The 57,671-nt window shown below is 70.0% G+C and carries 40 protein-coding genes, 1 pseudogene and 2 CRISPR repeat arrays; of the genes and pseudogenes, 22 read left to right on the top strand and 19 right to left on the bottom strand.

Going from position 1 to position 57,671, the window contains the following annotated elements; translation table 11 throughout:
- Positions 1-643: 643 nt before the first annotated feature.
- Positions 644-1,969 carry a hypothetical protein gene (locus IO30_RS41945; protein WP_051902284.1) on the bottom strand — a complete coding sequence of 442 codons (1,326 nt, stop codon included), beginning with the start codon at positions 1,967-1,969 and terminating at the stop codon, positions 644-646.
- A gap of 744 nt (positions 1,970-2,713) precedes the next feature.
- On the opposite strand from IO30_RS41945, the gene IO30_RS46380 reads away from it, so the two are divergent.
- Positions 2,714-4,096 (top strand): hypothetical protein, encoded by a 1,383-nt coding sequence (locus tag IO30_RS46380; RefSeq protein ID WP_202205175.1) that lies wholly within the window; start codon positions 2,714-2,716, stop codon positions 4,094-4,096.
- A gap of 170 nt (positions 4,097-4,266) precedes the next feature.
- A CRISPR array of direct repeats spans positions 4,267-4,846; the repeat unit is 29 nt; unit sequence GGGGTCATCCCCGCGTGCGCGGGGAGCAG.
- Between the two features lie 912 nt (positions 4,847-5,758).
- Here IO30_RS46380 and IO30_RS0114860 read toward each other — a convergent pair.
- The 5 genes from IO30_RS0114860 to IO30_RS44630 all read right to left on the bottom strand — a co-directional run bounded on the left by IO30_RS0114860 (position 5,759) and on the right by IO30_RS44630 (position 16,070).
- On the bottom strand, positions 5,759-9,232 hold the full coding sequence (locus IO30_RS0114860) for an NB-ARC domain-containing protein (RefSeq protein WP_051902280.1): 3,474 nt from the start codon (positions 9,230-9,232) through the stop codon (positions 5,759-5,761).
- Positions 9,233-9,502: 270 nt separating this feature from the next.
- Positions 9,503-9,778: a hypothetical protein gene (locus IO30_RS0114855; RefSeq protein ID WP_031143099.1), complete on the bottom strand. Its 276-nt coding sequence runs from the start codon at positions 9,776-9,778 to the stop codon at positions 9,503-9,505.
- A gap of 118 nt (positions 9,779-9,896) precedes the next feature.
- Positions 9,897-12,386: an N-6 DNA methylase gene (locus IO30_RS0114850; protein WP_031143097.1), complete on the bottom strand. Its 2,490-nt coding sequence runs from the start codon at positions 12,384-12,386 to the stop codon at positions 9,897-9,899.
- 250 nt (positions 12,387-12,636) lie between these two features.
- Positions 12,637-12,831 carry a hypothetical protein gene (locus IO30_RS45400; protein WP_157853291.1) on the bottom strand — a complete coding sequence of 65 codons (195 nt, stop codon included), beginning with the start codon at positions 12,829-12,831 and terminating at the stop codon, positions 12,637-12,639.
- Between the two features lie 212 nt (positions 12,832-13,043).
- Positions 13,044-16,070 (bottom strand): tetratricopeptide repeat protein, encoded by a 3,027-nt coding sequence (locus tag IO30_RS44630; protein WP_051902278.1) that lies wholly within the window; start codon positions 16,068-16,070, stop codon positions 13,044-13,046.
- 194 nt (positions 16,071-16,264) lie between these two features.
- On the opposite strand from IO30_RS44630, the gene IO30_RS0114840 reads away from it, so the two are divergent.
- Positions 16,265-16,444, top strand: coding sequence for a hypothetical protein (locus IO30_RS0114840; RefSeq protein WP_031143093.1), 180 nt, complete (start codon positions 16,265-16,267; stop codon positions 16,442-16,444).
- Between the two features lie 302 nt (positions 16,445-16,746).
- On the opposite strand, the gene IO30_RS0114835 is transcribed toward IO30_RS0114840, so the two are convergent.
- From IO30_RS0114835 to IO30_RS0114820, 4 genes are all read right to left on the bottom strand, one after another.
- Positions 16,747-17,253, bottom strand: coding sequence for a hypothetical protein (locus IO30_RS0114835; protein ID WP_157853289.1), 507 nt, complete (start codon positions 17,251-17,253; stop codon positions 16,747-16,749).
- A 188-nt stretch (positions 17,254-17,441) separates the two neighbouring features.
- Positions 17,442-17,898: a CRISPR direct-repeat array (repeat unit 29 nt; unit sequence GGGGTCATCCCCGCGTGCGCGGGGAGCAG).
- A 173-nt stretch (positions 17,899-18,071) separates the two neighbouring features.
- Positions 18,072-19,187, bottom strand: coding sequence for a hypothetical protein (locus IO30_RS0114830; protein WP_157853287.1), 1,116 nt, complete (start codon positions 19,185-19,187; stop codon positions 18,072-18,074).
- Positions 19,188-19,386: 199 nt separating this feature from the next.
- The gene (locus tag IO30_RS0114825) at positions 19,387-19,803 is read right to left on the bottom strand and encodes a hypothetical protein (protein WP_031143087.1); all 417 of its coding nucleotides are present in this window, start codon (positions 19,801-19,803) and stop codon (positions 19,387-19,389) included.
- Between the two features lie 51 nt (positions 19,804-19,854).
- Positions 19,855-20,556 carry a hypothetical protein gene (locus tag IO30_RS0114820; protein WP_031143085.1) on the bottom strand — a complete coding sequence of 234 codons (702 nt, stop codon included), beginning with the start codon at positions 20,554-20,556 and terminating at the stop codon, positions 19,855-19,857.
- A 1,185-nt stretch (positions 20,557-21,741) separates the two neighbouring features.
- On the opposite strand from IO30_RS0114820, the gene IO30_RS0114815 reads away from it, so the two are divergent.
- The 3 genes from IO30_RS0114815 (at position 21,742) to IO30_RS0114805 (ending at position 24,480) form a co-directional block, all read left to right on the top strand.
- Positions 21,742-22,368: a hypothetical protein gene (locus tag IO30_RS0114815; RefSeq protein WP_031143083.1), complete on the top strand. Its 627-nt coding sequence runs from the start codon at positions 21,742-21,744 to the stop codon at positions 22,366-22,368.
- A 510-nt stretch (positions 22,369-22,878) separates the two neighbouring features.
- A complete protein-coding gene (locus tag IO30_RS0114810) occupies positions 22,879-23,880 on the top strand; it encodes an ArsR/SmtB family transcription factor (protein WP_031143081.1) in 1,002 nt (333 codons plus the stop codon).
- A gap of 198 nt (positions 23,881-24,078) precedes the next feature.
- Positions 24,079-24,480: a hypothetical protein gene (locus IO30_RS0114805; protein WP_031143079.1), complete on the top strand. Its 402-nt coding sequence runs from the start codon at positions 24,079-24,081 to the stop codon at positions 24,478-24,480.
- A gap of 484 nt (positions 24,481-24,964) precedes the next feature.
- Here the strand turns inward: IO30_RS0114805 and IO30_RS0114800 are convergent, their stop codons facing one another.
- Positions 24,965-25,420: a DUF6228 family protein gene (locus IO30_RS0114800; protein WP_031143077.1), complete on the bottom strand. Its 456-nt coding sequence runs from the start codon at positions 25,418-25,420 to the stop codon at positions 24,965-24,967.
- A 217-nt stretch (positions 25,421-25,637) separates the two neighbouring features.
- Here IO30_RS0114800 and IO30_RS0114795 point away from each other — a divergent pair, with 217 nt between their 5' ends.
- The 7 genes from IO30_RS0114795 to IO30_RS0114765 all read left to right on the top strand — a co-directional run bounded on the left by IO30_RS0114795 (position 25,638) and on the right by IO30_RS0114765 (position 33,768).
- Positions 25,638-26,798: a ParA family protein gene (locus IO30_RS0114795; RefSeq protein ID WP_031143075.1), complete on the top strand. Its 1,161-nt coding sequence runs from the start codon at positions 25,638-25,640 to the stop codon at positions 26,796-26,798.
- Positions 26,795-27,979: a ParB/RepB/Spo0J family partition protein gene (locus tag IO30_RS0114790; RefSeq protein WP_031143073.1), complete on the top strand. Its 1,185-nt coding sequence runs from the start codon at positions 26,795-26,797 to the stop codon at positions 27,977-27,979. The genes IO30_RS0114795 and IO30_RS0114790 overlap by 4 nt, the downstream gene beginning before the upstream one ends.
- Before the next feature lie 684 nt (positions 27,980-28,663).
- Positions 28,664-30,226: a type I-E CRISPR-associated protein Cse1/CasA gene (casA, locus tag IO30_RS0114785; RefSeq protein ID WP_237403545.1), complete on the top strand. Its 1,563-nt coding sequence runs from the start codon at positions 28,664-28,666 to the stop codon at positions 30,224-30,226.
- Positions 30,223-30,813: a type I-E CRISPR-associated protein Cse2/CasB gene (casB, locus tag IO30_RS0114780; protein ID WP_031143070.1), complete on the top strand. Its 591-nt coding sequence runs from the start codon at positions 30,223-30,225 to the stop codon at positions 30,811-30,813. Before casA ends, casB begins: the two co-directional genes overlap by 4 nt.
- Positions 30,810-32,189 carry a type I-E CRISPR-associated protein Cas7/Cse4/CasC gene (locus IO30_RS0114775; RefSeq protein WP_031143068.1) on the top strand — a complete coding sequence of 460 codons (1,380 nt, stop codon included), beginning with the start codon at positions 30,810-30,812 and terminating at the stop codon, positions 32,187-32,189. Before casB ends, IO30_RS0114775 begins: the two co-directional genes overlap by 4 nt.
- Positions 32,186-33,031 carry a type I-E CRISPR-associated protein Cas5/CasD gene (cas5e, locus tag IO30_RS0114770; protein ID WP_031143067.1) on the top strand — a complete coding sequence of 282 codons (846 nt, stop codon included), beginning with the start codon at positions 32,186-32,188 and terminating at the stop codon, positions 33,029-33,031. The genes IO30_RS0114775 and cas5e overlap by 4 nt, the downstream gene beginning before the upstream one ends.
- Positions 33,028-33,768: a type I-E CRISPR-associated protein Cas6/Cse3/CasE gene (locus IO30_RS0114765; RefSeq protein ID WP_031143065.1), complete on the top strand. Its 741-nt coding sequence runs from the start codon at positions 33,028-33,030 to the stop codon at positions 33,766-33,768. The genes cas5e and IO30_RS0114765 overlap by 4 nt, the downstream gene beginning before the upstream one ends.
- Positions 33,769-34,003: 235 nt before the next feature.
- On the opposite strand, the gene IO30_RS0114760 is transcribed toward IO30_RS0114765, so the two are convergent.
- Positions 34,004-34,195 carry a hypothetical protein gene (locus IO30_RS0114760; protein ID WP_031143063.1) on the bottom strand — a complete coding sequence of 64 codons (192 nt, stop codon included), beginning with the start codon at positions 34,193-34,195 and terminating at the stop codon, positions 34,004-34,006.
- Between the two features lie 296 nt (positions 34,196-34,491).
- Here IO30_RS0114760 and IO30_RS0114755 point away from each other — a divergent pair, with 296 nt between their 5' ends.
- Positions 34,492-38,067 carry a P-loop NTPase family protein gene (locus tag IO30_RS0114755; RefSeq protein ID WP_245234159.1) on the top strand — a complete coding sequence of 1,192 codons (3,576 nt, stop codon included), beginning with the start codon at positions 34,492-34,494 and terminating at the stop codon, positions 38,065-38,067.
- Positions 38,068-38,481: 414 nt separating this feature from the next.
- Here the strand turns inward: IO30_RS0114755 and IO30_RS43500 are convergent, their stop codons facing one another.
- A complete protein-coding gene (locus IO30_RS43500; protein ID WP_051902274.1) occupies positions 38,482-39,102 on the bottom strand; it encodes a hypothetical protein in 621 nt (206 codons plus the stop codon).
- Positions 39,102-39,635, bottom strand: coding sequence for an RNA polymerase sigma factor (locus tag IO30_RS40480; protein ID WP_272933201.1), 534 nt, complete (start codon positions 39,633-39,635; stop codon positions 39,102-39,104). The genes IO30_RS43500 and IO30_RS40480 overlap by 1 nt, the downstream gene beginning before the upstream one ends.
- Before the next feature lie 576 nt (positions 39,636-40,211).
- Between IO30_RS40480 and IO30_RS0114735 the strand changes: the two genes are divergently transcribed.
- A complete protein-coding gene (locus tag IO30_RS0114735; protein ID WP_051902270.1) occupies positions 40,212-42,305 on the top strand; it encodes a serine/threonine-protein kinase in 2,094 nt (697 codons plus the stop codon).
- A gap of 175 nt (positions 42,306-42,480) precedes the next feature.
- Positions 42,481-46,392 carry a MobF family relaxase gene (mobF, locus tag IO30_RS0114730; RefSeq protein ID WP_051902269.1) on the top strand — a complete coding sequence of 1,304 codons (3,912 nt, stop codon included), beginning with the start codon at positions 42,481-42,483 and terminating at the stop codon, positions 46,390-46,392.
- A 15-nt stretch (positions 46,393-46,407) separates the two neighbouring features.
- On the opposite strand, the gene IO30_RS48140 is transcribed toward mobF, so the two are convergent.
- Positions 46,408-46,506 carry an RICIN domain-containing protein gene (locus tag IO30_RS48140; RefSeq protein WP_373316559.1) on the bottom strand — a complete coding sequence of 33 codons (99 nt, stop codon included), beginning with the start codon at positions 46,504-46,506 and terminating at the stop codon, positions 46,408-46,410.
- A gap of 374 nt (positions 46,507-46,880) precedes the next feature.
- Here IO30_RS48140 and IO30_RS0114720 point away from each other — a divergent pair, with 374 nt between their 5' ends.
- The gene (locus tag IO30_RS0114720) at positions 46,881-47,546 is read left to right on the top strand and encodes a YdcF family protein (RefSeq protein WP_031143048.1); all 666 of its coding nucleotides are present in this window, start codon (positions 46,881-46,883) and stop codon (positions 47,544-47,546) included.
- Between the two features lie 103 nt (positions 47,547-47,649).
- On the opposite strand, the gene IO30_RS0114715 is transcribed toward IO30_RS0114720, so the two are convergent.
- Positions 47,650-48,687 carry an XRE family transcriptional regulator gene (locus IO30_RS0114715; RefSeq protein WP_237403549.1) on the bottom strand — a complete coding sequence of 346 codons (1,038 nt, stop codon included), beginning with the start codon at positions 48,685-48,687 and terminating at the stop codon, positions 47,650-47,652.
- Positions 48,688-48,819: 132 nt separating this feature from the next.
- A pseudogene (locus IO30_RS47625) lies at positions 48,820-49,029 on the bottom strand (helix-turn-helix domain-containing protein); the annotation flags it as partial.
- Positions 49,030-49,308: 279 nt separating this feature from the next.
- Between IO30_RS47625 and IO30_RS0114710 the strand changes: the two are divergent.
- The 5 genes from IO30_RS0114710 (at position 49,309) to IO30_RS45395 (ending at position 54,053) form a co-directional block, all read left to right on the top strand.
- Entirely contained in the window at positions 49,309-50,538 is a 1,230-nt protein-coding gene (locus IO30_RS0114710) for an aminotransferase class III-fold pyridoxal phosphate-dependent enzyme (protein WP_051902267.1), read from the top strand.
- Positions 50,539-50,599: 61 nt separating this feature from the next.
- Positions 50,600-51,844: a hypothetical protein gene (locus IO30_RS0114705; protein WP_031143043.1), complete on the top strand. Its 1,245-nt coding sequence runs from the start codon at positions 50,600-50,602 to the stop codon at positions 51,842-51,844.
- Positions 51,845-51,929: 85 nt separating this feature from the next.
- A complete protein-coding gene (locus tag IO30_RS0114700; RefSeq protein ID WP_031143042.1) occupies positions 51,930-53,252 on the top strand; it encodes a UDP-glucose dehydrogenase family protein in 1,323 nt (440 codons plus the stop codon).
- A 45-nt stretch (positions 53,253-53,297) separates the two neighbouring features.
- Positions 53,298-53,759: a GNAT family N-acetyltransferase gene (locus IO30_RS0114695; protein WP_031143040.1), complete on the top strand. Its 462-nt coding sequence runs from the start codon at positions 53,298-53,300 to the stop codon at positions 53,757-53,759.
- Between the two features lie 150 nt (positions 53,760-53,909).
- Positions 53,910-54,053 carry a hypothetical protein gene (locus IO30_RS45395; protein WP_157853285.1) on the top strand — a complete coding sequence of 48 codons (144 nt, stop codon included), beginning with the start codon at positions 53,910-53,912 and terminating at the stop codon, positions 54,051-54,053.
- 748 nt (positions 54,054-54,801) lie between these two features.
- On the opposite strand, the gene IO30_RS46985 is transcribed toward IO30_RS45395, so the two are convergent.
- Positions 54,802-55,437 (bottom strand): Fic family protein, encoded by a 636-nt coding sequence (locus IO30_RS46985; RefSeq protein WP_237403547.1) that lies wholly within the window; start codon positions 55,435-55,437, stop codon positions 54,802-54,804.
- On the bottom strand, positions 55,427-56,185 hold the full coding sequence (locus tag IO30_RS45390; RefSeq protein ID WP_157853283.1) for a hypothetical protein: 759 nt from the start codon (positions 56,183-56,185) through the stop codon (positions 55,427-55,429). Before IO30_RS45390 ends, IO30_RS46985 begins: the two co-directional genes overlap by 11 nt.
- A 123-nt stretch (positions 56,186-56,308) precedes the next feature.
- On the opposite strand from IO30_RS45390, the gene IO30_RS0114675 reads away from it, so the two are divergent.
- The gene (locus IO30_RS0114675) at positions 56,309-57,322 is read left to right on the top strand and encodes a hypothetical protein (RefSeq protein ID WP_031143034.1); all 1,014 of its coding nucleotides are present in this window, start codon (positions 56,309-56,311) and stop codon (positions 57,320-57,322) included.
- Positions 57,323-57,671: the final 349 nt, after the last annotated feature.

Here is a 57,671-nt window from a genome sequence, read left to right as displayed (position 1 = left end):
ACTTCAAGGATCAGACCCAGAGTCGAGTGCGTGATCGACGACGAGCACAAAGGGTCCAGCGCGCACATCCCCGGGCTCGAAATCGACGTCTGGCCGGGCGAGCGGCCTGCGGCCGAGGGCCCGGCTCCCGCGACGCGCTCTGTAGCGGCGCTGGCCTCACGACAACTCGTCTGCCCTCTCAGCTGCCCATCCCCGCCAAGTAGCGCGCAGCCGCCAGGTAGCGCGCAGCCGCCAAGTGGGGCGCTCAGCCGCACCCGGTGTGACCGTGCACGCTACCTGGCACCGGTGGACAACTTCGATGCTCAGTTTCTGCGACCCGGCGCCGGCCCACCTACTTCGGCTCGGGGGGCCGCTCCGACCTGGCGTCGGGCTGGCGGCCGGATCGCGGCGCTGCCAGCCGCAGGGCTCAGGGCACTTCGGGTCCGCCTTCGCCGCGCCCCAGCGAGCCAGCCCCGAACCCACGGCCCATCCTCGGTCCGGCGCTGCTCGCCGCGCACGCGGGGATGACCCCGAGCAGTCACTGTTGACCATGCGGTCGCTGCTCTGCTCTCCGCGCACGCGGGGATGCCCCTGGCATGCGGGGGCCGGTCACGCACCCTGCCCCCGCAGCGCCCCAGGAACAACTCGCCGGGCCGCGGGCCTGTCAGGGAGCGGCGACGTAGACGACCTGGCTCACGGCGTTCTCGAACTGCGGCGCGCCGGTGTAGGTCGCACGCCAGTAACCCGCGCCTGCCTGCGGGGCGGTGGTGGAGAAGGCGAAGCCCTCACCGTTCCACCTGGCGTCCGGCACCGTGGCAACGGTGGTCCAGCCGCCCTTGCCGGTGGCGGAGTACTGGATGTTCACCGAGATCGTGCCCGGCGTCGAGTTGCCATCGAACCCCATGCTGCCGCCGACCTCCACGGTTGCGGCATCGGAGCGGGTCGCGGTGAGGGACCGGAACGCGGCGGGCTGCACGACCATGATGTCGACGCTCGCCTGGGCGTCGGCCAGGAACAGGTCGTCGCTGTCCCAGCCGACCGCGATCGAGGAGTTGCTCCAGAGCGGCTGGGTCGCCGGGAAGAGCGCGTTGCCGCCGGCGTCCGTGGTGCGCTGGACGAAGTCGCCGAAGGAGTTGGAGCCCATCGTCTTGCCGGCCAGCGGCTGCCAGCCGGTGGGCGAGTTCCAGAGCAGGGTGGCGCTGGTCGAGTTCACCGTGCCCTTGAAGGGCACCTTCCGCTCGCTCGGGGTCTCGACGATCTTGGTGGCGGTCTTCTTCACCGTGATCGGGAAGGTCTTCGAGGAGGAGGAGTTGTAGAAGACGTGGTTCGGGTCGTACTGGAAGGCCGCCTCGATGCTGTTCTGGTACTGGTCGGTGACCGGGATCGTGGCGGAGAAGCTGCCGTCCGCCGCGGTCGTCACCTCCGCGTACTCCATGTACGAGTTGACCGCCACGGTCAGCCCGCCCATCGGGGTGATGGCGCCGGAGCCCGGCCACTGGCCCATCAGGTGACCGCTGATGGTGACGGTGCGGTGCTGGTAGTCGACCGTGGTCCGGTCGACCTTCGTGTCCTTCATGTTCGTCTGCACGGCGTAATAGAAATAGCCCACGCCGGCGGCGGAAAGCGTGTCGCCGCCCTCGTCGGAGGCCGACACGTCGATGCGGTAGCTGCCCAGGTTCGGCAACTGGATGCGCCCGCGGTTCTTCCACGTACCGTTCTCGGCGGTGCCGGAGGTCAGATCGAAGTTCCCCACCGTGGCCACGGTCTGCTGGGTTTCCATCGAGTACAGGCTGACCTTGACGTTCTTGATGGCGCTCGGCGCGGTCAAGGACAGGACGATCTTGCCGTTGTTGGTCCAGTCGTTACGAGCTTCCTGGACCGTGATGCCGGTGACTCCCCCGTCCGCGTGCGCGGCCGTGGTGCCGCCCAGTACGAGACTCCCGGCGGCCAGCGCTGCGGCACAAGCCAGCAGGGCACGACGAGTTGCCATTGTTCCCCCCCTTGTAAACGCTGTGTCGCCGACTGGCGATCAGCAGACGGACGCTACCAGCACCCCCGCCCCATCCTCCAAGGGGATATGCGGGACGTGGCGGGGCCGCGGTCACGCCCCCGCAGGGCTGCGGTCAAGACCCGGCAGGGCCGGTGCGGCGCCGGCGCCCGGGCGGCTGGGAGGGCTTCGGGTGGCTCAGGCGGGTACAGCTCCGGTAGGCAGGGCGAACTCCCGAAGGCCTGGCAGGCGTGGACGGAAGCCGAAGGAGTTTCGGACTCCACATAGGCAAGCCAGGCCGTCGTAGGCGTTGCCCCTGTTGAGGAGGAAGAGACCGATGGCGACCTCCCACACGGAGTCTTCGTCGTCGGGGCCCCGTAGACGGCCCCGGGCCGGCATTCATCATTCCTCTGATATCGGTCGACATGCAGCGATCCTGCCTGTGCCAGTCAAGGGAAAGCATCTCCGCTTCCCGCGCTCGCAGGTGGCGTGTGGGGCTTCACCCATGTTCGGGAGCAGCCGCTCGCTCTCCTCACCGACCGGTCGGCCAAAGCTTCAACTGATGTCGGTGCCCCATGACAGGCTGTCAGTGTGATCATGCAGCCCCCTCACGACGCGGCCGACTTCGCTTTCAGCCCGACCGACGCCCTGGACATACCCGTCGTCGTACGCGACTTCAGCTCTCTGCGGCGACCCACCGAACCTCTGTGGAGGGGGGCCACCCAGCCGTGGCCGGGGGTGGCCGACATGCCTTCGTACGGGACCTACCTGGCGACCACGACCTGGCGGCAGGTCCTCCTCGCCGCCAAGGGCGTCGGGCGCGACCTGACCCCGTGGCTGCGCCGCACGCCCTGGCTCGCCGTCAACGAGCTCATCTCCCGCACCGCGCCCCTCCAGTCCTACCTCCAGCTCAAGGACGTGCCTGCGCCCGCGCCCGCGGCCGGCCGCAGGCTCTTCGTCAACGCCCTCTACCAGCACGGCAGTGAGCGCAGCGCCCACTCCGCCTTCGGCTACCACTTGGGCATGACGATGGCCCACTGGCTCTGCGCCGGGATGGCCGGCCTGGGCAGCACCTGGCACCTCGAAGCCCGGGGCCCCAGAGGGCTGCCCGGCTTCACCGACCCGGCTGCCAAGCTGCCCGACCTGTGGGGCAACCACCACGCCGCCGGCCTGCCCTGGCTGATCGAGGCGAAGGCAGCCCGTGTGCTCGGCGCCGGCGTGCTGAAGAACGGGAAGATCCAGCTGGACGGCGGCAGCGCCCTCATGCACGGCATGGCACACCGGCAGGTCCTCTGCGGCACGTCGCTGCCCGGCAACAAGCCCGGCAAGTGGGAGCAGGACCACCTGTTCCTGGCCCTGCATACGGATCACCCCCACGGCGGGCCGCAGACCGGCGCCTCCCCGGCCGGCAGTCCGCAAGGCGACGCGGAGGATCACGTCACCGATGACCTCGAGGCCCTGATGACCGTCACCCGGCAGCAGCTCCTGACCTACCAGGCCCTGGCCTTCGGAACCATGGAGCAGCGGCGCATCGTCCCGATGCGCCGCGACCGTACGCAGCGCGGGCGTCACCGCACCGGTTCCCTGACACTGCTGGAACACGACGAACCCACCACCGGCCTGCGCCGCCGACTGCGCGCACAGCAGGTGGACACCGAGGGGAGCCTTGCGTCGCAAGAGGACGCCACCGCGTTCATCGCCGCCCGCATCCCCGGCACCGGCATCCACCTCGGCCTCTCCCGCCGCCTCTACGCGGCCTGTGCGGCCCTCCACCTCCAGCAGACCGACATGCCCGACACCGTGGACCTCACGGACGGCCCCCGCCTGAACGGCCCCCTCGTCGATCAGAACCAGGACGACGACGAGGTCCGCGAGCAGTACGCGCGCCGGGCTCGCCAAGCCCACTACGAGCAGGAGCAGCGGTACCGGACGCGCGTTCGTGAGGCGGTGAGCACGGCCTTCCGGCAGGCCGAGGAACACCCGGAGGGCAGCTGGCTCACGGGCTCGCCCCTTCCCGTACGCGTGGACAACCCGGACAAGCCCCTGCTCCTCGAAGCCGCCACGGCCGAGAGTTACCTGGCCCTCGAACCGACCGACCCCGTCCTCTCCGCCGCGGGCCGCACCGGCTGACTTTGTTCGTCGTCCACCAGGATCTGTCAGGCCTGCCGATGGCCTTGGGGGCTCAGGGCGTTTGCCGGTCTCGCCGACGTCGTGGCGGGTGACCGACCGTTGGCTTTCCCTGGGCCATCCCCGCGCACGCGGGAGCAGAGCAGGCACTTGATGGCCGCCGACTGGGCCTTGGAGTCATCCCCACGCGCGCGGGGAGCAGACAGTTGGGATAAGCCGTTTGCGTTTGCTGGACAGGGTCATCCCCGCGTACGCGGGGAGCAGGCGGTCGGTCATCGTCGGGCCTTCCGGTGGGTGGGGTCATCCCCGCGTGCGCGGGGAGCAGGAGGACACCGGCCTGTTCGAGGAAGACGCGAAGGGGTCATCCCCGCGTGCGCGGGGAGCAGCTCGAAGCGGCGTACCCCGAGCGGGCGACGTCGGGGGTCATCCCCGCGTGCGCGGGGAGCAGTCCCGCAGGCGCTCTTCAGTCGTGGCCATGATGGGGTCATCCCCGCGTGCGCGGGGAGCAGTAGCGGCTGAGTGGCACGTGTACCGGGGTGCGGGGGTCATCCCCGCGTGCGCGGGGAGCAGCGCACCGTCGCAGCCCGGCGGTCCAAGGGCGCGGGGTCATCCCCGCGTGCGCGGGGAGCAGCCGTCTTGGGCGGGGTTGATGCAGGCGTACCCGGGGTCATCCCCGCGTGCGCGGGGAGCAGGCGGCCAGGGTCTTCACGCGCTCACCTTCGAGGGGGTCATCCCCGCGTGCGCGGGGAGCAGGCTTCGTGACCTGGGATTCTAGGCGGGATGTGGAGGGTTAGCAGGCACTTTAAGCGAATCCGGCAATTGCGGCATAGCATCCAATGGCGTCAGTCGTTGAGCAGAGAGGTAAGAGGGTGCGGCACCCAGGCTGCCAGCCGGCGAGGCAAGCCGGATCACAGGAACCGGTCGACGACCGGCCCCGGGCGCCGTGCACGAGCCGCGGAGCCGCCCAACTCCAGGCAGGACTGGTTCAGCCACGTCAGGCTCAGCGACTTCTCTCAAGACGGCGGAGGGCCCGGCATATCGCCACGGAGAACAGCGAACCGCCCCAGAGCAGCCGCTCGGGCCGCCGCACGAGGACGGCCCTAGCATTGAGCTGTAGGAGCATGGAGGAGTTCGTGAGGGAGGCGGCCCGGCCAGCCCGCCCCATGGTTGCGGACATCACCCGGGACGAGCTCGTCGAGATCGTCCGCAGACTCCAGACGGCCACCCCGGAGAGCGACTACTACCTGCGGCTCCTGGAGCGGTCGTCCGCCGCACCACCGACTCCGTCGTCCTGTACGCGCGGTCGGGCCGGGTCGTGGCTTCGGTCTGGATGGACCTGGCCTTGGCCGGCCAGCAGGAGCTACGACCGGGGACGGCTCTGGACGGAGAGTCGGTCATCTGGAGGGAGGGCGCGATTGCCCTGGAACACATCGGTCCGCCCATCCAAGCAGGGCCCGCGACGAACGATCGCGAGATCGCCATGACCTGGTACCAGGTACTTCAAGGTCAAGGAATCGAATTGTCCCCGTGGTTTGGGGTTGATCGATTGACCGCTGAGGTCCTTCCACGCACCCACGCCACTTCGAGCTGGGGGCCGGTGCTGCCATTCGCCTCAGGTTCACGGCCGCTATGGCTTGGCTCCGTTGGCTTGCGACTCGATCCCTATCAGTGCCGTCTTGTGATGGCTGATTCCAGGGAGTACCCGAACAGGCCCTGGTCGCCACCGACGTACAGGGAGCGACTGTCCGGTCCGAACGCAAGGACATGAAGTGGACTGCGGGTACGCATGAGGGTCAGTGCGGTCTCTTGGCCTGGGTCCCAGATCCGAATGGTCATATCGGCGCCGGCCGACGCAATCATGGTGCCGTCCGGGCTGATGGCCACTGCGTTCACCCGACCGGAGTGGCCGCTGAGCCTACGCAGCACTTGGCGGCTGCGTGTGTCCCAGATCTCGATCGTCCCCCGGCTCTGAGGGGCAGCCAGCCACGTGTCATCAGGGCTGATCGCCACACCGGTGTTCCATTCGTTCCATTCCCTGTCCGCGCCAAGGCATTGATAGTCTTCCCACGACCATCCGTCACCTACGTAGATGTAAATTCGGCTCGAGCTGGCGAGCGCGCACCACGTTCCGTCGGAACTGATGGCAACGGCATCGCCCTGACTAACGCCGCTGCGGACTTCATCTGCTGGTGAAAATTTCAGTTTGTCTACTGTGCCGTTCTGGTTGACAGTGATGACTGTCATGTTGTCCGGATTTATAGCCAGCGCTTTGGCTCTGCCACCCTGGCTGGAGACGGACTCCTGCTCGGTGATGCGGTTGAACAGCCGTACCCATCCGTCTCTTGCGCTCGTCGCCGTCATGGTGCCGTCCGGGCTGACGGCAACCGCGTCGAGGTGGCCACGGTGGCCGGCCAGTGTTCCCGTCTCTCTCCCCGTCCCGGGATCCCATGTACGGGCCAGCCCGTCGTCGCCGGTCGTTGCGATCCAGGTGCCGTCCGGGCTGATCGCGAGGGAACGTACGACGACGACCGGGCGGGTTCCACTGGTCGGCCCTGCGCCTGTGGATGTGTCGCAGATGCGCACCGCTCCGTCCGATCTGAGGGCGGCCAGCCAAGTGCGGTCGGGACTGAAAACGATGCTCCGCACGTGGCCTATTCCGGAGAGGTCATTGAGTTCGGCCCCTGTCGTGGCGTCCCAGAGCCGTACCTGGCCGTCCGTGCTGCTGGTGGCCAGCCATGCGCCGTCGGGGCTGACAGAGAGGGCGACCACTCTGCGGTGATGGACACTCAGTGTCCGGATCTCGGAGCCGGTATCAGCGGTGTGCAGACCCACCGTGCCGTTGCTCCTGGCGATGGCAATCCACCGGCCGTCCGGACTGACTGCGGCGGCGTGCACCGGGCCCGTACCGCAGGTCACGGTGGTCAGCAGGGTGCCGACGTCAGTGTTCCAGATCCGCGCTGTGCCGACGGAGTCGACGGTGATCAGCAGAGCGCCATCAGGGCTCGTACCAGCCGCGAGCACGGCGTTCGAGGACCATGTTTCCTGCGCACCGCTCGGTAAGGCGAGAAGACGAAGCCGTCTCCAGGAGGTGGTGCTCCACAGCTGCGCGCTGCCGTCGCGGTTGACAGTGGCGAGCCATTGAGCGCTCGGATCGGCGACCAGTGCGGTCACCCAGCTGGTGTTGCCGGTGAGCGTGTGCACGTGAGCTCCGGACGCCGTATCCCACACACGTACGCGTCCGTCCGCACCGGCAGCGGCCAGCCATGCGTCCGCCGGGCCGATCGTCAGCATGCCCAAGGGGCCGTTCTGCTCTCCTCCCAAGGTCCTGATCCCCGTGTCGGTGCTGACACTGCGGATGCGAATGGTGCCGTCCAGGCCGGCGGTGGCGAACCACGTGCCCTGCGCGTTGACGGCCACATCCGCCGCCCCGTGGCTTGTGTCGGTGTGGCTGCGCATCAGCGACGGGTCCGGCAGGTCCGGTGGGGCCCATCTATTGACCAACGTGGCAGGTGCGGCTGTCAGCGGGATGTGGTGGGTGTCCCAATGGGGAAGGGGCCCGAGTCGGCTGCGGAGCACAGCGTCGAGCGCCTCGGGTGGATCCGTCGGTGTGAGCAGGTGCGCGGCACGGGCCAGATCCCGTGCCATGGTGCGCGCGGCAGGGGTTGGAACGCGATCGAGGTCGCGGATGGCGGCGTTGGGTCCCAGCCTCTCCAGGTGCGCCCTGATCCAGCGCAGGTCACCCGCGAGTGCTTGGGCAACGTCTGTCTGGCCGGCGTCCGCGAGGTGGCCGATGAGGTGATCTTGTAGGTAACGACTTTCGGTCAGCCACCAGGCTCTGGCCACGGGGGTCGTAGTGTCCGAAGCGGAGACGACTGGAGGCAGGTCCACGGCCAGGGAGTCCACGAACGTGCGGTTCACCGCGGCCAGCTCGCCGACGAGTTCGGCGCGCTGGTAGTCCCGGACGACGTCGTGTACCTGCACCGTCCCATCGCCCACACCGGTGTCGAGGGAAAGGAGGGACAGGTCCGCCATCTGCTTGCACAAGGCTCGAGCCCGTGTTTCCTCCAGACGGCCGGTTGCCTGCCAGAGCCGGAGCACCAACGCCATGGGGATGGATTCGTCTTCCGCGAAGATGCCGAGTTCGGCGAAGCGTCGGGCGCCGTCGTCCGGCAGCAGGGTGGTGGCGGCCTGAATGCTTGCACGCACCGCGGCGTTGCGACGCTTGGGGTCGTCCAGGTCCAAAGGGGCATCGACATCGTCCGCGCCGGTCGGCCCCTGCGCACGCAGCCGGGTCAGGAGCTGGTAGGCCGCGGTGGCGGGGTCGGCGCCGGTGGCCGCCTGCGCAGCAAGACGCTGATTGACCATGCGCAGGAGCAGTGCCCACCGGCCCGTGGCGTCGACCAGGGCACACGAAATCGACTCGGGCAGATCCAGACCGTGCGTCAGGACCGCCAGTGCCTGTTGCTGCGACATCCGGTCAACGGTGACGGGCCTCGATCCCGGAGGCAGCACACCAGGGTTTCGCGTGGTGACCAGCCTGACGCACGTGCGAGGGGCACCCTGCAGGAACGGTGCCAGCTGCTCGGCCTCCCAGACATCATCCAAGACGAGCAGCATGCGGGGCTGCTGCGCGAGCAGGCCCGCCAGATGCTGGCCTGCCAAGTCGGGATCCTGCCCGACGTCCCGCGCATCGCCGGTGAGATACCGGGTCACCTCGGCCACCTTCGCCGCGATCGCCGCCCGACCGCGCACCTCGCGCCCGATCGTGACGACGTAGACACGACCGCGGAAACGGCGGCGGACCCTGGGATCGGCACACACCACGTTGGCCAGCATGGTCTTCCCGAAACCGCCGGCACCGTGGAGACCTGTGGTGATGCCCACCGCCCCGCCTCCGCGCCGACGGCACACTGCGGTGACAACGTCCCGGACCTCGGCCCTGTCCACCACCCAGTCGGGCACCGCCGGCGCCGCAGACACGGGGAGTCCCGCTGATGTGGCCCGACCGGTGAGGGACATACGCAACGTCACTACGAGCGCGGCGATCCCCGCCGTGGCTCCCAGCACACTGGCGATGGGGTCCGCCTCGCCCCAACCATCCCGCACCGCCATCGCGCCCAGCCAGACCACCGCGGCCACACAACAGACCACTGCCGCGCGTCCACCCCAAGTTCTTCCCCGACCCATGCCGATGATCCTTGCCGCCCGCCCCGCAGCACGCCACCCCTTCGCGGGGGTCGGGGGACCGTGACATCACCCAAGGACCGTGGCCCGGCACTTTCACGGGATGTGCCGGGCTGCGCGTCGTACAGGGCGGGGCGGGCCGGGGCGGGCCGGGGCGCTGGCCGCGGTGCCTGCCGGGATCACCTCGCCCCGGCGCCTTGCGTCAGCGTCCCTCGTCCCGCATCTCTATCGGCGCTTCCGCATCTGGAACACCGCAGGCACAGCAGTCAGGCAGAGGCCGGCTGTCGACAAGAAGCCGGCCCCGACAGCACGGATCACTGACGGGAGTCCCGCGCCCGCGAGGCTTTCCACCAGGCCGGCGGACACACCGACCGTCGTCGAGAAGAAGGTCATGGTCAGCAGCCAGAGCGGCCACACGGGCAGCGTCCTGGAGACGGCAACGGGGTCGGCGGTGTCGGAATCGGTGGCCGTGGTAGCGGTAGCGGTAGCGGTAGCGGTCATAACGCGGTGGTTCCTTTCGGATCGTTCGCAGGGCAGGCCATGCCGGAGCGACGGACGGGTCGTGGGTGGTGCGAGGGAGAGATCATGGTGAGGTCGGTCAGCGTCGGGGCCGGGTCGGTCAGAACGGGCAGAGGGTGCGGAGCTCCGGCGCTTGGGTCATCAGCTGTTCAGCGAGCAAGACACGGGTCTTGGTGACCGCCTCCGCCAGGTCCTGGTGGGCGCGCGCCTGTTCCTGCAGGCCGGCGAGCAGTTCCGCGATCCGCCGCTGCTCCGCCAACGGGGGCAGCCGTACGGTCATGCCGCCGAGCACGGCGGCGCTGATCGACGGGGTCGCGGTGGCGGCCGAACGGTCCACGATCCAGGCGAGCGACTCGGGCCGGCCCAGCCAGTGGACCAGGTACTCCGGATCCACCTCCCGCCCCTCCCGCACCCGCAGCCGGGTCACGTTCGGGCTCATCAGCCAGCCCGACTGGTCGGCCCGTACCAGCGCAGGCGGCACGGTCTTGCCGGACCGGACGCACAGGATGTCGCCCTGCTGGAGCTGGTAGTGCCGATGCCGGTCCGCCAGTTCCTGAGAGACGCGCTCCGCCCCCGTGTCCGTGACACTGCCGTCCCTCAAGTGCCGCGGCATTACGACCGGCACCGGACCGTCCGGGCCCCGGTCCTTCTTGCCCACCCGTGTGAACGAAGGGCCCGCCTTGATCTCGCAGAGGTCGGCCAGCTTCGCCTCGGCCCAGTCGCCGGCCTCGCCCCCCTCGCCGCCGCTCGTCCCCACCTGACTTCGCAGGAACGCCACGTGTGCGTCCGCATGGTTGCTGGACTGCGTCAGCAGTTCGACTTCGTCCCAGGCCCGTGCCGCCGCCTCCTCGGCGGTTCCGGCTTCCCCTCCCGCGGCCGCACCCTGTGCGGAGATGTGGTCGAGGGGATTGAGGGAGCAGTCCCGGTCGAAGATCTGCTGACGGTCCACCATCGCGCTCGGGACGTGCCACGGCTCGTGCGCATTCTCGTACGGGAGCGGGCGGAGGTGACCGTACGCCGCCTCGTACGTGCCGAGCACCGCCCGGACGTCGTCCCCCTCCAGCACGCACCGCCGGCCCTTCTTGACCCCGAGGTGGCGTGCGTCGAGGAAGAGGACGCCGTCGCACGGTTCGCCGGGGTGGCGCAGCAGCCATACGGACACGGGGACGGCCGTGCCGCTGAAGAGCTTGGCGGGCATGCCGATGACGCACTCCACGACGCCCGCCTGCACCATCGCCCGTCGGATCGCCGTCTCGGCGGCGCTGCCGGAGTTGCCGGCCTTGGTGGGCATGACCACCGCGGCCCGTCCGCCGGGGCGAAGCGAGGCCAGCGCGTGCTGTACGTAGGCGAGGTTGTCGTTGTCGGTCGGGGGCGCGCCGTACGTCCATGTTCCCGTGCGGCAGGTCTCCCCCGCGGAGTCCTTCATGTTGAACGGCGGGTTCGTGAGGACCAGATCGGCCGCCGGCCGTTTGCCGTCCCGGGCCCCGGCCCCGGCCCACGGGGCCTCGCGCAGCAGACGCACCCGCGGCTGTACGCCGAGCAGCGCGAGGTTGAGGCCCGCCAGGAGCGCCGCGTCCGGGCCGGTCGTCTGCCCGAAGACCCTGACCGGCAGGAGGTCGGGCTTCCTGCGCCGGAGGCGCTCGGAGACTGCCACCGACTCGGCGAGGAACTCGCCGCCACGGACGTAGGGGTCGTACACGGTGCGCGGGACCCGGCCCAGGGACGTGCGCGCGATGGTCGCCATGAGGCGCACCACCCCCTGCGGGGTGAAGAACTCGCGGCTGCGCAGCCGGGCATGCCTCTCGTACTCGTCGATGATCAGCTGGAAGGCGTTGCCGCCGAGCCGGTCCACCAGGTCCACCACGAGTGCCAGGTCGCTCGCCTTCCTGGGTGTCAGATGCGACAGCGACGCCGTGAAGCTGCGCAGCATTCCCAGGCGCTGGACCTCGTCGTCCACCGTACGACCGATGAGGTCGAGCAGTTCGCCGGCGGCTGCCCCGCTGGTGGCGACGGAGCCCGTGGCGCTGTTGCGGCCACGGCTGTTCTCCGCTCTGACGGCCGCCTCGGACCTGGCGCGTACGGTCTCCCACCGGTCACCGGAGGCGGCCCGCAGGTAGTGCAGGGCGACGAGCAGGTGTACGTAGTTCACCATCGAGCCCGAACCGCGGACCTTATCGGCCAGCGACCCCATGAGCTCCCGCACCACCGCGCGATCGCTTTGGTCCGACCCTTCGTCCGCCGGGGGATGGGAGAGGCGGATGGTGGAAAGGGCGGCAGCGGGCGGGGCCGACTCGCCGGGCTGTTCCGGCACGCCGGCCAGGGTGCGACGCGCTCGGGCACCGTACGTGGCCTCCGCGCCCTCGCCCGGCAGTCGAAGGCGAAGCGGAACGGGGCGGTTGTCGAGCCATTGCAGGATGTCGGACTGGAGGAAGTAGGCGGTCCCGCCGGCCTTCCGGGGCGTGGGGAAGTCCGCCGAGCGGCGCTCCCAGATGGTCACGGTCGGCCGCGTCACGGCTGTCAGCTCTGCGATCCGCCTTCGTGTGATCTGCGGGTCGTCGCCATAGTCCGACGACGGCTCGGTGCTGCCCATGCTGCTCCTTCTTTGTGCTCGAACTCTCCCCGAAGGGCTTGGTGTTGAGAACGAACATAGGAGGCGGGCACAGGTGTTGTCATGTGCGCATTGCGGGTACTCAAAGAGGTTGTCAGTCCACACTGCTTCCACCAGAGAGTCGAGCATGTGCGAGACACCCAGCAATACCAGCGCTCTAGCCATCAAGAAGTGCCGAAAGCCAGGCCGCCCGCGCTCACCCATCGGACCTGATGGACAAGGGGGTTAACACTCAGCGGGTCGAGTCGCGGGCATCGCCACCGCCTGTGCGCGCGGCGAACCTCGCGCGTCCCTCTCCCCCGCCACCGGTGTGCGAGCAGACGGACCAGAGGCTGCGCAGACCGTCGAGTGCGAGCTGCGCCGGGCGGGATCCGGGCTCGACCACCTGACGGATGCTGTTCCACTCCACCAGCACCAGTCCTGCCATCTTGGGGTGCTGGTAAGAACGCTGTCACCAGCCGCAAACGGCGGTGATCAGTCCTCCGACCGGGTGGGTTGGGGCAGTTCCGCCGTCTTGGCAGCCTCAGCGAGCGCGAGGCGACCACCCTTGAGTTCGGGCACGTAGTTCTGACACCGTTTTATGTGCATGATCCGGTGCCGATCCGGCGGCGCACCGCCGACGCCTACCGATCTTGCTCATCAATCGGCCGATGGATGAGCGGTCGCGTTCCCTATCTGCCCTCGGCAATAGTCGAGGTTGCTTCGGGCGGTGATGGTGTAGGGGTGGTCAGGGCCGAATACCCGCAACAGCTGCTCCAGTAGCTGCTCGTAGGCCGTCACAGCCCCGGCTATGTCTCCCGCGTCTCCGCGCGCGTTGGCAAGGTAGCCCCGGGTGACGAAGGTATCGGGGTGGTCGGGGCCCTGCACACGTTCCTGTGCGGTGGCAAGCGCTTCGTAGGCGGTCACGGCCCCGGCCATGTCTCCGGCTTCTCCGCGCCATTTGGCGAGGAGGTTCTGGACTCGGAGGGTGTCCGGGTGGTCGGGGCCGTGTACCCGCTGCATCAGTTCCAGCAGCTCCTCGAAAGCGGCCGCCGCCCCGGTCGCGTCACCCGCCCTTCCCCGCCACTCAGCGAGGAGGCCCCGGGTAAGAAGGGTGTCTGGGTGGTCGGGGCCGTGTACCCGCTGCATCTGCTCCAGCAGCTCCTCGAAGGCGGCCGCCGCCCCGGCCGTGTCCCCCGCTTGCACTCGCCAGTAGGCGAGGTGGCTACGGGCAATGAGGATGCCGGGGTGGTCAGGCGCCAGCACACGCTCCTGGGCGGCGGCAAGCGTTTCGTAGGCGGCGGCTGCCCCAGTCGGGTCCCCCGCCCTTCCGCGCCAGCGGGCCAACTCGCTGCATGTACCGAGGGTGTCTGGGTGGTCGGGGCCGTGTACCCGCTGCATCTGCTCCAGCAGCTCCTCGAAGGCGGCCGCCGCCCCGGTCGCGTCCCCCGCCCGCCCGCGCCAGCCGACGAGCTTGATACGGGTGCGGAGGGTGTCGAGGTGGTCGGGACCGTGTACCCCCTGCATCTGCTCCAGCAGCTCCTCGAAGGCGGTTACGGCCCCGGCGACGTCCCCCGCCCGCCCGCGCCAATCGGCGAGGCAGAGTCCAGCAGCAAGTGCGTCGGGGTGGTCGGGGCCGTGTACCCGCTGCATCTGCTCCAGCAGCTCCTCGAAGGCGGCCGCCGCCCCGGTCGCGTCACCCGCCCTTCCCCGCCAATCAGCGAGGGACCCCTGGGCCAGGAAGGTGTCGGGATGGTCGGGACCTTGTACTCGCTGCCGACGCTTCACCAGTTGCTCGTAGGCAGTTACGGCCCCGGTCGCATCACCCGCCCTTCCCCGCCAATCGGCGAGGTGACTCTCGGTTGTGAGTGTCTGGGGGGCATCGGGGCCAAGAGCCGGACGCATCAACTCCAGGAGCCGCTCGTACGCGGCCGCCGCTCCCGCCGAGTCCCCCGCCTTTCCCTGCCAGCGGGCGAGACTGTCATGGGCGGCAATGAGAGTGCCGGGATCGATGTCCGCGACCTGGGAAAGGTGGCGGAAGTGCGCGACAGCGGCGGTGAACTGGCCGCTCTCGCCGAGGCTTCTACCCGTACGGAAAAGCACCGAGTGAGCTTTGGGCCTGTGCAAAGCGGCTTCAGCATGACGGGTGAGGGCCTCAGTGTTGGCACGCAGGGCTTGAGCGAGGGCAGTGTCGCGTTCGATGGCGGGCCAGGCTGCCATCAGGGCGTCGGCGGCCGTGCGGCCGCAGTGGTGTCGGTAGTCCGGGGGGAGGAGTTCGTGGACGGCGCGCTGGATGAGCTGGTGGATGTGTACCGCTCGGTAGGAGGTGTCGGGGGTGCGGGACAGAAGGCTGAACTGCTCCAGGTTCGCCAGCGCGTCGTCGGTGTCGTCGTGGTCGACGGCGGCGCCGTCTTCCGGTGTCGGGATGTGTGGGCTGGGGGTGCGATGGGTGGCGAGGTGGGTCAGGACGGGGGCGCTCTTCAGGACGGGGGCGGGGATGCCGTTAGGGTCCAGCAGCGCGATCAGGTGCAGCAGGGGCCGGGCCAGTCCTTGTGGGGGCTGCTGGTCGGCAAGTTCGATGGACATCTCCCACGCGGCGGCGACCGTCCTGCTCTGCTCATCGGGCAGTCCGCCCTCGGGCGGCAGTACGTGGGTGAGGGTCTTCGCCCGGTCGGCGAGGCGGCGGCGATAGGCGGCGCAGTCCAGCTTCCGGTTGATCATGAAGGGGATAGCCTGGGACAGGGCCAGCGGCAAGTACCCCATGTCGCTGGCTAGGCCGCAGATCTCGTGGGGGTCGTCGATGCGGCCGTGCTGGGCGAGTTTCTCTGTCACGTAGGCGCTGGCCTGGTCAGGGGTGTACAGCCCGATGTCGATACGGTTTCGACCGAAGGATTGGAAGGCGGCATCCTGGTTTCGGGTGGTGACCACGGTCTGCCCATGTGCCACGTCCGGTGGCCACAGTCCGCGCACCGCCCCGGGGTCGGGTATGTCGTCCAGCACGATCAGCCACCGCGCCCCGGGCGTCGGGCCGCCGCGCTCGCCGGGGGGCAGTCTCAGCCACTCGCGGAACATTGCGGCGGCCTGCGGGTCGGCTGGGTCGGTGCTCAGGATCTGGGCCGCGGCGTCAGCGTAGGCGGCCGTGACCGCCTCCCGGGACGCGGCGGTGACCCACACCAGCACCTCCACCCGGCGCTCGTCGTAGGCGGTGCGGGCGTAGCGGGCAGCGAGCTGGGTCTTACCGACTCCGCCCATCCCGACCAGTAACTGCCCCAGTACCGCAGTTCCGCCGGCAGCGGCGGCTTCCAGCTGCGCGGCTTCGGGCCGGTCCTGATAGCAGTCCGCCACCGGAGGCACCGGACCCAGCATCCGGTGCGCCGGGCGACGCTCGCCCCTGCCGGGCCGCTGGCCGGGCCTTCTGCACTTCGCCGCCGCCACACGCAGCGTCTCCCAGCCGCCCACAGGGTCCGGCGGACACCCCGCCCCGGCCAGGCCCTTCAGCACACCTACCAGAGTCTCCAGACTCGTCCGGTTGGAGGGGATGGCCTTGCCGGTCAGCCAGTCGTTGAGGGTGGAGTCGCTCACCTTCGTGCGCCGGGCGAGCAGGTCGTGTGTCGGCTCACCCGCAGCCCGGTACAGCGCGGACAGCTTGAGATGGAACTCCTGCACCGGATCGCGCGCCCCCGCCACCGCTTACTCCCCTCCGTGGACGGCCAGTGTCCATCCGGACCGGATGACCTCCGGAAAACACCCGCCCCCGTGCTGACCAGGATAGACACCTGCACCGCGCCGTACGGGCTTTCCAGCCCTCTGGCCCACGATGCGCTCATGACAGCACCACACCAGTGCCCCGCTCGCGGGCCTGTCTCGGAAGGTGCCCGCCCATGTCCGCCCTGCCCCAACTCCTTGACGGCACGCTGCTGCCCGCCGGCGCTGCCGCCGCGGTCTACATCGGCACCATCGCCGCGGTCGCGCTGACTGCCGCCCTGGCCCGCGACCCCCAGCGCCGCCGAGACGCCCGCGAAACCCTCAAGGTCCTCCTCCGCAGGACCAACAGCCGGTGACTGCAAGATCAGTGCCGTTTGCGGCTGGTGACAGCGTTCCTACCGGCACCCCTATCTTGGCGATGGACAGGCCGCGTAGCCCGACAACCGCCCCTCCGAAGCGACCGTGTAGGCGGCGTTCATCGCTTCGAGTACGAGTTCCCGTGGAGCAGCTCGGTCTCTCCGAGCGCCATGAGACCGTCGAACCGTTCCCGTGCCGTTCGTCTCCCGACGGACCACCAGTTGCTCCCCACGGCACTGGGCCGCCTGCATCCACGCCGCGCGGGATCGGGCGGGTGGTCCGTCGAAGGCCATGGCCGCTTTCAGGTCCGCCATGAGGAGGGTGTCCTCGACGGGCAGGCGGGCACGGTTGAGCGCGGTGAGGACGCCGATGACCCGGCCGTCGAGCTCCTGCCGACCGGCTCGGGCGAGGTCCGGGAGCCGTGCGAGGTTCTCGCGCATCTGGCGGACGTGAGGCTGGTCCTCCTGACCTCCAGCTCGGCTTCCGTCTCCGCCCAGTTGTAGTCGGCCTGCACCTCGTCCCGCCACTCACCGGGCACCCCCTCGTACGCGCGCTGCTCCTCGGCCTGCCTCTGGAAGCGCGCGCCGAAGTACGCCCTGGCGAGGGCGACCCTGAGTGGCCGGCCCGGAAGAGAGGGGAGGGGCATCTCGGCGAAGAAGGCGAGGAGGATCAAGTCTTCGGGGGGCATCCGCGGCTGGAGCTGGTCGCACACGGCGGCCAGGCAGAGGACCTGCAGCAGGGTCCCGGGCGGATAGACGCGCTGGGACCCGCGGCGGCCGCCCAGGAAGACGGCTTCGGGCGGGCGCATCAGACCATGCGTCCGCCAGGCCTCGAGCCGGGACGCCTTCAGCGGGATCTCACGGTCATGGCACGCTTGGATGAGCCGCCGATCGGCCTGGCTCGGTGGTGTCCTCGTCATCCCACCAGGCTAGGAACCGAGCCCCGCTTCGAGGCCGGCCCCGAAGCGGGGGTGCAACGGCTGTAGGGGCGCGGTGGCCGTTCATCCCTGCGTGCGCGGGGAGCAGACGTTCGGATACGCGGTCTGGGTCTGCTGCACGGGGTCATCCCCGCATGCGCGAGGAGCAGAGAGCAGCAGCGATGTCCCGGAGGGTCTGGCTGGAGTCATCCCCGCGTGCGCGGGGAGCAGGCGCCCTGGCTGCCGACGATCTGGATGCCGTTGGGGTCATCCCCGCGTGCGCGGGGAGCAGGAGTACAGCAACTTCCTGAGCGTCACCTCGACGGGGTCATCCCCGCGTGCGCGGGGAGCAGCGGGGGTCTGCTCGGTGGTCACGGTCATGGTCGGGGTCATCCCCGCGTGCGCGGGGAGCAGCTTGTTCCCGGCGTCGCAGACGTGCTTGAGCAGGGGGTCATCCCCGCGTGCGCGGGGAGCAGGCCGATGGTGCAGCTCGCGTGACGCGCTCCAGGGGGTCATCCCCGCGTGCGCGGGGAGCAGGCTTCGTGACCTGGGATTTTAAGCGAGCAGAAGGCCGTTCGTAAGCACTTTGACTGAATCAGGCAATCGCGACATAGTACCCATGCGGCACCAGCCGCCCCCACTAGGGAATGAAAGGCCGACGGTACTCCGGTGCTTCTCGCCGTTCGGCCACCAAGTCCCCCGATCGGTGATCACCGGAGCTGTCCTGCGCCCGCGCGGTCGGCGGCGGGTTCGGGGTGCGGCGGAGTGGCCGTAGGGCCGGAGAGCAGTTCCGTCGGGAGGGCCGGCACGGGCAGCCAGTGCTTCAGTGCACCGTGACCGGCGCTGGCCATGAGGCCGAGGAGGAGCCATGTGAGCGGCTCAGGCAAGCTCATGAGAGAGAGCAGCTTTCCGACCGCCACGAGGCCGGCCACGAAGAGGCCGTATCCGAGGACTTTCGCGCCGACCGATTCGTTGCGCAGCGGCGGGCCCTCCCAGTCCGGGTCCGCCGCCAGTACCTCTGCGGAGACCAGAGGCCGTGGGCCCAGGTGCGTCGGGGCCGCCGTGCGGGCGAGGAGCGAGCCGAGGATGGCGAACAGGGCGGTGAGCGCCGCCTCGTCGCCCTCGACGAGCCGTACCTTGGCCGCGTGGAGGTTGCGCACGACTTCCAGCGCCTCCGCGCGCAGGCGGGCCCGGTGCACCGGGTCGGTGCGCCTCGGCTCCAGTTCGGCCTGGCGCCCGATGGCTGCGCAGAGGTCGTCGATGGCGGCGCAGATCGACGAACTGCGCGAGTGGCCGCGTACTTCGCCGTGCTCGGTCTCCGATACCACCCGGCACGCTTCGACGGCGCCGACGGCCATCAGCGTGGTGTGCTCCAGAGGCAGGGAGCGGTTCAGCATGCGCCGGTCGACCTCGGCCAGTACGAAGATTCCACCGAGCCCGCCCCACAGCAGCGGCATCAGCCACGGGTACCCGTCGTCGATGTCGCTGTTCAGCGCGATGAACAGCGCTGCGAGGACGCCAGGGCAAGCGGACAGCCAGACCAGCATGATGGACAGGCTCGAGCAGCGGTAGTCGTCCAGCCGCTGCTCCAAGCGCTCGATCTCGGGGATCTCGGCGCCGGCCGGTGCCTGCGCGCTCAGCGCTCCCACCGCCCTGGCGGCCCGGGTGGTGACCGACTTCGCCACTCTCGTCCGCCGGGCGATGCGAAAGATCCTCCCCCGTGGCATGCGCACCCGCAGCGTCCATCGGGGAGCGACGAACCAGAAGGCGACCACGGTGTAGAGACCGGTTGCCCACACGAGGTGCGCGAAAAGACTCTTCAGCATGGGGAGATCGTCCCGCCCCGCACTGACATCACGGCGCCGTACGGCCCTGGCCCCCGGACACGGAACACAGGTGCGGAGTATTCCGTTGCCCACATCCGGGCCGGGGCGAATATAGTGGGGGCACCAAGTTACTCAGGCACGAAGGGCCCCCACCATTGGTGGGGGCCCTTCGCTTGTCCGCGGACGCGCCTGCCCGACCTCAGGCCACCTGCAGCTTCGGCCTGCCCGTCGGGGCCGGCGGGGCCTGGTGGTACGTCGGCAGCTTCAGGTTGGGCAGGTCCCCCGACTGGATGCGGATGAGCGCCGCGCGGAAGGCCGCCTCCATGTTCTCCGGGCTCTCGTACTTCGCCGCGAGCGGGTGGAGCCGGTAGGAGTTGCCGTTGCGCTCCTCGCTGCGCGGCCTGAGCACGATGTTCAGCTCGCACAGGGGCGCCATCAGCCCGCTGACCGCCTGCGGGGTGACCCCGTACTCGGCGGCCATGTCCTTCTGCCGGACGGGCAGGGCTCCCCCGAAGTCGCTACGGGAGACGAGGTACTGGAGGAACTTGACGGCAGACCCCGACAGCGGCAGGGCCCAGATGCGCTCCGCGATGATCGGAGACATGACGTTAGCCATGGAACAGCCTTCCTCGTGAGCGAACGCCCGCGCAGGGGCATGGCAGCACTATCACCCGGTACGCCTCCTCGCGCGATAGCTCTCCTCGGTCTCGAAGCCGAGGTCCAGCTCCTCCTGGTGCGCTCCCTGCGGTCCGACCGCGTACGGGAACTCTTCGGTGTCGTGCTCGTGCCGGTCGGCGATCTCTGCCAGCACTTCCTGCTGAGCCGTGCTGTTGCCGTGGAACCACAGACGCACGTTGATCTGGATGCGGCCGTTGCCGGCCTTCTCCACCCAGTTGTAGCCGCACAACGCCTGGACGGCACGGTTGACCGTGGAACGCGTGATCATCTTGCCGCCCTTCTGCGCGGCAATCTTGTTCAGGCCGTCCGTGATCTCCTGCTGGGTGTACTGGGTGATGCCGGTCCCCGGCACCTGTCCCCCCGCGACGAAGAGGAACACGCACAGCTGGGACTTGGTGATGCTGTTCGCGACGGCCAACTGCGCGAGCAGCTGCGTGAACCAGTTGCTGGCCAGGCTGTATCCGGCGCCCCCGGCCATGTCGTGGACAGCACGCGGGTCGGCCGCGTACTCGAAGTGGACTCCCTTGAGCCTGCGGCGTCCGCCGGGGTCGGTGGCCTCGGCGACCTTCTCCCCCAGCTGCTGGCCCAGGACCGCCAGGATGTCTCCGTACTCGGCTTCACTGCCCGCGGCGGTGGGGGCGGGTACAGGCCGGGGCCCGCGCCGACGACGGGCGGGCGGATCAGATGTCACAAGACCTCCTTGTTACTCAGGCGGTCCGAGACTATCCAAAAAATCAACGTGTGCTTGTCTTTTGGCGCCGCGGCGCGCCGGAGGACACCTCTGACCCGGGCCATGTTCGAACAACGCACGGAAAGTACACGGTACGTGAAGTTTTTTCGCCGTCAAGCGCCGAAAGTACACGACTCCTTGATTTCGGTTGTCGTGATGACGACACGTTGGTGTAGGTACCACGGACCTGATCGGGCCTCTCGGTGCCCTCGGTCCAACGCGCTGACCTGCGGCGTTCCTGAGCGAGTTGGCACTCTCCGAAAGTACACAGCTGCTTGAGTTTTCCGCGAAATGTGCTCGCCAGGTACACATTTCAGGAGGCCAAATGTGTCCTGGGGGACACATACCCCTCGACAAACATGCAGGTCAGAGGCTCGTAGCGGCGTCGCCCTCTTATTAAAGAGCAACGTGCACGACGGCCCAGTCACACCCGCTGCAGGGCTGTCTTTGCCCATGTAGCGTCCCGTCATCCCGCAGTTCAACGATGTCCCGCCCACCCACCGGACACACTCAACGCACCACACTGATACCTCAGCCGACACACGCACACCCCTGCTAACCCTTAGCCGGACGACGACCTCTCGACCCCCACCTCAACCCCGGACCCGGCTCAACCACCCTGTTGCCAGGCCCTCATGCCCAGTGAGGGCGCCCCGGCGCCCGAGGGGTGCACCGCCGACCGTCAGGGAGGCGGGGCAGGGCCTGAGGGGGAGCGGGTCCAGGGCGCCCTAGCGCCTGGCGCGGGGGGTCTGGGGGGCGAGTAGCCCCCCATGCTGCGGCCGGTCCAGCGCGGCCAGGCGCTGGCGGGGTCCAGGGGCTGGCCCCTGGGATTCACGGTCCGCGGCTGACGAAGTACAAGAACACTGATGTCCCCATGCCCTCATCGAGGGCTGAGCGAGTGCCCCTTCCAGGGTGAGTACGCGTACTACTCGCGCGCCGGGAGCACGGGAGCAGTGATCGCCAGCCACGGCATGATCAAGAGTTCACTCGGTGTCCCCGCCCCGCCCCGCCCCGCCAACTCTGTTGATTCTCCTCGAAGTTCGACCGTCCGCCCCTTGAAGCTGCGATCCGAGAATTCCCTCGCGCGAGGAGGTGGATCTATAGGATCGACATCCAGTGATGATCTTGCAGTGGAGGAGCTGAACGATGCCTGCCATATCCAGCCCGCCGCGCCTCAACACGGCGCTCACCCAGGCCCTGAGTCCTTACCTGCCCTACGAGACGGACTTGGTCTTCGAGCTGCCGGACCCGGCGAAGCTGATCCGCCCCACGGTGAGCATGGCCCTGATCGAGACCTCCTTGACTACAGACCCTCAAGCCCGCCCGGAGCAGCGGTCTGCCTACATCGGGGCACTGGACTACGTGATCACGTACTGGAGGCCCGTCGCGGAACGGGATCGCGGATCGTTCCTCGACGGGTCTGTGCTGCTTCCGCTGCTGAACGGCCTGCTGCGCGCCCAGCCGCTCCAGGGCATCGCCAACTCGACCACCCGGGTCCTGTCCTCCGAGGACCTCTCCCCACGGGCCTCCCGCCTCCTCCAGGAGGCCGGCGTCGATTCCGTCGCTCCCTGCCTGAGGGTGCGGATCACGGCACCGATTGATCAGCTGGGGCTTGCCGAGGAACGGGACGGCTCCGCCGAGGTCTCCGAACGGCTGCACGCCATGGGCCTGGCGCTGAACGCCACGGACAGGCAGCGCGCTGCGGAGTACCTCCAAGAACACCCCAAGGCCACGGGAGAGCAGCTCATCCGCTTCCTGACCTCCGACTCGTAGGAGCCGGCCTGCCCGGCATCAGGCTGACCGCCCGGGACTCGACGGGAATCCTGTGGTCGCACTACCAAGTGCAGTCGGTTCAGTCCCGGGCGGTCAAACTCCGATGCGACGCCAAAGTTGGGTGAGACAGGACATCGGATGTCCTGTGGCATCGAAGGCTGAGCGTCTGCTGCCGGCCAGGCGGCCCGGCTTCGCTTTAGGGGCAGCCCGAAGAACCGGTTTGCGTTCTCCACCTCGGACCACGGGTGCCGGTGTGCCCGCCCACAGGCCGTTGTCCGAGCCGCGGTCAGGCCCGGCGACGAAGCCGCCGAAGGAGACCGGGTTGTTGTGAGCGGTGATCCGAGTCATGCCGCGGAAGGGCCGACCCGTCGCACGAACTGGTTTACGGGCGCGTATGAGCAGTCAGCAAGCGGCCGCAGCGTGCGCCTGAATGCCGGGTCGGGCGCGGCGAGTTGGGGCATGCTGGGGGGGGCGCTCCCGTGCTCTCGTTCGGTGGCAGGAGGCCGGTCGGTGTTACGCATTCACTTCACGACGGAAGACCTTGCCCGGACACGGGTGGCCGCGACGGTCGGCGTTGCAGCGGAGGTCTACGCCAGCCTGGAGCTGCTGAGAGAGAACCGGGAGCTTCCTCACTTCCGCTCGTGGCGGGAAGCGGTCGCGGGCCGGATGGGAGCCGACACGCGCCCCCTGACGTCCCTGGTTCCGGTGCGCGGTCCCGGGCTTGATCTGCTGGCCCTGATGGGAGATGTGCCCTCTCTGGACCACGCCGTGGACAACCTGCTGCACGCCCCGGTGTCCCGGCTGCGACGCGAGTTCGAGGGTCTCGACTTCCACCCCGGACACCTGCCATGGGCCAGACGGGTGTCCCAGGGCGACCGCGACGCGCGGCGGGAGCTCGCCGAGGCCGTGCGCGCCTGCCACCGACTGACCGTGGAGCCCTACTGGCACGGCGCGCGGTCCGAACTCGTCGCGCTGACCACCCGTTGCGCGAACCTGGTGCTGGAGGGAGGCATCGATCTGCTGCTGCGCTCGATCTGCGCACCACTGGTCCGCTGGCGTCCTCCGGTGCTCGAAGCTCCCTACCCGCGCCGAGTCGAGGTGCGCCTCCAGGGAAGGGGACTGATCATCACGCCCACGGTCTTCTCGAAGCGCCCGGTGAACTTTCTGTGGGACCCGCTCGATACCGCCCAGCCCCCCCGGCTGACCGTGCCGGCTCTCCGTCGGCCGCTGACCGGTGCCGGACCGGCGGAAGCGGACGGCTCCGCCATGCGGAATCTGGAGTCTCTGCTTGGCCGCACGCGGGCTGCCGCACTGCAGGTGACAGCGGAAGGCTGCACGACGAGCGAACTGGCCCGCCGCCTCAACGTCACGGCCGCAGCGGCCAGTCAGCACGCGAGCGTGCTGCGGAACACGGACCTCATCACCACCAGCCGCCGAGGCGGGTCCGTGCTGCACCTCATCACTCCCCTCGGGCTGGCCCTGCTGCGAACCGGTGTCCTGACGGAACCGTGAGGACCGAGGGCACCGCGGCATCGGGCGGCGAGCTCAGCGCCGCCCTGCTCGGTCGCTGCCGGGCACTCGCCCCCAGGTGCGCGAGGCGCCGCGCCTGCCGTCCCGCCCCTTTAAGCCGTGGCTTAAGAGGTAGGCCGCAGGTGGCCGGCCAGCCCAGGATGTGAAGCCGCAACCGGCTCATCCCATCCAGGAGACCGCATGAAGACTCATCTCGCCGCCGCCCTCGGTTCCGTCGTGCTGACCGCGGGCACCTTGCTGGGTGCGCCCGCAGCCAGTGCGCAGACCGCCGCCTACCCGACGACCCCCTTCGACGTTACATACGGGGCCAGCTACGCCCGCGGCACCCTGACCTGGTACAACCGGTCGGTCGGGGTTGATGGAACACTCCGGGCTGTCGGTTGCCGCAGGGCGTGGTTCGGCGCGTACGGTGCCTCTGGCAACGAGCTCGGCGCCAAGAGCACCAGCACCAAGTGCGACGTGACGTATCCGCTCCAGACCGTAATCCCTGCGGATGTGCCCGGTGGGGCCGTGTATGTCATCGTCTGTATTGACGATGCGAACGCGAACCCTCTCAAGTGCGTCCGGTACAACCGGCCCTGACCCATCCGACCGGTCGGAAGTGGCGTTGCCGCACCAGCCCCGGGGCGGAGCAATACGCGAGGCCGCGGAAGCTCATCTCGCCGCCCCACGAGGCAGTGATTCCTGCCGTCGACGGCCAGGCCCCCAAGGCACAGCACGGAGCTCCGCTTTGCCAAGTCGCACACTCAAGGCGAGCCGGACGCAGCAACCTGCCAGACGACCGACCGCAACGCAGAACTGACGTGGGCATTCGCTGGACGTCGGAATCGGAATCTTCGGACTTTGGTGGTGACACCACTCAAATCCGACCGTCAGAACGGCCCCTTGGAGCGCCTGTCTTCCGCTGCCCGGTGTGATCGGATCACCCCCTGCGGAGCAGGCCTTCAGGGAGCCGTACAGCGGCTCGACACCGTCCCGAGCGGCCCTGCCGGGCCGGTCGCATCGCCTGAACGGCTCAACCCCGAGCCGACTGGCCCTCCCCCGCCGGTCATTCGCATGCCTGCCGCTAGGACTGCTCCTCGGCGAGGAAGTGCCGGACGTCGGACGCGAAGGACGCCATCTGTTCCCCGGCCTCCAGCCACGTGGTCACCGAAGTGCTCCATCCGCCGGCAGCTGCGCGCCACGGACGCACCGTCCAGGTCAGCCCGACGTGGCCGCCCGACCGGAAGACGGCCGACACGGTGAGGTCCCTGTCGTTGGTGCTCCAGCTGCGTTCGCCGTCCCATCCTCGGTAGCCGCTGGCCAGTTCTTTCAGGAACTCGGGGAGATCGCTGCCCCAGATCCAGCCCACTACATCCTCCGCGCGGGCAGTCAGACCGGGGGCACGGAGCTCGACGGCGTAGTGCACGCAATCCCCGTCGGAGCTGAACCGATCGCAGAACCTCACACTGACCGATGCGTTTTCCTGGCAGCGGATCATCAGGCCGGGCTTGTCGTCTATGCCGTCGTCAGCGGAGCTCATGACGGCACGCTAAGTCAGCACCACGTTCGGCGTCAGCGGGTTTTCCCCGCGCACCACGGTTCGCGGCCCGGCGGCAGATGCCCAGATCGAGCAGGATGTCCGGCTCGCGACCCCTCGCCCGGACCGGCCTCGACTTCGCCGAGACGGCCCATTACAGAAGGGACATGCTTCGGTGTGCCTCTTCGCCTTCACCCAAGAAGGTTAGTAAGGTACCCGCATGACCGCTCCATACGATCCGGAAGTCAGGGAAAAGGTAGTCGCCAAGCTGCCCGCGTCCCTGCGGCAGGAACTCAAGGTCCGCGCAGCCCAGTTGGGCGTGGACATCCAGGACGCCGTCACCGAAGGCGTCCACGCCTGGCGTGCCGACGCCTCCGCGGCGACCCCCGTGGACACGTCCGGCGCCTCCTCCTTCTCCACCTACCTCCCCACCGGCCTGTACGGGGAGTTCAAAGAGGACTGCCGGCTACGGGAAGTCCCGTACAACCAGGGCCTCGCCCAGTCGATCCGCCTGTGGCTCGACACGCACCCCTCCCCCGCAGGCCGGCGCCGTCCGGCCCACGAGGGCGCGCGCCGGATCGTGGTCTGCAACCAGAAGGGCGGCGTCGGCAAGAGCGCCATCAGCAACGGGCTCTCCCAGGCCCTCGCCGAGACCGGCGCCCGCGTCTGCGTCATCGACTTCGACCCCCAGGGCCACCTCACCCGTCACTTGGGCGCGGAGATGCTCGGCATCAAGGAACCGAGCCTCGCCAAGCACATGCTGGGCGAGATCGAGGGCCGGGTGCGCGAGCTCCTCGTCCCCATCGAGCACGGGGTCTTCGCGGGCCGGCTCTTCCTCCTGCCCTCCTGCAAGGACGCGTTCCTCCTGGACGCCCGCCTGGCCACCACGCGCCACGTGCGGACGAAGGAGACCGCACTGGAGAAGGCCCTGGAGGAGCTGGAGGAGGAGTTCGACTACATCGTCGTCGACTGCCCGCCCAGCCTCGGCTACACCATGGACACCGCGCTCTACTACGCGCGCACCCGTGACGGCGAGGCCCCGAAGACCTCCGGCATCGTCGTACCGGTCCAGGCCGAGGACACCTCTGCCGACGCCTACGACATGCTCAGCGAGCAGATCGAGGACCTGGTGGACGACCTCGACATCGAGATTGCCCAGCTCGGCTTCGTCGTCAACCTCTACGACAGCCGCAAGGGCTACGTCGTGACCTCCTCCCTCAACAGCTGGAAGGAGTTCGGCGACCCGCCGGTCATCACCGTCATCGCCGACCTCAAGGAGCAGCGCGAAGCGGTGCGCGTCAAGCTGCCGCTGCTGCACTACGCGCCGGACTGCGAGCAGTCCGAGGCCATGCGCGAGATCGCCCGGAGGATCGCCGCATGAGCAAGAGCGATCTCCTCGGCACCGGGGCGGCCTTCAGCAACGCCCGCCGTGCGGGCGGGCGCAGCGAGCGCGGCCGGGCCAAGGCCATAGCGCAGGGCGACGTACCGGCGTACGAACTGGTCCGGGTCCCCCTCGACCAGGTCTCCCCCACGCCCCTGAACCCGCGCCGCAACTTCGGCACGGACGAGGAATTGACCCGCTTCGGCGAAGAGCTCCGCCAGGCGCAGCTGGCCGCGTGCCTCGTCGTCACCCGCGGTGCGTACCTCGCGCTGTGGCCGGACCACGACGCGCGCATCGGGGCGGCCGCGTACGTCCTGATCAACGGCGAACGCCGGTTCCGCAGCGCCCTGCACGTCGGGCTGGAGTCGCTGGACTTCGTCGTACGGGACGACCTGGCCGCCACGCGCACGGACTTCATCGACCACCTCCTCGCCGAGAACCTGGAGCGGGAGGACTTCGACGTCGTCGAGCGGGCCCGCGGCGTGCAGCAGCTCGTCGACATCTGCGCCGACGAGGGCGGGCGCGAGCACGGGGCGAAGTCGCGGGCGGCGGAGCGGCTCGGCAAGTCACCGTCGTGGGTGACGAACCAGCTGGTGCTGCTGGAACTCCCGGAGGAGATCCAGGCCATGCTCAGCGCGGGGGAGTTGCCGGAACGCGACGGGCGCGCGCTCGCCCGCACGGCGAAGGACCGGCCGGGTATCGGCGCGGGCGAGCTGCTGGCGTTCCTGAAGGACACCAAGGAGCAGGAAGCCCAGGTCAAGGCGGTGCAGCGGGAAATCCTGCGTGAGGCGCAGGAGCCCGCGCCGGCAGCCGTGGTGGCGGCCGGGGGAGTAGCGCAAGCTCCGGCGCCCACCCCTGAGCCGACCCGACTTTTGTCCGCGGACAAAAGTCGGGAGCCGCAGAGCACGCCGACGGCTGCCCCCGAAGCCCCGGCTCCGGCCGCGGAGGCCGTAGCGGAGCAGCCGGTACGGGAGGTCCCCGCGGCCCCGGTCAAGCCGACGCCGAGCCCGGCGGAGCGCGAGCCGGAAGGCGTCATCCCGCCCCAGGTCCGCGGCACGGACCCGGCCCCGGTCGCCTGGCAGGACCCGAAGGCGGTCTATGAGGCGATCCGGCTCCACATGTCGGCCGAGCAGCGCGAGGAACTGACCTTGCTGCTGCTGGAGAGCAACCAGGGGAGCTAGCTGCCACCGCCCCGACTTTTGTCCGCGGACAAAAGTCGGGAGCCCCACACACCGATGGCCCCGATGGGAACGATCCCGTCGGGGCCATCAGCGTTTCCGGGCCGGTGCTGCGGCGGTTCGCGGGGCCGACTTTTGTCCGCGGACAAAAGTCGACCCCTCTCATCCACCGGCGTCCGCGGACAACAGGCGCCCGTTGCCAGCTCGTCCCCACATGCGTGGGGAGCAGATTCACCGTTCGTGCGAGGGCCTGCTCGCCGAGGGACCATCCCCGCCTGCGCGGGGAGCAAGACATGAGGCCGGCCTCAACGAGGTCGAGGTACGGGTCATCCCCACGGGCGCGGGGAGCAGGCGGCTCCGAATGCCCGTGCGGCAAGCATAGGTGTCGCTCGTGCGGCGCAGCCCAGACTTTTGTCCGCGGACAAAAGTCTGGGCTGCGCCGCACCGGAGCACCGGCCAACGGAGTCCGACGGCCGTCCTCGGCGGGGACGCATCTCGGCGTCCAACGGCACTGCAGAGAAGTGGAGTTGAAGTTTCGCAAACCCGTCATACCCACATCGTCCGCCTGCTAGCGTCCTGCCTCATCACATCAAGCAACCGTTATGAGCAGAGAGCAGACGATGCAACTTGGTTGAATCACCCGTCTCGCGCGACGGGGCGTTACGCCCCCGATGGGACCCCCGGGAGGTGGCGTGCATCCCGGCGCTGACCCTCGACGACCGGCTCGTCGAGCTGAGCCTCGTCGACATCCTTCACGACGCCGACAGCCTGCGGACCGTCGAGGGACCGACGCCCGGGGAGAAGGTCGCGGTCATCGAGTTCCTGCTGGCCATCTGCTACGCCGCGGGCACCTATCCGGCCTCCGCCGCTGACTGGCCCGCGTGGGTGGACGAGGAACACGCCCTGCGGCCCGCTGCCAAGTGGCTCGCCCAGCGCCCCGAGGACGAGGTCTGGGACCTGTTCCACCCCACCCAGCCGCTCGGGCAGAACGCCCTCCTCGCCCCCTTCCTCGACGAGCACGGAGCAGGTCCCGCACAACTGGTGATCGAGCAGGCCGGCGACTACAACCAGTTCTTCGACCACCACCACCTCGCGCACCCCCGCCCATTAACCGTGGCCCGGGCCTTCCGGTCCATGCTCACCCAGCACGTGTACGGGCCGGCCGGCCGGGCCCGGATATCCGGCAAGGCGACGCTCGGCGCCACCCTGACCAATCTCGCCGCCACCCGCCTCGGCACCCGGATCCGCGTCATCGCACTCGGTGCCACCCTCGGTGAGACCCTGCGCCTGAACCTGGCGCCAGTCTCCGGGCCGCCCGGCGAACTGAACCTCTCCTGGACGACGGGAAAGGACCGCCGGGGCTTCACCCGTAAGCCCGACGGCCGCCCGGTCAGCGGCCCAGCGGACCTGCACAGCTACCTCGGCCGGTCGGTCCTGCTCCGCCCGACTCCCGCAGGGGACGCCGTGGACCGCGTCCTGCTCGCCGCCGGCGAACTGCTCGCACTGCGGGAGGAGCACCTCCAGGACGCCGTGTACGCCAAGCGGGCCGACGGAACCGCCAAACCGCTGTGGGCATCCGCGACCCGCGCCGTCTGGCGCGAGGCCCACGCCCTCTACGCCGCCGTGGACGAGGCCCGGTCCTCCGAATCAGTGAACGACGGCGCCACCCTGTACCGCCGCCTCGCCCTCTTCCCGGCGCAGGACGTGGCACCCGAACCCGGCCAGCAGCCCGCGCGACGCATCGAGTTGTGGACGGTCGGACTCGTGGCCAAACAGACCACGGCCATCACGTGGGTCGACGGCACCTTTCCCTTCGCCCCGGGCCTGGAGGCGAGGCTCTACCACGCCTCCTTCCGCGGTTCGGAGATCGCCGAGTTCGTGGCCTCCGCCCTCTACAAAGCGGCGTACGCGGCCTGGGCCATCGCCTACCCGAACCCCAAACCGGCCGACAAGAACGGCCAAGTCGCCCGGTTCGATGCGCGCGGCCGGCACTGGGCGGCGACGCGGGAGCCGTTTGACCTCCTGATGGACGAGACCACCATGGGCGAGCCCCTCCAGGAGGGCCTCCTCGACTACGCGGCCACCGTGTCCGCCGCCGCCCGGAGGTTCCTCGCCGAGTCCCTCGACTCCCTGCCGAGGAACTCCCAGGGCGCCAAAGCACGGGCCGCCGCGCTGCGGCGGTTCGACGACGAGCTGGCGCTGCCTAAAGCCCCGGCCGAACTCCGAGAACTCCGAGGGGAGAGGGCATGACCACCCACGCCGAGTCCGCATCGGGCCTGGAGACCAGCGAGAGCAGCGCCGCACTCGCCGGCTGGCTCGCCGGCCTCGTCCACAACCACGACTACGGAAGCCTGGCCGAGCTCCGTCGGCTCCGGGTGCGCAAGGAACCGCACTACCGGGCCATCTGGTACAGCCCGACCGAAGAACAGCGGGAGGTCTACGAGCAGGTCGCTTTCCTGTTCGCCGTCTACCACCAGGGTCGTCCGAAGCCCAGGCTGGGGTACGGAAGCCTCGGCGAGGCAGCCCGCCGCATCGGCAGCGGCGTCGGGCGAGGGCCCGAAGACCAGGGTGCGGCCAGACTCGTCGACCGCATCGTGTCCAGCCGCCGCATTCCGTGGCGCCACCTCCAGCACGCCGTGGCCCGGCTGCGCTCCTGCGACCAGCAGCCACCTTCCTGGGCCCGGCTCGCCGACGACCTCAGCCAGTGGGACGACCGCAGGGCCCGAGTCCCGTACGAGTGGGCCGTGGCCTTCCACATGCCCGCGTCCCGTGCCGTCCGGAGCGGGACCGGCACGCCCACCGCCGCCCACACGACCCAGAAGGGCTCCACCACGTGACCAGCAACGCCTCCTCCACCGGCAGCCAGTTCCTGTCCCTGCACCTGCTGGAGACCCTGGTCGCCGTACTGCCCGTACGCGACGAGAACGGCTCACCCAAGTCCATCGTCTACGGCGGCACCGAGCGGCACATGATCACGAGCCAGGCCCGCCGACGGGCTGAGCGGGTCCACACCCGGGACCGGGCCAACGCGGGCATCGGAGCCTTGGCCGGCCACAGCACCGGGGTCCGTACCCGCGAATGGGCGCTGATCACCGGCCGGGAACTGGTCTCCGCATACGGGTGGGACCGGGACGAGGCCGTTAGTACGGCCCGCGCCGTCATCGAGGCGACCGGTCTGAAGTTCGGCGACCCTGCGAAGAAGACGGTCGCGAACCTGACCAAGGTGCTCCTCTTCGCCCCCTCCGATGCGGGGACGCGCATCGCCGCCCACATCCAGGAGCAGGCCGAAGAACTGCGGTCCTGGACGGGGGAGTACCTGGCGGCGCAGGCTGCGGCCGCGCCCAAGGGAAAGAAGGGCGGCCGCAAGGCCGCCGAGCCGGAACAGGCCGACCCAGACGAGGCCGGTGAGGGTTCCGCCGCGGCCTCGTCCGCAGCCGACGCCAAGCTGCCCGCGCTTCCCGCCGCGACCCGCGCCGCCGTCCTCACCGCGCTCGCCCCGCGCGATGCCATCGACATCGCCCTGTACGGCCGCTTCCTCGCCGAGATCGCCGACTCCCCGAACGTCGACGGCGCCGTCCAGAGCAGCCACGCCTTCACCGTGCACGAAGCCGAGCAGGTCGACGACTTCTACGCCGCTGCCGACGACGCGAAGCTCGACCGCAAGAAGAACGCCCTGGACTTCCTCGACGCCGCGGACGACTCCGGAGCCGGCATGACCGGCTACCAGTCGCTGATCACCGGCACCTTCTACCGGCACGCCGTGCTCGACCGCGTGAGGCTGCGCAACAACCTCCGCGCCGCAGGCATGACCGTCGAAGAGGCCGAGCAGGCATCGGTCGCAGCCGAGTCGGAGTTCGTCAACGCCTTCGTCGACGCCTTCCCCGAGGCCAAGAAGAACTCGACCGCCTCCACCGGCTCGCTGCCCGCCCTGGTCCTCGCCTTCGAGGGCGGGCGCCCGTACAACTACGCGGCCGCCTTCCAGGCGCCGATCGACGAGCGACCCCTGACGGAGGGCGGCAAGGGAGGGGACGGACCGGCTGGGCCGGCTGCCGTCAAGCGGCTGCTGAAGCACCACGCCTTCGTCAGCAGCCGTCGCCCCGACATCAGGTCCGGCCGGGTCCTCACCTACGACCCGCAGATCGACGAACTGCTCGGCACCCTCAAGGACCTCGGTGCGACGCCCGTGACCTCCGCCGAGGAGCTGATGTCGTGACGCAGGTCCTGCTCGTCCGGCTCGCCGCCCCCCTGCAGTCCTGGGGTGTGGCGTCCCGGTTCTCCCACCGCGACACCCACACCCGCCCCACCAAATCGGCGGTCATCGGTCTGTGCGCGGCGGCACTCGGCCGGGACCGGACCGAGGCCGTGGACGATCTCGCCGGGCTCGTCTTCGGCATCCGCGCCGACCACCCGGGCACGCCCGTACGGGACTACCACTCCGTCGGTGCCGGACGGTTCCCGCTGCGGCCGCGGGACGTCATCACCGACCACCGGAGGGCGGCCGCCGTTGCCAAGAGCATGGAGGCGGCCGACGGGCCCTCCTTCGGACACCACGCGCTGGCCGACTGGTACGGCGCGCCGAAGAAGATCGCGGCCGACCCGGTCTCAGGGAACCTCGTCTCGGGAGAGCTCTCGCGCAGGGCGATGATCACCGAGCGCTGGTACCTGTCGGACGCGGCGTTCGTCGTCGGCCTCCAGCACGAGGACGAGGCACTGCTGGAGGAGGTCGGGCACGCGCTGGAACACCCCAAGCAGTTGCTGTGGCTCGGCCGGAAGTCCTGCCCGCCCTCCGGCACCCTCGCCGCGGAGATCCTGCCCGGCACGATCGCCGAGGTGTTCGCGTCCAAGCGCTTGCTGCCCGGCCCGGACGGTCCCGACACGTCGGGCCGAAGGCCCTGGGCCTGGATCCAGGCGGCGTCCGGTGCTGCGGGGGCCGCACCGGTCAACGACCAACCGGTCAGCTTCGACCCGGCCCGCCGAGCCCACGCCACGCGCTGGGAGACCCGGATGCGCGTCACCATCGCCCCGACCGCCACCGATTGGGACATCATCCCGTGAACTCCGCCCGCCTCACGAACAGCACACGGGCCTCCACGGCCCGCTTCGTGGCCACCCACTCGGTCCTGTCCCTGAACGCCCGCCACCCGCTCGTCGCCAAGTCGCTGGTCGACGCCCAGGAGATGCACCGCACCGTCATGAGCGGGTTCCGCGGGTGGGTCGAGGACGGAGATCCCGACGCCCGCTCCCAGATGGGCGTCCTGTCGACCTGGTCGGTGGACCTCAAGGCAGCCGCCCTCGTCCTTGTCGTGCAGTCCAGGATTCCGGGGGACTGGGCCCGGATTCCCCGGGCGGCCTTCACCGCGGCGCCCCACGTCATCACCGTCGACCGCACCTTCAAGGCGGGCGAGGTCGTGGGCTTCCGTACGGTCGTCAATCCGACCCGGAGCAGGCCTTCGGGCAAGCCTGCCGAGGACAAGCCCCGGGGCACACGCACGGCCCACACCACACCGGACCACGTGAAGCGCTGGTTCGCCCGCCGCCTTCAGGCCGACTCCGAGCCTGCGACCGCCGAGGACGGTGTCGTCCGCATCGGCGCCACAGCCGACCCCGCACGCCTCGGGATCCGGATGTTGCCGACCGTCTCCAGCGGCCACCGGGGCAAGCCCGTACGCATCGGCCGCGCAGAGATCCGCGGCTCGCTGACGGTCACCGACCCGGAAACCCTGGTGGGAGCCCTTTCCAACGGGCTGGGGCACGCCCGCGCCTACAGCTGCGGGCTGATCCTGACCCGGTGAGGGGCACGGCCTGAGGGGGCCGACTTTTGTCCGCGGACAAAAGTCGGCCCCTCAGACAGATACTGCGGCATGCTGGTCCGGCCCGGCTGAACACCGAGGGCATGAACGTCCCCGCGCACGCGGGGGCCAAGGAGGCTCTGCTCCTAACGGGGGCCATCCCCGCACACGCGGGGGAGTCCAGCAGGGGCCGAGGCTACGCCCTACGGCCCCGACGGGACCAGACCTGAACGACGCATCACCGCTTCCCGCCGCGCCGCATCAGGATCGTCAGCGTCGCCCGGGCATCGCGTCGGCGCTGCGGACTGCGGAAGAGGACGGAGGACGCGGCCACCGTGACGACGGCACCGGTGTAGGCGAGACCGGTGGCGGCGGAGAGGGTGGCGGCTTCCTGGAGCACGGTCTCCAGGACGGTCAGCAGGACGGACATGAGGATCCCCTCGGGGCTGTCACCCGGTGGCTTCTCCGCCGGGCGCGGTTCCACAGGTATCCGCCTTCCGGAGACTGTCCGGCGATGTCCGGTGAACAGGATCAGCTGCACGTACGCAGGTCAGGGAGGGGATGATGAAGATTCCGGAGAAGTCCGTCGCAGGCGGCGCGGAGAACGCCGCCGGGCCGGTATCGCGTTTCGCGGACGATCTGAGGGAGCTTTACGAAGCCGCCGGTGGCGGCACGGCATTGACCTACCAACGCCTCATCCGCCTGGCTGAGCAGCACCATCGCAAGGTGAGCACCTCTGGTCTCAGCGACTGGTTCCGAGGCAAGACAGTCCCCCGGAAGCCCGAGCACGTCTACTACGTGCTGTGCGTGCTGATCCCCTTCCTGGAAGGCCATGCGCAACAGCGGGACCCGGCCCGCCGCCCAACGGCTCCGGGGGCATGGCAGACCCGGCTCGATTCGGCGCAGGCCGTAAGCAAGAGCGGTCAGGGAGGCCGGGGTTCGCGCGTCCATGCCGCTTCGCCGGGGCGACTGGTGGGCGGGCCGTCGCATGCGCTCCAGGACGTCTTCCCGTACGAGTTCGTCGGGCGGGACAAGGAACTGGCCGAACTGGAAGCCTTCGCCACCGCTCCCGACGGAGCCCCGCCGTACCTGTGGTGGCAGGCCGGACCCTGGGCCGGGAAGACCGCCCTGCTCGCCTGGTTCGCGTCCCGCCGCCTGCCAGCCGGGGTGGACGTCGCGCACTACTTCATCGTCGGCCGCCTCGGCACCGACCGCCGCGAGGGCTTCGTGCGGGTGGTCGGGCAGCAGCTGGCATCCGCGGCGGGCAGCAGGCGACCCCCGGCCGTGGACAACGAGCGACCGGATCTTTCCCCGTTGTACGAAGCCGCGGCGCGGGCCTGCGCCAAACGCCACCGGCGCCTGCTGCTGATCGTCGACGGGCTCGACGAGGACGCGGACGCCGGCCTGGAGGGTCAGGGCATCGCCGGACTCCTGCCCAAGCACCCGCCGCACGGCATGCGCGTCATCGTCACCGGGCGGCCCAACCCGCGCGTTCCCCTGCGACTCGTCTCCGACCACCCGCTCCGGAACCCCGGCATCGTCCGACGGCTGACCGACTCGCCCGCAGCCCTGGTCAAGCGGGATATGGCCCTGCAGGAGCTGAGCACCCTGCTGGGCGACTCGGGCGTCGGCCAACGCCTGCTGGGGCTGCTCGTCTCGGCCGAAGGCGCCCTCACCGGAGCGGACCTGGGCGAGCTCGTCGGGATCACGCCGTACGCGGTGCAGCAGAAGCTCCGCAGCGTGGTCGGCCGATCCATGGCCCCCACCCGTGTCGACCTCCTCCCGCTGGACGCGCGGGCGGAGGCCGATGCCGAGGCGGGCCGGCAGACGTTCGTCCTGGCCCATGAGGAGCTCCGCGCGGCCGCGACCGACGCCCTCGGCAAGGCCGAACTGGCGGCGTACAGGGCGAGCCTGCACGCATGGGCGGACGGCTACCGCGAACAGGACTGGCCCGAGGACACCCCGAACTACCTCCTCACCGGCTACACCCGGCTCGTACGGAACAGAGGAAACACCGACCGGCTCACGGACCTGGTGCTCGACCCGCGACGCCAGCTCCGCCTCGCCCGGCGCTCCGGGCCGGACGTCGCCCTCGCGGACCTCGACCTGGTCGCACCACCCCCCAACCTGGCCACAGCGGCCCGGGCTTCCGCCTCCCGCGCGTTGCTGCTGGCGCACGTACGCCCTCTGCCCGCCTCCGTGGCTCGTACGGTCGCCCGGTGGGGCGACGCCCGGCGGGCCAGAGCCCTGGCAGGCACGGCGGGGGACGCCGCGGCCAGGGCGGTGAACCTCGCCGGTGTGGCCCGCGTACTGAGAGACATCGAACGCGAGCAGGCCGCCGAGTCGGCCCGGGAAGCAGGGGAGTGGGCGCGTAGGGCCCTCAGCGAGGCCGGACGCCTCGGGTACGCCACCGACGAAGCGGAGGATGCCGCCGGACAGGCGGCGCTCGCCCTGCTGGCGACGGGCCAGGAACACGACGGACTGGATCTGCTCCGCTCAACCCACGGCTCGGGCTCGGCCCGGAACGAGGCGTGGGCGGAGGCCGCCCGACTCCTGGCCCCGCACCGTCCGGGGTCCGCGGCGGAGCTCCTGGACGAACTGGAGGAACAGGCCGAGGACCTGGCCGCCGAAGAACCGGGGGAGGGGAGCGCCGCAGCCGCAGCACTCCAGCTCTGGGAGACCGTCGCGACCGCGGACGCCGACCGAGCGGACCGCCTCCACGACCGTGCCTTGGAGCATGCCCGCTCGGTCTGGGACACGGCGCCCGTGCTGGAGAACGTCTCCGTCCTGGCGGCAGCGGCCTCGTTCGTGGCGCGGGCCAGGCCGCACCAGGCGGAGAGCCTCGTGGGCGTGGCCTGTCAACACATCGAGTCCATGGTCCTGGGCGACGACGCGCCACCACTGTCGGCGGCGGACGCCTTCCATGTGGAGTTCGGATTCCGTCACACGCTGGCCCGACTGGCCCAGGCACTTGCGGACATCGGGGCGTCGAGGGAGACGATCGAGGACCTGCTGGCGAGGGCGGAGGGGGTACTCCCCGCGGAATCGGAGCATTGGCCTCGCCAACTGGACGAGGACGGCGTCTCCGAGGCCGAAGGGCTCGCCGACGAAGCGTTTCGCCTGGCCGACAACGGCGATGTCGGCCAGGCGGAGCGCTGCCTGGAGGCGGCGTTGTCCCTCCTGCCGACGGCCGGTCCGGGCACCGGCCGCGCCCCGGTGTGGTTGCCGGACCTGGCCGGTGCACTCGTGCGGACCGGTGCGGCAGCCGACGCCGAGGCTCTGCTCGACCTGGTGCAGAACCCGGCCGGCCGGACACGAGCACACGCTGCCGTGGCCCTGGCCTACGCGGATTCGGGCCTGTTCGCGGAAGCCCGCGGGCATGCGCAGCAGGCGGCCCGAGCCGCCACGACCGGATCCGCTCCGGACGGGAGCTGGGCGTTCGCCGCGCAGGCGTTGGCGTGCGCCGGGGAGGCGGAGTCCGCCTTGGAACTGATCGAGCAGCAGAGGCCACCGGTGGACCGGAGCCGGAGGGCGCAGTGGCGGAAGACCGACCGCTCGGCCCGCATTGCTGTCGCCGCGGAACTCGCGGCGCGCCGCCCGAGGACGTCTGCCGATCTGCTTCTCCCTCTGGCCAAGGAGGTACACGCCCTTCGCAGGTCCTCCAGAAGCCAGGGGCTGTTGTCTCGCTTCGCCGAACTCCTTCCGGCCGCGGTCGACGCTTACAGTCAGCAGGAGTTGCTCCTCGACGAGGTGAAGGAGGAAGGGCTCGTCCGCATGGCCAGAGGCGGCCCGCTGACCTGGAGCCCTGAAGAGGCCCTGGTTTGTGCGCTCCTACGCATCGGCGCGGGCGACGACCCTGGCACGCAGCTGGATTGGCTGGAGCGCGACATGGCCAACCGAGGATCCGGTCACTTCCCGGCACCTGCCCTGGCAGTGCTCCATGCGGCCCGGGGTGACACCGCATCCGCCGAGCGTGTGGCCGCCCAGTGCCCGAACCCGCGGCACCGTGCGGCCGTACTCAACGCAGTGGCGTGGCACCTCGCCCGAGTTCCGGCCCGCCCGCTCCCCGCTCCCGACCCGGTCCGGACGGATCCCTTCACCCGCACCATCCAGCACCTGGCCCTGAAGGCCACCCCATCTGCATCGGCCGACAAGCAGACGGCCCTCTGGTTCCTCAGCCAGGCCCTGAACACCGCCGACTGGTACCAAGCCCTGCCGGTCATGGCCCACGTCGAACCAGAAGCGGTGGCTCGCGTCCGGGACATAGCGGTCGTTCACGTCCGCGCCGAGATGGAGACATGACGTCACGGACTCCACCCCTGTCTGGTACATAGGGAGGAGCCCACAGGTAGCAAGGCACCGTGCGCAGCCTGGGATAGCCGCCGTCACCCAAACCCATCGCGCACATCAGCTGCCCGCACGCGCGGGGATGGACCCAAGGCCGAGGACCTTCTCGACACTTTCAACGGCTACTCCCTGCGTATGCGGGGATGATCCCAACCTGCTCACCGGCGGCCACGCCGCGATGCTCTGCGCCCCGCGTACGTGGGGATGACCCGTGGCTTCGGGTGTTCGAGGTCGTTGCTGGGGCTATGCCTCCCCGCGTACGCGGGGATGACGTCACCATCGTTGCCATACGTGGTGATTTCATACGTTCATCGGCTGGCCGACTTTTGTCCGCGGAAAAAAGTCGGCCAGCCGACGAGCCCTGGCGCGTCACCTCCACAGCGCGAGAACCCTCTCGATAGCGACCAGGACCGGATAACCGACGGCGCCAGCTTGCGCGGCGATTCCGCTGACGAGCATCACGGCCCGAACGCGCTCCGCGAGTCCGGCGGCGTCCGGCGGCGGAGTCTCGTGCATCAGGTACGGCAGCGCGGCCTCCAGGTCCTCGGCCATCGACGGGGAGAGCTGGCCTTGGAGCTCCTGGAGCGCCTGGCGCAGCTGTGCAAGAGCCTCTTGCGCAGTAGCGCCCGGGGATTCCGCGTGGCTGAAGACCATGCCGGTGTTGCCGAAACCGCCGTGAATGTTGACGCTGTCGCCGAAGTGGACAGTGCTGCTCGTGGCTCCGGCCAATCCCTCTCCGTGTCCCTCCCGTCCTCCGCGCCGTTGCTTCCGATCGCGGTGCTCGCGGGTCCGGCCGGTCGCATCGGCTCGCGGGGGTTCCGGGCGGGTCTCCTCCGTCACCACGGCGTCCTGGCCAGTGATCGCGGCCAGACCGGCCGAGAGGTCCATCCCGCTTTCCAGGGAGGCCAGCACTGCCTGGTCGGCGCTCTTCAGCCAGGCGTCCAGCTCGGAGTCGTCGTCAGCAGTGAACATCTCCTCGTGCTCGTTCATCAGGCACCTCCTCTCCGGGGCAGGCGAGCCTTGAGCGTGGCTCGGGCTCGGCACAGGTTCTGTCGGACCGATTCCTTGGTGATCTCCAGTTCCTCGGCGATCTCCGCGACGGTGTACCCGTCGTAGAACCAGGCCATCACCTGGCGTTGTCGGGACGGCAACTCGGCGAGGGCCGCGTAGACCTCCCGCTCCTGGTCGCTCAGCTGGATGTTGGTCGGCACGTGCGACTCGGCTCGTGTCGTGGGCAGCTCGCCCGGGAGGTCTTCGCGCAGCTTGGCCCGGAAGTAGACCCGTACCGCCACGGTCCGCAGCCAGCGTGCCGGGAAACGGATTCTGTCCCATTGCGGATAGGCCGTGGCGAAGGCCTCGTGCGCGGCATCGGCCGCCTCCTGCGGGCCGGCTCCGTGCTTCATGACGAAGCGGGTCAGCAGCGGCATCTCGCGCCGATAGGCATCTGCGAAGTCGTGCGGTCCGGGGCCAGTTCTGACTTGCGTGGCCGGCCCCGTCCGCGGCAGGGAGGTGTCATCCGCCACGAGGGACCCGCTCTCGCAGGGATGCCTTCTGCCCTACTTCGATCGTGACCTCGTCCCCGGCCGCAGAACGCATCCGCACCCGACTGCCCGTCGGGAGCGCCTTGACCATCTGCATCCCGGCACGGTGCTGAGACACGGCCGACTCCGATTCCCGACGAGCCCGGAACCACACCATCAAGCACCGGGACACGTAGGCCACCACGCATACTCCGGCGGCGATCACCGAGGCTTCCATCGCCTCTCCTCCCCTGCACGTTCAGTGAAGCGCACAGCCACCGGCTCCGGATGGCTATTGCTTAGTACCTGGACGGGTGCCATGTGTGACACCCCTTGCTGAACATGTCGGGCTTCATGGAAAGGCGCGCAGTGCTTGGCGACCTGCAGTGGGTCAGTGCGAGCCGAAGCTGCGGGTACGGGGGCGGGCCTACCGATCCAACCTGCGGACAGGCCAGCGCAGATGCCGTCCCGTGCATAGCATCACGGCGCTCGATGCCCACCCGGCCCGCCGTCCGCACACGGTGGCGCCGGCTGGCTCCTCGAACACCTACCGCAGCCAGCAAAGGAACTCGCCACCACATGCACGTCACGTCATCCTCCGGGGCACCACAATCGCGTGCGAGCGGACCGGCCCCCCGGGTCCAGCCCGCCCGGCCCGGCGACCCGAAGCGGATAGGCCCCTACCGGATCATCGGCCGCCTCGGCGCGGGCGGCATGGGAACCGTCCACGCGGGCCTCGACGATGCGGGCCTGCGCGTTGCGGTCAAGGTCATCCACCCCGCACAGGCCGAAGACGCTGAGTTCCGGGCCCGGTTCCGTCGCGAGGTGCAGCTCTCCGCCCGCGTCCAGGGCCCGTGCGTGTTGCCGCTGCTCGCCGCCGATCCGGACGCGGACACCCCGTGGCTGGCCACCGCGTACGCCCCCGGCCCCAGCCTCGACCAGCACCTGAGCGCCGAAGGACCGCTGAGCGGCGGCACCCTGTACGCGTTCGCCACCGGCACCGCCCATGCCCTGGCCGCGATCCACCAGGCCGGTGTGGTCCACCGGGACGTGAAGCCGCAGAACATCATTCTCAGCCCCTCCGGACCTCGGATGCTGGATTTCGGTATCGCGCACGCCGCCGATGGCACCAGCGTCACCAGGACCGGAGTCATGACCGGCACCCCGGGCTGGATCAGCCCTGAGCACTACCGCACCGGAACCGCCGGTCCGGCCGGGGACATGTTCGCCTGGGGTGCCCTCTGTGCCTACGCCGCCACCGGACGTCTGCCCTTCGGCAGCGGAGCCCCCGACGTCGTCGCGTTCCGCGTCATGTCCGGCGAGCCCGACCTCGACGGGATCCCGGCAGAACTCCTGCCCCTCATCACACGGGCCCTGGCCAAGGACCCCGAGTCACGGATCACCGCTGACGAAGCGGCGGAGGAATGCTCCCTGCTCCTCGCCTCACAGGCCACCCAGGTCCTTCCCGTTGGAACGGACATGGCGCCGACGCGGGTGGGCGATCTCGTAGCAGCCGAGTGGCACATGCCCACCCTGGATGACCCCACCTGGCACGAACCCAGGCCACGGCTCCGCACCCGCAAGGCCGCGCTCGTCCTCGGCGCGGCCTTGGTCATCGGCAGCCTGACGGGCGGCACCCTCGCCCTGCTCGACAGCAGCGACCCCAAAGCCTCCACCCGTACCCAGACCCCCACCGGCAACGCGAGCGGCGGGGACGCCCCGACGGGCGGCGGTCAGCAGGCGCCGGCAGGCAAGAACGCTCCTGACACCCCGACCACCCCCACCCCCAGCAGCGGCACCGCGAACGGCACTTCTGCGAGCAACGAGGCCACCCTCACGACCTGGCGGGAATCCCGCCGTGCCAAAGGCGAACAGGAAAACGAAGTCGAACGCGGCATTCACCACGACCTGGGCTGGAGCATGGGCGGCCCAGAAGGGGTCCTGCCCGACTCGGACGTGACGACCACATTCCACGCGTCGCGCCGCGAGGTGTACGTGGAAGTCGCCGTTCACAACAAGGCCGAGGCTCTCGCCAGCCACCGGATCACCGAACTCGCCAAAGGAACCTGCCTGTCCATGCGCCAGTTCAAGGGCGGCTCGATACCGGGCGAGCGCGGCATGTACCCCGACCTGGCCTACGACTCCTTCGTCCTCATCGACAGCACCGACAAGGCCAACCCGCGCATCCTGTGGGAGGACGACTTCTTCACCAACACCACCTGTGCCAGCTCTCACCACGACCGGCCCGTGATTGAGGAAGGCCAGGATTCCTGGTGGCAGCCGAACGAGTCCGGGCTCCAGGCAGCACAGACCCCGAGCAAAGACACGGGCGAGATCCGAGCCGCCGACGAGACGGCCAAGGCGATCTTCGCGCGCTGGCAGAACGAACCCCTCGGCACCGGCCCCGCCAATCGGCTCGGCAACGACAACATGAGTGTCGGCTTCGACCCCAACAGCCAGACGATGTACGTGTGGGCGAAGAAGCCCGAGTGGGACCAGCCCACACGGCAGGCATGGGGAAGAGCGGCTTCCGCCGTCGCCTGCACGGAGGTGCTGCAGGAGGCCCGCGCCCGCAAGGACTGGCGCTACGCCAAGTACGCGGTGGCGATCCTCGGCGGGCCCGGAGGCGAGGACTTCCTGTACTGGAGCTCTGCCGGAAGCTGCTCGGAGTAGGGACGACCGACCCCTGAACCGGTGCCCCCGCCGTCCCCACACGGCGGGGGCCGGTAGATGTCATCCGTCGACCGTCATCAAGTACGCAGGCTTCCGATCTCGTTAGCACTCCAGGTATCTTTGATACTGGATCATGGATTGCGGTGTGCTGGGCACCGGATGAGGGGGTGGGCAGGTGGGGTATGCGACGCCCATCTACGCCCCCGAGCAGGTCGATTACCGGCTCAGCGAGGACTGTGGATGCGACCGCGCCGAGGATGCCCAGGTCGAGTACCGGCTCGCCGGGGACAGCAGCCTGCGGTGGATCGGCGGCGGTCTCGCGGAGCTGGGCCTGGTTGCCGGTGAGCGGGTCGAGCCGGAGGCCGCGCGGGCGTTGATGGACGGCCGGGACTGGCGGACCGGGGAGCAGCTCGTCGCCCGGAAGCAGGTGCTCGACCCGCGCGGGAAGGTCGTCGCGCGGGTGCTCGTGGACGCCGTCTCCGAGGCGGCAGCCGTGGCCGGGACCACGGTCGCGGACTACCTCGGCCGGCCCGCCCTCGCGCAGCGGTTCGCGCGGGCCGAGCGCGGGATCCTCCGCGACGGGGAGAGCCACCTGCTGCCGCTCGCCGACGCCGAACGCCTGGCTGCGGCCGCCGGTCTCGGCCTCGACGGGCTGTACGGCGCGGCGGTGGTGGCCGAGGCCCGGCGGTGGATGGGCCACCGTGTCGACGTCGGCCTGCGCGGCGTGGACATCACCCTCGACCTCCCGAAGAGCATCTCGGCCGCCTACGGGCTGGCCGGCGCCGAGCTCGCCGCGCGCATCGAGGAGGACTGGCTGGCCTCCGTCACCGAGGCCGTCCACGCGCTGGAGGGCTGGGCGGCGTACGGCATGACCGGCCACCACGGGGACGGGCGCCAGGCCGAGCGGGTGGAGACGTCCGGGCTGATCGGGTGGACGACCCTGCACCGTTCCGCCCGGCCGGTCGACGGCTCGCCCGGCGACCCGCACCTGCACGTCCACGTGAACATCGCCCACATGGCCAAGTGCACCGACGGGAAGTGGCGCACGATCGCCGGCGGCGGCGAGGACCTCCACCGCTACGCCCACCTGGTCAACGAGATCGCCGAAGCCCGGCTCCGTGCCCGTCTCACCGAGGGGTACGGGGCCCGCTTCGAGCGTTCCGGGACCACCGGGGCGTGGGAGCTGGCCGGGATCGACGAGGGCCTGCGCGAGGCGTTCTCGCGCCGCCACCGGCAGGTCGTCGACCTGGCGGGCGAGGGCGCCACGCGCGAGCAGCAGAAGACGGCCGCCCGCAGGAGCGCCGAGGCCAAGGAGGACGCCGGTCCGGACGCGCCCAGGGAGGCCTGGCGCACCCGGGCGGCCGGCCAACTCGGCGGCGAGGCCGCCGTCGACGCGATGGTCGCGGCCGCACTGCCGGGAGCGGACGGGCCGGAGGGTCCGGCGTCGCAGCTGTCCGCGGGCGGCGGCCCCCGGATGCCGGGCCCGGCCGAGATCGCGGCGCAGGTCTGGGACGCCGAGCACGGGCTGACCGCCTCCCGGAAGGCGGTCTCCCACACGCACGTGATGGCGGCCGTCGCGAAGACGCTGCCCTACCTGAGGTCGACGGCGCAGCTCACCGCGCTGACGGACGAGGTCCTCGCGGTGGGCGGCCACGCCGTGCGGCTGCCCGACTCCAACCGCGGCCACCACACCCACCGGCAGCGCTACACGCACACCACCGTCGTGGCCGCCGAGCAGACCGTCATCGAGTGCGCCACGGCCGGGCTCGGCCGGCACCTGGCCCGGCTGACCGTCGAAGCCGCCGAGATGACCCTCTCCTCCGTCGAGGTCGCCAACTCCGCCCCCGGCCGCCGCCCCTTCACCTTCAGCGCCGAGCAGCGCGCCGTCGTACTGCGGCTGCTGACCGCCGGTCACGCGGTCGACGCGGTCATCGGAGTCGCCGGCGCGGGCAAGACCACCCTCATGCAGGCCGCCCGGGCCGGGTGGGAAGCCGCCGGCCTCAGCGTCGTCGGCGCCTCCACGGCGGCCGTCGCCGCCGCGAACCTGGCCGCCGAGGCAGGCATCGACTCCCGCACCGTCGCCGCCTGGACCCGCGAGATCAGCGGCGGCCGCGGCCTGCACGGAGTCGGCGTACTCGTCATCGACGAGGCCGCGATGGTCGACGACCGGGCCCTCGCCGCCCTCCTGCACCACGCGGCCGGCACCGGCACCAAGGTCGTCGCCGTCGGCGACCCGCTCCAGCTCCGTGCGGTCGGCATCGGCGGTGGCTTCGCCCGCATCCACCGCATCGTCGACGGCCTGGTGCTCACCGAGAACCGCCGCCAGCGCGACGTCGCCGAGCGGGCTGCCCTCGCGGACTGGCGCACGGGCGCCCGCACGAGCGCGCTCGCCGCGTTCGCCGCCCACGGCCGCGTCCACGCCGAGGACACCGCCACCGAAGCCCTCACCTCGATGCTCGCCTCCTGGAACCAGGCCCGTACCCGCTGGTCCGGCGACCCGCACGGGCAGGTCGGCGAGCTCCTGCTGCTCGCCGCCCGGCGGGCCGACGTCGACGTCCTCAACGCGGGCGCCCGCGCCGCCCTGGTCGCCTCCGGCGAGCTGGAGCAGGGGCGTACGTACGCGGTCGCGGGCGGCGGCCGCCTCCGGTTCGCGGCCGGGGACCTCGTCCACATCCGCCGCAACGACTACCGCAGCCGCCGCGACCGGTTCGCGGTCGACGTGCTCAACGGCTTCCGCGGCGTCGTCCTGGACGTCGACGCGCAGCGGGGCGTCCTCGTCCAGTGGCGCCGACCCCGGCCCACCGGCGGATTCCTGCTGAACGAGGCCTGGATGTCCGCCCGGGACATCGCCGAGGGCCGCCTCACCCACGCGTACGCGATGACGATCGGCTCCGCGCAGGGCCTGACCGCCGAAGTGGCCATCGCGTACGGCCTGCACGCCGACTCCCACAGCCTCTACCCGGCCCTGTCCCGCGCCCGGCAGGAGAGCCACCTCCACCTGCCGCTCGATGAGCTGGAGGACCACCCCACCCGGGCGGCCCTCGGCCCGGTCCGCACCGACGCCGACCGCCTGGACCGCGCGGTCGCCGCGTATGGCCGCCTGCTGGAGTCCGACGCCGAGGACCGCATGGTCACCGACGAGCTCGCCCGGATCCCCGCCGCCCGGAGCCTGGTCAGGGAAGAACCCGCCTTCACCCCGTGGCAGCAGCGCCCGTACGGCCACCTCCCGACGCAGCACCTGACCACCCGGGCCGCGGACGAGGCGGCCTCCGCCCAGCGCGCCGAGCAGGCGGCCACCGAGTACGAGCGCCAGGCCGGCGAACAGCAGGGCCGGCTGGACGCCCCCGTCACCCCGGGCGGAGCCTTCGCCACCGAGGCGTACGAGGTCCTCGGGCGCGCCGGGGCCTGGACCGACCGGGCGCGCGAGGAGGCACAACGCCACGCGGCCGCGCAGCGGCACGCGACCTCGGTGCTCCGGATCCTCGAACGGATCGAGCAGTCCGCGCAGAAGGGCCGGATGGCCCTGCGCCTGGCAGGCACGAGCCGGAAGGAAACCCTCGCCGTCAGCGCGCAGTACCGGCAGCAGCACACGGCTGCGGTCACCGAGGCCGAGCGCGCCGCTTCGGCGTCGGCGCAGGCCCTGCACGAGGCCTGGCAAACCCTCACCGGCTACCAGCACTTCTCCCTGCTCGCACAGGGCGGGGCCGCGGCCGCGACAGCGACACCGCCCGGAGACGTGCGGGCGATGGAGACGCTCCTCGTGCCGCTCCGGCAGCGCGTCCCCGTACTGGCCGCCCGCCTCGACGCCCGCATCGCCGAGGACGTCCAGCAGCTGCGCAGCAGCGCCACTGCGCAGAGGGCGGCAGCCGCGCGCCACGGAGCGGCCGTGCAGGAGATCCGACGCGAGGCCGCCCTCCGCGAGGAGATCCGCTCCGCAGCCCCCGTCCGGCACGCACGCGAGGCCGACGAGCGCACGGCGGCGCTGCGTTCGACTCCTGCGGCCCCATCCCGGACGCCGCAGGCCCCGGCACTGGTGAGGCCGACGGGCGAGACCGGTCCCAGCGGTTGGACGCCCGGCACGTTGTGAGGGGGCTGCCGCCGGTCAGCGGGCGGTCAGCCGCCACTGTCGTTCGGGCTGGCTGCCGCAAGGGGCCTGGACGACGGCCGCGGTCTGCCGGGTGTCGGCCCCGGCGACCGTCATGCACAGACGGCTTTCCCTCCCGGGAGTTCGAGGACCTCGCCGCGCCCGAGGACTGGTCGGTCGCCCACCAGAAACTCGCCCACGCCCCGCGGCGCCGACGACCTAACCAACGCACTGCACTTCATCGGCATCGCCCGCAGCACGGCCGCCACCGACGCGCCGATGCAGAGGGTTCGACTGGATCCGCCCACGGCCACATCCTGCTGTCCGATTCCGCCACCGCGATGATGGCCTTCACGTCCTCGACAAAGCGGCCAAGTTGGTCGTGCAGTTCGGCTTCAGTCACCAGCTGGCCAGCATCGAGGGCATCAGGGCCATGAGCGAGGGGGCCACCGGCCCCCGACGACGGTGACCAGGGAGAGGGAGATGACCGCGTGACGGACATCCAGCAGACGATCACCGAAGACCAGTGGCGCAAGGCCAAGCTGATCTGGGACTACCACCAGATGGGCCACGACCTGGCCCCGGCCGACGTCGCAATCGGACTGGGCAGCCACGACCTCGGAGTCGCCGCCGCCTCCGCCGACCTCTATCGCGCCGGTCTCTTCCCCGTCCTCGTGTTCACCGGCGGCAACAGCGCCACCACAGCCAAGGCCTTCCCGCGCGGTGAGGCTGTCCACTTCCGCGAGCACGCCCTCGAACTCGGCGTCCCCGACGAAGCGATCCTCGTTGAGCCGAACGCCGCGAACACCGGCCAGAACATCACGCTGAGCCGCGAGCTCTTGGCCGCGAACGGCATCACTCCGAAGACCGTGCTGCTGGTTTCCAAGCCGTATATGGAGAGGCGATCGTTCGCCACCGCCCTCAAGCTGTGGCCCGAGGCCGACGTCATCTGTGCCTCGGAGCCGCTCGAGTTGGACGACTACCTCAAGAGCATCGGCGACGAGAAGCTCGTCCTAGACATGCTCGTCGGCGATCTCCAGCGGGTGATCGAGTACCCGAAGAACGGGTTCGCCATCGCCCAGGAAGTCCCGGAGGACGTGCATGACGCGTACGAATCCCTCATCCGCGACGGCTTCACCAGCCGCCTCATCTCCTAGCTCCCCTGCCCCCACCCTCCGGAATCTGGGCCTCCGGCTCGTCCGTGTGCGGCGTGGCTGGGACGGGTAGACCGTTGCCGCCGACGCATCAGCCAGCCCACGGTCAGCTGTGCAGGACACCTGTACGGGCTGCGATGCCTCGGAGCTCGGGTGTGGTGCGCCCGGAGAGCAGCAGGCCGGAGACGAGTGACTTCACCGCTGGGCGGGCGTGGGTTTCCTGCGGGGCCCAGTATTCGGCCTGGAGGAGGGCGCGGATGCATTCGTCTCGTCGGCCCCACTGGGCGAAGGCTTTGGCGCGGTCGGTGAAGTAGAGCGCGCGCCGTTCCGTGGTGGGGAGCGCCTGGGGAGCGAGAGCGTCTGCGGCAGCGATGGCGGCCGATGGATCACCGGCGGTGTTCTCCGCTGAGATGAGGTGGAGCTGGACGGTGGCCCAGCTGAATCCGCCGTTGGTGTCCCTCAGGTGTGTGACGGCGCCGAAGCTCTTGGCGATGGCGGTTGCCTCGCTGGTGAGCGTGCGCATGCCGGATTGGTCGCGTTGGTGGGCGACGGTGTAGGCGGCGCATTGGATGAGTAGGCCTCGCTGGGCGTTTCCGGCGTTGCCGCGCTCACGCAGGGCTGGGTCGTCGGCGGCGTTGAGAGCGAGGGTGAGGGCCTGGTCGTGCCAGCCGGCCTTGCGGGCGAGGACGGCCTGCTGGCGTGCCGCCTCCGCGACCGCGACGGGTGCCCCTGCGGCGGCGGCGAACTGCCGGGCGCGGTCGGCTGCCATCCAGCCGAGTTGCGGCTCGTCGAGCTTGATGAAGATGCGTGTTGCCAGGAGGTAGGCCTGCGCCAGCACGGGAGAGCTGTCGCCGGTGGAGGAGTGCCCGGCGGAGATCAGGCGCGGGAGGCGCAGGGCGAGGCTGGAGTACGCGCAGTTGTTGAAGTCTGCCGAGGCGCGGTGCAGTTCTGCCGAGAGGAGGTCCAGGGGCGCGTCGGGGGTGGTGCGGCCGAGTCCGAGCATGGCGTCGCGCAGCCCTGCGACGAGCGTTTCGCCGAGCTGTGCCTCCTCGGCCTTGACTGGGGCGGCGCCTGCGACGGGGGCGCCCATGGCGGCCGCTGCGGTGACCGCCAGGTTCGCGAGCAGCTGCCTTCGCGTGCGCACCGGGTCCTCTCCGTCTTGGCGCCCTGGGGTTCCCAGAGTAGGGGCGGGCAGGCTGGGATACGGGCCTGTTCGCTGACTGAGCGGGTCCGGCTGGGTGCCCGTGGCGGGGGCGAGGCCGAGAGCCTGGGGCGGGATGTCGAGAGCCTGGGCGAATCTCTGGAGCACAGCGAGGTCCGTCATGGCGGACTTTCCGCGCTCTAAGCGGGATACCTGGGCGGCCGAGTAGCCGGTCAGCGATCCGAGGGTCGCCAGGGTCATGCCCTGGATTCTGCGCGTTCTGCGGACCACCTCCCCAGGTGTCGCCGTCGCTGCGGGCAGTTGTGGCTTTCGCACTGCATCCATATCCCCGTCCCGGTGGAGCCGAGGCTGCGTGACCCCCTGGAGCTGGGCTCGGCACGCCGCCGTCCGTACTTGCACGAGATGCAAACTCCTTGCAGCCCTATGGCTACTGACTGTTGTACCGCGTCCAGCTGCGGTGGTCTTGGAGTTGCCGGGGTTCACCGACGCCGCGCACTTCCCACCCAGTGAGCACTCCCAAGAAGGGACTTCTCTGTGGATCGGTACTTGCCGCAACGCGAACGTCTTCTGACGTCGTCCAGGCCCCTGCCGGATTTCGAAGCCGTGGGATCGAACGGGTCTTGGCTGCACCGCGCCGACGGCCGCCGGGTCCTCGACGGATCGAGCGGCCTCCTCTGCGCGAACGTCGGGCAGAGCAGCCCCTCCGTCTTGGCCCGCATCGAGAAGCAGTTCTCCCGCTACTCGTTCGGCGGGGCCGCTGTCGTCCAGCCGCACATTCAGATGGAGCTGATGGAACGCCTGTGCCAAGCGGCGGGCCGGCCGGAGGACTCTGTCGCGCTGACCACGTGCGGGACCCTCGGTGTGGAGGTAGCGGTGGGCCTGGCACGGAACATCGTGCGGGTCCGCGACGGGAAGCGGCGCGGGGACATCCTGACGTCCAGCCTGTCCTACCACGGCAACAGCGTGTTCACCCTCGGGGTCGCGGGCAACCAGATCCGCAATCCACGTCCGGAAGACCGGTACGGTCTCGGCCCCGCGTTCCCGGCGCCCTACCCGCCGACGCACGGCCACGCCCATGAAGGCCACGGCTGCGATGCCTCGTGTGCTGAGGAGGTGGCTCGGGCCATCGACAGCAGGGGTGCGGAGAACGTTGCCGCGGTCCTGATCGAGCCCGTCAACGGGACCACGGGCGGCGCCTTCGTGCCCCCGGAGGGATACCTGCGGCGGGTGTCGGAGATCTGCCGGGAGCGGAACGTCCTGGTCATCCACGACGAGGTCCTGACCGGGCTGTGGCGAACCGGCACGCCTCTGGCGAGTCATCACTGGGACGGCTGCGAGCCCGACCTGGTCATCCTGTCCAAGGGCCTGGGTGCCGGCTACGTCGGTGTGGGCGCGGTGCTGGTGTCGCCGGAGATCGCGCCGCTGCTGCGGCACAGAGAGGCGGACCCGCTGCCCGCGATGGGCACCATGGCCACCCACCCCCTCATGGCGGCGGCCTGCCTCGGCGTCCTGGACGAGCTGGAGTCCCTGGACTTCGGAGCCTTCACGGCCCGCGGAGAACGCCTCGGAACGTCCCTGCGCTCCCTGTCCGGCGGGGCGCAGGTGCGCGATGTCCGGGGTGTCGGCCACCTGTACGGGGTGGAAGTCCCCCCTGGCCTGCTCTGGCCGCTGATGGAGGAGTGCGAGCGGCGCGGCGTCTTCTTCTACCCGTTCACCGGGGCCGGTGACCCGCGCAGCGAGGGCCTGGTCGTCGCGCCCCCGCTCACCTCCAGCGATGAGGACATCGACTTCCTGACCAGCGCGCTTACCGGCGCTGTGGCTGCCGTCAGCTAACTGCCCGCCGCTCCTCCTGTCGAGGGGCGGACCGTCTCGCATCAGAGATCGAGGACACGACATGCAGTTTCCCGTCATGGTGATCGACCAGCTCGATGAGGACCAGCTCCGCAAGTGGCACGACTTCTACGGGGTGACCGCCGACCGGCCCCGCTTCGAGGAAGAGGGCATCTGGCGGCGCACCCAGCAGGAGGAGACCGCTGCCAACTCCGGCTGGAGGGGCGAGGGCGATGCGCGGCGGCGCATCATCCACTACTGGCACCAGTACGGGCTCGTGGACACCACCGCGGCGCCGTCGCTGGCCATGACGCAGATGTACCTCTACCACTCGGTGGCTGCCCCGCAGGCCGAGATCGAGGAGGCCTGGGAGCAGAACCACGCGATGCTGTCCGAGGGCGGCTGGAAGCACGTCGGACAGGGCCATTTCGAGCTGGGTGACCTGCGCGTCCACATGATCCGGATGGAAGAGCACCCGGAGGATCTGAGGGCGGGCCGAAGGCTTCCGGCGGACTACGAAGTCATCGACACCACGTTCACCTCCGTCAACACATTCCCGCCACGGACGGTCCGCCGCCGGCCGTGGGAGGTCCTGACCCATGGCGTCCGGGTCAAGGACACCCCCGGGCAGCCGCTCTACGCCGACAGCCTGGCGCAGCTCACCGACTTCCTGCCGTTCCAGGTCGAGGCCGGCTGTGGCGTCTCCTACGAGGCCGGGATCCCGCCGCTGCACCGGCTCCACGAGATGTACCACGTCAACGAGATCGAGGACGAGCAGCTCCGTAAGGGCTTCACCTTCGTCCTCGCGCCAGGGCGGGATCCGCTGCTCGCGGAGATGTTCCTCGACACCGAGGACAAGGTGGCGGAGCTGTCGGACATGTACCGGGCGTGCTTCAACGCCGAGGTCCCTCCAACCCTGCACGCGCTCAAGGGCATGGAGCAGGCCGGTCACATGGTCGGCCCGTTCATCACGAACAACTTCGACGGACTGGGCGCTCGAGCCGGGTTCGAGGAGCAGTTCATGCGCCGCTACGACCAGCGGCTCCCGCCGGTCACCTTCCACCCCGACGCGAAGGCCCTCCTCGTGATCGGGCTGCACGCCGACCGCCGCTGGGTGGCCAAGAGGGCCCGCGCGGCAGGGCTGAAGGTGTTCATCGTCGACCCGGAGGGATTCCCCCGTCCGGACGGCAGCTGGTTCGCCTACCCGCTCGAGGCGCCGCAGACCGGTGACGTGGTCGTTCGGCAGACGGCCGCCGATGCGATCAGCGAGCTGGAGCGGCTGCTGACCCTCAACGCGACCGGCGCGTGAACTGGCGGGCCGGGGAACGGCGCTAGCCTCTGGGCTCGTTCCCCGGCCCCGCCACACGGGCCCCTCCCAGGATGAGAGTCAAGGAATGCGCATTTCAGTAATCGGCTGTGGTCACCTCGGAATCCCGCACGCGGCAGCGATGGCCGAACTGGGTCATGAAGTCATCGGCGTGGACGTCGACCAGACCAAGGTCGACAGCCTGAACTCCGGCCACTGCCCCATCTACGAGGCCGGCCTTCCCGAGCTCCTCGCCCGCCACACCGCCAGCGGACGCCTGCGGTTCACCACCGACATCCGGGAGGCAGCCGAGTTCGCCGAGCTGCACTTCATCGGTGTCGGCACGCCGATCGACGCGGACGGCCGCTCCTATGACACCGGGCAGGTGTACGGCGCTATCCGCCAGCTCGCCCCTCTCTTGACCCGGCCGTGCACGATCGTCGGCAAAAGCACGGTGACCGTCGGCACCACCGCTCAGGTCACGGCTCTCACCCACCGCCTCGCTCCGGCCGGCCAGCACGTCGACGTCGTGTGGAACCCGGAGTTCCTCCGCGAAGGGCACGCGGTACAGGACACGCTGCGCCCGGACCGGCTCATCGCAGGCGTCACTACGGCCGAGGGCGAAAAGGCGATCCGTGCCGTGTACGCGCCGATCCTGGACGCGGGCGTCCCCATCTTCATCACCGACCCCCAGACTGCTGAACTTGCCAAGGGCGCCGCGAACTCATTCCTGGGCCTGAAGATCAGCTACATCAACGCCGTCGCCGACATGTGCCAGGCAGCCGGGGGTGATGTTTCCCAGATCGTGGAGATCCTCGGCATTGACCCGCGCATCGGCAGCGGCGGCATGCGGCCCGGCATCGGTTACGGGGGCGGCTGCCTCCCCAAGGACGTCCGCGCCTTCACCGCCTCCGCCCGCCAGCTCGGCACTGAACAGGCCGCCACCCTCCTGCGCGCCGCTGAAAAGATCAACGAGAGCCGCACCGACGTTGCCATGGACCTCATCCGCGAGGCTCTGGGGGACCGTCCCGTAAAGCACGCCAAGATCACCGTGTGGGGCGCCGCGTTCAAGCCCGGCACCAACGACGTTCGCGAATCCCCGGCGCTCGCGCTCGCCCACGCCCTCCAGCAGGCCGGCGCCACCGTCACCGTTCACGACCCCCAGGCCGTCACCACCGCCATGACCCGCAACCCGGAACTGGACTACACCGACGACCTGGCCGCATCAGTCGACGGAGCCGACCTCGTCGTCCTGGCCACCGAGTGGCCCGAGTACCGGCAGGCCGACCCCCACACTCTCGTGGACCGTCCGGCCAGCCCCCTGCTCGTCGACTGCCGCACCACCCTCGACCCCGAGCCCTGGCGCACGGCCGGCTGGACCATCCACCAGCTCGGACGCCCCGGCAAGTAGAACCGGTCCCCAAGGCGAAGGCCCGCACCCCTGAGGAGGCTTGCCATGACCAGTGACGATGTTCTTCTCCGTCGCGCCGTCGGCCGCGACGCGCGCCCCGCGGCCGACCTGTGGTTGCGTTCCTTCGCCGCCGCGCTGCCGACCGTGCGTTGCGCCCACGAGGAAGGCGACGTCCGTGATTGGTTCGCACGTGTACTCGTGCCTCAGTACGAGACCTGGGTAGCGGTCGAAGAGAACAGCGTGGTGGGGGTCATGGTGCTCAGCGGCGTGGAGCTGAAGCAGCTCTACCTCGACCCTGCGTGGCGCGGGCGGGGGCTGGGCGACCGGTTCATGTCCCTGGCCAAGCAGCGGCAGCCGGACGGGCTGGCGCTGTGGACATTTCAGGTCAATGAATCGGCGCAGCGGTTCTATGAACGGCATGGCTTCCTCGCGGTCGAGCGAACGGACGGACTGCGCAACGACGAGCGGGAGCCGGAGGTCCGCTACGTCTGGCAGCCCCAGAAGTAGCGGTCAGCGAGAAGAGCGATCAGCCGCGGCGGCCGGGGCCGTGTCAAGCGGGCTGACGGCGGATGCGGGTCCTCCTGAGTTCGGGGGGACCCGCCTCCGCGTATCGATCCCTGAATATCCAGCTCGCTGGCAGGCAGGTTTCTGCGGGACATGGACGCCGTGGTAGCTGGGCTCACTCTCGACTGGATCTCCGGCAGCATCGAGGGCGCCGTCAACCGCATCAAGAAGATCAAGCGCCAGCTCTACGGCCGAGCCGGATTTGAACTCCTCCGCAAAATGATCATGCTCCAGTAACACTGTGCGAGCAGCCGCCCAGCCGTGACAGGATGGCCTCATGTTGATCCGAAAGGGCGATGCCGCGTAGGCGTCCCAAGGCCGTCCGTGCAGAGCGATGGCGGCCTCAATGGCAGTGTTCGGTCTTGAGAGTCCGCGGAGTCTCCGCGCGGACTCGTGCAGCGATCCGCCGGGTCGAAGACCAGGAGATGTGGCTCAACGCGGTCGCCGATGCGCTCTCGTGTTTCGAGCGAGCCTTAAAGCGACCAGGACGCTACCTGGATGCCTCTGAGTTCGATTCGCCCGGGGTGGGAGATGCGCGTGATGCCCTCGAGTGGGCGATGCTGCACCTTCCGCCCGGAGCCAAACGGGATTTGGGCCGATTGATCACGCGTATCGATGAGGAGTTCGAGCGCCGCACCTTGCCGGAGCCCAACGATAACGAGTGGGCGACGTCGCGCTGGTGGTGGACCAGAGTGTGTGAACGCTGACGGTCCCCGAGGCCGTCGCCCCCCTGTAATCGAAAGGGTCTGTCACTCTCCGCGACGACTCCCCAAGATCTGTGCCAGAACCCAGTTCTCGTGAACACTGCGACGCACTCCCTGGCCGAACGTGCCTCCCCAACCGACGTCGAATTGCTGCTCCTTCTCGTGAACAAAGCCACCAGGGGTGTCGGCATACACATCAATGTCGTGCCTAGCTGCGTACGCATGTAGGTGCTCAGCTTCCGGCCAGACTGATCAGGAGAACCGGATGAGAGGTTGTGTTCTCAGTGGTGTGCCCTGGTCGCCCGATGATGGGTCGAGCGGATGAGGACGGAGACCAGGGCAGCCAGGTCTGCCGCGCCGGCGGCGTCGTCCGCGTAACGCGTGGTCTGCAAGGGGCCGACCTGATCCAGCCGAACTTCCTCCATTTCCAGGACATAGGCGAGAGTGAGCATGGCAAGGCGGGCGTTGCCGTCCGGGAAGGGATGAAAGAAGGCTACGTCCAGGTAGGCCCGGGCCGCACGGGAGGCGAGGGGGACCCTCGGGTCAGCGCTCTCGCGCAGACAGGACTCAAATGCCCACTGGGTGTGCGGAGTAAGCGCGTAGCGTTCCCGGCCACCCTTGGCGAAAGCATCGCCTTGCCGGAACGGAACCTCAGGCAGGCCAAGGACAAGCTGCTGCCACTCGGCCAGAAGCACGGAGGTGAGGGGGCGTTTACGAGAGGCGTCTGCGCGTACCTGAGCCAGCGCCGCGAGCAATCGGCCGCCTCGAGCCGGATTCGAGTAGTCGCCCCGCTCATCACACCAGACGGCGAGGCCGTCCACGGCCGCCCCGACCGGCGCCGGCGTCTCACCGACCGCGGAAGCCCAGTCGATCTGGGTTCGGACATGGCACCAGGCAGCCAAGGCGTCAGCGGTCACGATACGGCTGCTCCCCGGTCAGGCCTACGGCAAGGTCCTCTCCCACGGCGTCGACCAGGGTCGGCGGCGGTGCCGTCCAGCTCTTGAACCGTCCACCAATGGCGGCGTCGACCGCGTCTTTTGCGGCCTCCTGCCCCATGCCCGTGGAAGAGAGGAACCACGTCAGCACCGTGTGGCAGAGCCCGTACCAGCCGCATTCGGCACCCGTGCGGTCCACGACGACCGTCACCAGACGGGTAGCCGCCCGTTCCAGGTGCCAGCTGTGATCCTCGGCGTCCGCCCCGGCGGGCGGCGCCAATTGCGCGAACCGCTCGGCCAGCTCCTCCAGCCAGTCGCGCCACTCCAGCAGCGACGCGACCACCTGGGCGGCCGTCGCTGCGGACTCGCCCACGGAATGGGAGGTGCAGCACCAGCTGGTGACCACGCCACCGCCGCCGCCCTCGCCGACCGCCCAGTTCCATCCGCAGGCCCACCGGCCGTATCGGGCTGCCAGAAGCGCCGTGACCTCGGTGGTGAAGCGATGTCGCTCATCCCACCCAGCACCGGCAGGAGGCACCATCGAGGCGATCACTGCGGCGACCTGAGAGCCCTCCTCCTCGTCCCAGTCGAAGGCAATGAGGTCGGGATCGACGGCAGACCACGGCAGCCAGGCCGGAGCGAGCTCGCAATTGACGGCCGTGGCGTTCCTCCAGAACTGGGCAGGGCAGGACAACTGGGCGATCGTGCCAAAGGCTCGCGGCTTTGTCACACAAGTTTCCGGCCCTGATGGGACTCGGTGAATCTCCCCACCCGACGCTCGGGTGTGGGACAGACCTGCTCACCGAAACTCCCCACCCCTGCACCTGTCGGAGGCGTCAGCTAGGGTGCGCGGATGATATTCGGACGTGGGCGGTTTCGGGCCGCCGTCGGGGCCTTCGAAGCGGCTGTACTGGCCCAGGACGCTGATGCGGCGGAGCGTGCCTTCGCGCGGCTGACGCACGGGTTCGACAAGGCGGCGGACGCTGACCTACGGGCGGCGGGGCCTCGGCTCTCCGCTCTGCTCGGGCAGGTACCGCCCGGGCCGCGAGCAGTCGTAGCCGTGCTGAGCGGGGCGTGCGTAGAGCGGGGTGCCGACCCGCTGGCCTGCGCGCCCGCCGTGTTCGCGAGCGCCCTGGACGCCTTCGAGCAGGCTGCCGTTTTCTGCGAGCGGTGGGCGGCCGCGGGCCGTGGCGAGCTGCCCGACCACGAGGGCGAGGGCCTGGAAGAGGCCGACTTCGAGCGGATCGGTTTCGAGCCCGTCATGGCCTGGCAGGAGCTCCCGCAGTTCGAGATGGCCTGCGTGGCCATGCTCAACTCCCCGCAGGTGCGCCGCGAGGTCCCCGGCCGAGAGGGGTTGGCGGCCGCCGTTGCGCGGGTAGAGGAGCTGTCGAACGAGCCGTTCAAGTGCCTCGCGTACGCCCTCGCCGTCCTCGACGACGAGCCGCTCATCGCGCTCGACCGCGTCACCGGCGCCGGATTCGCGCTGCGCGTCTCCGGCGTCGGCGACAACTTTCAGCTGCACACGCTCCTCGCCGACGCCCTGATCGGCGGGGGCTTCGTGGAGGGGCAGGCGCCGTCGGCGGAGGCCGTCGCCTGTTGCCGCGACCAGGCCGGAATGGTGCCGACCACCGGTTCCTTCAACCTGGTCGGCGCCGACGGCGAGTGGATCTGGAACGAAGGTAAACCGGCGGACATCCCCGTCGTGGACGGCGTCCGGCTCGTGGTCCTCGACCCGCCCACGTACCAGAGGAACTGGCCCGCTGGCCGCTTCTTCCCCGGGATGACTGGCGAGCTCATGTACGACCACGCACTCGCGCCGCAGGAGTCAGCCGCCCTGCTCGCCCGAGTGGCCGCGCCCATCGGCTGACGTGTGGGCGGCGGGGCTCAAGCAACGGTGCGGCGTTCGGGCAGCGAGGTGATCCGAAGGAAGCGGCTAGGGGCGGGTCAAGCTGTCCAGGGTGGATGAAGACCAGCGCACAGCGCCGCCGAGTGCTCCCTGACCGCCCAGCGCGGCCCGAACACTCCGCAGTCGGGCGGCCCCCGTTGCCGTACCCGCGCGTGCGGGAGCGGATCACACGGGACGAACGCTTCCATGGCCATGAAGCCGACCCCGGGCGGGTAGGAACCCTCCGGGCCCCCCGGGCCCCCCGGGCCCCCCGGGCCCCCCGGGCCCCCCGGGCCCCCCGGGCCCCCCGGGCCCCCCGGGCCCCCCGGGC

The sequence above is a fragment of the Streptomyces xanthophaeus genome, assembly GCF_000725805.1.
In the GTDB taxonomy this organism is placed as follows: domain Bacteria; phylum Actinomycetota; class Actinomycetes; order Streptomycetales; family Streptomycetaceae; genus Streptomyces; species Streptomyces xanthophaeus.
This window is presented reverse-complemented; position numbering and strand designations above follow the sequence as displayed.

Excerpts from the sequence above, each read along its gene's own strand:
- IO30_RS0114675 (WP_031143034.1), top strand. The coding sequence starts at position 56,309 with ATGATATTCGGACGTGGGCGGTTTCGGGCCGCCGTCGGGGCCTTCGAA.
- IO30_RS0114840 (WP_031143093.1), top strand. The coding sequence starts at position 16,265 with ATGTCCGCCCTGCCCCAACTCCTTGACGGCACGCTGCTGCCCGCCGGC.
- IO30_RS0114815 (WP_031143083.1), top strand. The coding sequence starts at position 21,742 with ATGCCTGCCATATCCAGCCCGCCGCGCCTCAACACGGCGCTCACCCAG.
- IO30_RS0114790 (WP_031143073.1), top strand. The coding sequence starts at position 26,795 with ATGAGCAAGAGCGATCTCCTCGGCACCGGGGCGGCCTTCAGCAACGCC.
- IO30_RS45400 (WP_157853291.1), bottom strand. The coding sequence starts at position 12,831 with ATGGCAGGACTGGTGCTGGTGGAGTGGAACAGCATCCGTCAGGTGGTC.
- IO30_RS41945 (WP_051902284.1), bottom strand. The coding sequence starts at position 1,969 with ATGGCAACTCGTCGTGCCCTGCTGGCTTGTGCCGCAGCGCTGGCCGCC.
- IO30_RS0114830 (WP_157853287.1), bottom strand. The coding sequence starts at position 19,187 with ATGCTGAAGAGTCTTTTCGCGCACCTCGTGTGGGCAACCGGTCTCTAC.
- IO30_RS0114795 (WP_031143075.1), top strand. The coding sequence starts at position 25,638 with ATGACCGCTCCATACGATCCGGAAGTCAGGGAAAAGGTAGTCGCCAAG.
- IO30_RS0114800 (WP_031143077.1), bottom strand. The coding sequence starts at position 25,420 with ATGAGCTCCGCTGACGACGGCATAGACGACAAGCCCGGCCTGATGATC.
- IO30_RS0114835 (WP_157853289.1), bottom strand. The coding sequence starts at position 17,253 with ATGCGCCCGCCCGAAGCCGTCTTCCTGGGCGGCCGCCGCGGGTCCCAG.
- IO30_RS48140 (WP_373316559.1), bottom strand. The coding sequence starts at position 46,506 with ATGACGGTCGCCGGGGCCGACACCCGGCAGACCGCGGCCGTCGTCCAG.
- IO30_RS0114705 (WP_031143043.1), top strand. The coding sequence starts at position 50,600 with ATGCAGTTTCCCGTCATGGTGATCGACCAGCTCGATGAGGACCAGCTC.
- casB (WP_031143070.1), top strand. The coding sequence starts at position 30,223 with ATGACCACCCACGCCGAGTCCGCATCGGGCCTGGAGACCAGCGAGAGC.
- IO30_RS0114695 (WP_031143040.1), top strand. The coding sequence starts at position 53,298 with ATGACCAGTGACGATGTTCTTCTCCGTCGCGCCGTCGGCCGCGACGCG.
- IO30_RS0114805 (WP_031143079.1), top strand. The coding sequence starts at position 24,079 with ATGAAGACTCATCTCGCCGCCGCCCTCGGTTCCGTCGTGCTGACCGCG.
- IO30_RS0114700 (WP_031143042.1), top strand. The coding sequence starts at position 51,930 with ATGCGCATTTCAGTAATCGGCTGTGGTCACCTCGGAATCCCGCACGCG.
- IO30_RS0114850 (WP_031143097.1), bottom strand. The coding sequence starts at position 12,386 with ATGGGCAGCACCGAGCCGTCGTCGGACTATGGCGACGACCCGCAGATC.
- IO30_RS45395 (WP_157853285.1), top strand. The coding sequence starts at position 53,910 with ATGGACGCCGTGGTAGCTGGGCTCACTCTCGACTGGATCTCCGGCAGC.
- IO30_RS0114825 (WP_031143087.1), bottom strand. The coding sequence starts at position 19,803 with ATGGCTAACGTCATGTCTCCGATCATCGCGGAGCGCATCTGGGCCCTG.
- IO30_RS0114735 (WP_051902270.1), top strand. The coding sequence starts at position 40,212 with ATGCACGTCACGTCATCCTCCGGGGCACCACAATCGCGTGCGAGCGGA.
- IO30_RS43500 (WP_051902274.1), bottom strand. The coding sequence starts at position 39,102 with ATGAACGAGCACGAGGAGATGTTCACTGCTGACGACGACTCCGAGCTG.
- IO30_RS46380 (WP_202205175.1), top strand. The coding sequence starts at position 2,714 with ATGCCTTCGTACGGGACCTACCTGGCGACCACGACCTGGCGGCAGGTC.
- IO30_RS0114855 (WP_031143099.1), bottom strand. The coding sequence starts at position 9,778 with ATGACCGCTACCGCTACCGCTACCGCTACCACGGCCACCGATTCCGAC.
- IO30_RS0114760 (WP_031143063.1), bottom strand. The coding sequence starts at position 34,195 with ATGTCCGTCCTGCTGACCGTCCTGGAGACCGTGCTCCAGGAAGCCGCC.